A 48,156-nucleotide genomic window follows, 5' to 3' on the forward strand; every position below is an offset into this window, starting at 1 on the left:
CAACCGCCCGGCCGCGGCCGGTGACGACCTGACCCTGGCGCTCGACTATGCCAGCGTGTCTTCGCGGATCCAGGAGTTTGCCGAACAGGCGCAATTCCAGCTGGTGGAAACCTTTGCCGAGCGTCTGGCTGAAGTCCTGATGAGCGAGTTCCATATTCCCTGGTTGCACCTCAAACTGACCAAACCCGGTGCTGTCGCGGCCGCCAAAGGTGTTGGCGTGGAGATCGAGCGCGGATGTCGCTAACTCAGGTATTTCTTGGGCTCGGCAGCAATATCGAGCGTGAAACCCATCTGTTGGCTGGACTCGATGCCTTGGCAGGCTTCCTGTTGGATATGCGCTGCTCGGCCGTATTCGAAAGCCAGCCGGTCGGAATCAAGAGCGGACCTTTTTTCAATCTGGTGGTTTCGGCCTTTACCGATCTGCCGCTGATGGAACTGGACCGCCGGTTGAAGTTCATCGAAGCGGACAACGGTCGTTATGCCCCGGACCGCAAAGGCCTGCCTCTGGACATCGATGTGCTGCTGTATGGCGATCTGGTGGGCAATTTCGACGGTTTGATCCTGCCGCGCGCAGAGATCCTGAAGAACGCCTTTGTGCTTTGGCCCTTGTCGTTGATGGCTCCGGGGCGGGTTCATCCGATGGCGGGGCAAGACTTCGCCACCCTCTGGCGCGAGGCTCGAATCGACCAGGTACTGGCGCCCGTGGCATTTGAGTGGAGAGGCAGGCAACTGACGCCGGCGGAGCTGGGATAGCTCTGGCTGGCGTAGTTCTGGCCGACGGCGATCGGCTTGCGAGCAAGCTGACTCCTACGGAGGAGCTTGCTCGTGACGTTCCTTACTGCAAGCGCTGTTCCTTGTAGGCCTTCAGCGCCTTCAATCGCTCCCGTTTCAGCGCCTCTCCCAGCTCCGGCCCCTTGAATCCCTGTTCCAGCAGCGGCTGTACCGCGACCGTTCGCGCCGCGGTAGCCGCACCGCGCAGATAGTTCGCCTGGGGATAGGCGCGCTCCTCCAGTCCAAGACGGCCGCGGGCATCCATTTCACAGGCGGCGATAAACTCCTCGAAACGCTGCGGTCGACGGTACACGTCAAAGCTTTGCAGCAGCTCTGCCAATGTCGAAGGTTTCAGTTCAAGGGCGCGATGGCCGTGGGTGTGGTACTGGCCCACCAGCAGCGCCAGTTCCTGGCAGTCGCGTGGCGCCTTGAAGCGCTCATTGACCTGCTTGATCAGCTTCAGGCCCTTGTGCTCGTGTGCAATGTGTTGTGGCCATTCACTTTGCGGTGTCAGGCCCTTGCCCAGGTCGTGCAACAAGCACGCCCAGCGCACGCTCAATGGCTGCTTGTGCAGTGCCGCCTGCTCGAGAACGCTCAGTGTATGCACACCGCTGTCGATCTCCGGGTGATGGGCGGCGGGTTGCGGAACGCCGAACAGCACCTCCACTTCAGGCAGCAGGACCTTGAGTGCTCCACAGTCGCGCAGCACCTGGATGAACACTTGGGGGTGATCTTCCATCAGTGCGCGGGAGATTTCCTTCCAGCTGCGTTCCGGAGTCAGGGCTTCCAGTTCGCCTGATTCGCTGAGCTGGCGCATCAATTCGAGGGTGTCAGGCGCCACCTGAAAACCGAGCCCAGCGTAGCGGGCAGCAAAGCGGGCAACGCGCAAGACGCGTAGGGGATCTTCGGCGAATGCCGGGGAAACATGGCGCAGCAGGCGGTTTTCCAGATCCTGCTGGCCGTGATACGGATCCGTCAGAACGCCGTGGTCGTCTTCAGCCATGGCATTGATCGTCAGGTCGCGGCGGATCAGGTCTTCTTCGAGGGTAACCTCGGGGCTGGCGTGAAAGGTGAAGCCGCCATAACCCCGGCCGCTCTTGCGTTCGGTGCGGGCCAGGGCGTATTCCTCGCCGCTCTTGGGGTGAAGAAAGACTGGAAAGTCCGAGCCCACCGGGCGAAAACCCTTGGCGAGCATTTCTTCGGCCGTGGCACCGACTACCACCCAGTCGATGTCGGTTACCGGTTTGCCCAGCAGGCGATCGCGTACTGCACCGCCGACCTTGTAGATCTGCATAAAAAACCTCCGTTAGCCCGACAGAATAACCTTTGCGCCGAGCTTTCGGAGGTTTGTCATGCGCTCAGAGATGGATGACGGCCAGGTCCAGGCGGCCGTAGTCCCCTTCGTTGTGATCGCTTCTTGGCGGTACGTGATGGGTTTTCATCACCTGGTCGCCCTGCAGGGTTTCCAGGTGGATGTCGAACCCCCACAGCCGGTGCAGGTGCTTGAGGACCTCGTCGGTGGAGTCGCCCAATGGTTTGCGGTCGTGCTGTTGGTGGCGCAGGGTCAGCGAGCGGTCGCCCCGTCTGTCGATGCTCCAGATCTGCACGTTAGGCTCGCGGTTGCCCAGGTTGTACTGCGCGGCGAGGGTTTCGCGGATGATCCGATAGCCGCTTTCGTCATGAATGGCCGGTACCAGCAAGTCGTCTTTCTGGTCGTCGTCCAGGATGCTGAACAGCTTGAGGTCGCGGATGACCTTGGGCGACAGGTACTGCAGGATGAAACTCTCGTCCTTGAAGCTGCTCATGGCGAACTTGATGCTGGAAAGCCAGTCGGTCCCGGCCAGTTCCGGGAACCAGCGACGGTCCTCTTCGGTCGGTTCTTCGCAGATGCGCCGAATATCGCGGTACATGGCGAAGCCCAGGGTGTAGGGGTTGATGCCGTTGTAGTAGGGGCTGTCGAAGCCGGGCTGAAAGACCACGCTGGTGTGGGAGGCGAGGAATTCCATCATGAAGCCATCGGTCACCAGGCCTTCGTCATACAGGTCGTTCATCAGGGTGTAGTGCCAGAACGTTGCCCAGCCTTCGTTCATCACCTGGGTCTGGCGTTGTGGATAGAAGTACTGGGCGATCTTGCGCACGATCCGCACGATTTCGCGCTGCCACGGCTCCAGCAGCGGCGCGTGTTTCTCGATGAAATACAGGATGTTTTCCTGAGGTTCGGCGGGGAAGCGTGCATTGTCCTTGTCGCTGAACTTGTCGGTGCCTTTGGGAATGGTGCGCCACAGGTCGTTGATCTGTTTCTGCAGGTGTTCTTCCCGGTCCTTTTGCCGGCGCCGTTCTTCTTCTGCGGAAATCGGGTAAGGACGTTTGTAGCGGTCCACTCCGTAGTTCATCAGGGCATGGCAAGAGTCCAGCAGGTCTTCCACGGCATCGATGCCGTGACGCTCTTCGCACTGCATGATGTACTGCTTGGCGAACACCAGGTAGTCGATGATCGAACTGGCATCCGTCCAGGTGCGGAACAGATAGTTGCCCTTGAAAAAGCTGTTATGGCCATAGCAGGCATGGGCCACCACCAGCGCCTGCATGCAGATGGTGTTTTCTTCCATCAGGTAGGCGATGCAGGGGTCCGAGTTGATCACGATTTCGTAGGCCAGCCCCATCTGGCCGCGGCTATAGGACTTTTCGGTGCTGAGGAAGTGCTTGCCGTAGGACCAGTGGTGATAGCCCAGGGGCATGCCGACAGAGGCGTAGGCATCCATCATCTGCTCGGCGGTAATCACTTCGATCTGGTTGGGATAGGTATCCAGGGCGTAGCGCGCCGCGATACGGCTGATTTCGCGGTCGTAGGCCTGGATCAGCTCGAACGTCCATTCCGAACCGGTGGAGATAGGCTGGCGTTTCTGCTCTCTGGCGGTCATGTCACTAACCTGCGCTGGAAGAGTTCACGGAAGACCGGATAGATATCTCCGGCCGAGACCAGTTGCTGCTGGGCGAAAGTATCGGAAAAGGCTTCGGCAATGCGCTCGTATTCGAACCACAGGGCCTGATGTTCGCGCGGGGTAATCTCCACGTAAGTGTAGTACTGCACGAACGGCATGATCTGGTTGATCAGGATGTCGCGGCAGATCGGCGAGTCGTCGTTCCAGTTGTCGCCGTCGGAAGCCTGGGCGGCGTAGATGTTCCACTCGTTGCTCGGATAACGCTCGGCCATGATCTCCTGCATCAGCTTCAAGGCACTGGAGACAATGGTGCCGCCGGTTTCCCGGGAGTAGAAGAACTCCTCCTCGTCCACTTCACGCGCGCTGGTGTGATGGCGGATGAACACCACGTCGATCTTGTCGTAGTTGCGCTTGAGAAACAGGTACAGAAGGATGAAGAAACGCTTGGCGATGTCCTTGGTTGCCTGGGTCATGGAGCCGGAAACGTCCATCAGGCAGAACATCACAGCCTTGGAGCTGGGGTTGGGCTGTTTGATCAGCAGGTTGTACTTGAGGTCGAAGGTGTCGAGGAACGGCACCCGATGGATGCGGGCGCTGAGACGCTCGATTTCCGTTTCCATTTCCTGAATATCGCCGAAGTTGTCCGGTTCTTCGCGTTTCAGGCGTTCAAGTTCCTCTTTGACTTCGCGCAGCTTCGCCCGGCTGCTGCCGGACAGGGCGATGCGTCGGGCGTGGGCCGAGCGCAGGGTCCGAATGATATTGATGCGAGAAGGATTGCCTTCGTTGCTGATCCCTGCCCGGACGGTCTTGAAGGTGTCGGTCCCGGTCAGGTTACGTTTGACCAGGTTCGGCAGTTCCAGGTCCTCGAACATGAACTCGAGGAATTCCTCCTGGGTGATCTGGAAAACGAACTCGTCCATGCCTTCGCCGGAGTTGCCGGCTTTGCCCCGGCCGCCTCCGCCACCCCCGCCTTGAGGGCGTGCGATGTGCTCGCCGGCCGTGAACTCCTTGTTTCCCGGGTGCACCACGGTCTGTTTTCCGCCGCGCCCATGATGGAGCACCGGTTCATCGATATCCCGGCCTGGGATGCTGATTTGTTCGCCATGCTCCATGTCAGTGATGGAACGGCGGCTGACCGCCTCTTCGACGGCCTTCTTGATGTGGTCACGATAGCGCCGCAGAAACCGCTGACGGTTTACCGTGCTCTTGTTCTTGCCATTGAGACGTCGGTCGATCACATAACTCATGACTGCTCCTTAGAAGCGGTCTTGAAGCTCGCAAGCGGCCCGGACGGGGAGAGGGGGCGGTAAGGTGTCTTGCCGCCGGTACTCTGCCCGAGCCTCGCTGCGAACGTTCAAACGCGCTTCCTGAAGCCTGTGTAGCAGAAAACGCTGAGACAGGCTCCTGGCTAACGACAACCGGTGCAACCGGCGGGTTACTGCGATTTTCTGACCCGCAGATACCACTCGGACAGCAGTCGTACCTGTTTGTCGGTATAGCCGCGCTCGACCATTCGGGTAACGAAGTCGTTGTGTTTCTGTTGATCCTCTTTGCTGGCCTTGGCGTTGAAGCTGATGACCGGGAGCAGGTCCTCGGTGTTGGAGAACATTTTCTTCTCGATGACCACCCGCAGTTTTTCGTAGCTGAGCCAGGTCGGGTTCTTGCCGTTGTTGTTGGCTCGGGCTCGCAGCACGAAATTGACGATCTCGTTGCGGAAGTCCTTCGGATTGCTGATGCCGGCCGGTTTCTCGATTTTCTCCAGTTCTTCGTTGAGCGCGACCCGATTGAGGATCTCGCCGGTTTCCGGATCACGGTATTCCTGATCCTGAATCCAGAAGTCCGCATACAGCACATAGCGGTCGAAGATGTTCTGGCCGTATTCGCTGTAGGACTCCAGGTACGCGGTCTGGATTTCCTTGCCGATGAACTCGATATAGCGCGGAGCCAGGTATTCCTTCAGGAAGCGCAGGTAACGTTCGCGGGTTTCCGCCTGGAATTGCTCCTGTTCGATCTGTTGTTCAAGCACGTAGAGCAGGTGCACCGGGTTGGCCGCGATCTCGTGGGGATCGAAGTTGAAGACTTTCGACAGGATCTTGAAGGCGAAGCGGGTCGACAGACCATTCATGCCTTCATCCACGCCGGCGGCGTCGCGGTACTCCTGGATCGACTTGGCTTTCGGATCGGTGTCCTTGAGGTTCTCGCCGTCGTAGACGCGCATTTTCGAGTAGATGTTCGAGTTCTCCGGCTCTTTGAGGCGTGAGAGCACGGTGAACTGAGCGAGCATTTTCAGGGTGTCGGGAGCGCAATGCGCCCTGGACAGGGAGCTGTTGAACAGCAGTTTGTCGTAGATTTTGACTTCGTCGCTGACCCGTAGGCAGTACGGGACCTTGACGATGTAGATCCGGTCGATGAAGGCTTCGTTGTTCTTGTTGTTACGGAAGGTGTGCCATTCCGATTCGTTGGAGTGGGCCAGCAGGATGCCGGTGAAGGGGATCGCGCCCAGACCCTCGGTACTGTTGTAGTTGCCTTCCTGGGTGGCCGTCAGCAATGGGTGCAGCACCTTGATCGGTGCCTTGAACATTTCGACGAACTCCATCAGGCCCTGGTTGGCCCGGCACAGTGCGCCCGAGTAGCTGTAGGCATCGGCGTCGTTCTGCGGGAATTCTTCCAGCTTGCGAATATCGACCTTGCCCACCAGTGCGGAAATGTCCTGGTTGTTCTCGTCCCCCGGTTCGGTCTTGGCGACGGCGATCTGGTTGAGGATCGAGGGGTAGAGCTTGACCACCCGGAACTGGCTGATGTCGCCACCGAACTCGGACAGGCGCTTGGTGGCCCAGGGCGACATGATGGTGTTCAGGTAGCGCCGTGGAATACCGAAGTCTTCTTCGAGGATCGCGCCATCTTCCGTGGCGTTGAACAACCCAAGAGGCGATTCGAATACCGGGGAACCCTTGATGGCGTAGAAGGGCACCTTCTCGATCAGTTGTTTGAGTTTCTCGGCCAGGGATGATTTACCGCCACCGACGGGGCCGAGGAGGTAGAGGATCTGTTTCTTCTCTTCCAGGCCCTGAGCGGCATGGCGGAAATAGGAGACGATCTGGTCGATGCATTCTTCCATTCCATGGAAGTCTTCAAAGGCCGGATAGCGACGGATCACTTTGTTGGAGAAGATCCGTGACAGTCTCGAATTGGTCGACGTGTCCAGCAGCTCCGGTTCGCCGATAGCCAGAAGCAGGCGCTCGGCGGCCGACGCGTAGGCGCTGCGGTCCTTTTTGCAGAGCTCCAGGTACTCCTGTAGCGAGAACTCTTCCTGGCGTGTGGATTCGAAGCGTTGTTGGAAGTGGCTAAAAATACTCATGACGTCACCTCGCTCGATACGTGGAGCCGACGCCGGATCAGTCAGTCAAGTGCTGGCATGCAGCCGGGAGTCCGGCCGATGTTTACCCCCCAGAACACTTTCAAAGCTATCGACCTTGAAAGCTAGTACCGATGACCCGCACGCCGGTGTACCGGCTCTCCCCTGATTGGATGGCCTGAGGCTAAGGATAGTTCGGAATCGGGGAGGTAAAGGTGGAATACACAATTTGTTCAAGTGACCGTTCGTCGGTCGTGGCTCCAGCCCGCGAATGACGCGGGCTGGAGCGCAGAAAAATTATTCGGCGCTGCCCTGGGCAATTTCCGCAGGGTAGGTGGTCCGCCACAGTTCGAAGCCACCGTCCAGGCTGTAGACGTCGGAAAAGCCCTGGCTGATCAGGTAGGCCGCCGCGCTCTGGCTGGAGTTGCCGTGATAGCAGACAACCACCAGCGGGGCGTCGAGATCGGCATTGCGGATGAAGTCGGAGATGGAGTGGTTGTCCAGATGCAGTGAACCGCTGATGTGGTTCAAGGCAAAGGTCTGCGGATCGCGGATGTCGACCACCACGGCGCCTTGCTCGCGCAGTGCCTGGGCCTGTTCTGGGGGGATGCGTTTGAATTCGCTCATGGCGGGCTCCTGGGCCTGGTGGCAAGCGCCGTCTAGCGCTTGGCGGTGATTGGCATGGGTTCAGGGGAAGGTTGATTGGCCTGGGGTTTGATGTGGCCGTGGGCGTCGCATTCACACTCGAGGCGTTGGCCGGTGTCGACGTTCAGCAAGGTCAGGGCGCCGCCCCAGACGCAGCCGGTGTCGAGGGCGAATACGCCGGGCTCGTTGCAGTTGCCTTCGAGGGCGGCCCAGTGACCGAAGATGATTTTAACGTCCCGGGTCTTGCGTTCCTTGTGCTCGAACCAGGGGGCATAACCTGGTGGAGCAGTGTCCGGCCCTTCCTTGCTCTTGAGGTCGAGCTTGCCATCGCTGGTGCAGAAACGCATGCGGGTGAAATAGTTGGTGATCACCCGCAGACGGGTCACGCCTTTGAGCTCGCCGTCCCATTTTGTTGGATCGTTGCCGTACATACCGTCCAGATAGGGCTCGAAGCGGTTGTCGTCACGCAGCGCCTCTTCGACTTCGGTGGCGCACTTGATGGCCTTTTTCAGCGACCACTGTGGCGGTATCCCCGCGTGCACCAGGGCAACGTTGCGCTGTTCGTCATAGTGCATCAGCTTTTGCTGGCGCAGCCACTGGAGCAGCTCCTCGCAATCCGGCGCATTGAGGATCTCGTTCAGGGTATCGGCTTTCTTCAGCCGCTCGATGTTGCGCCAGGCGGCCAACAGGTGCAGGTCATGATTGCCCAGCACGCACACCAGGGAATCGCGCATGGCATAAAGAAAGCGCAGGGTTTCCAGGGACTGCGGGCCGCGGTTGACCAGGTCGCCGACCAGCCACAGGCGATCCTTGGTCGGGTCGAAAGAGACCTTTTCAAGCAGACACTGCAAAGGCCCCAGGCAGCCTTGCAGGTCGCCGACGGCGTAAGTCGTCATCAGTGCAGGGCTCCGGGCACGGCCAGGCGGAAGGGGGCGATGATGGCGTCGAAGTGTTTGCCGTCTTCGGCGAGCATCTGATAGCTGCCCTGCATGTTGCCGACGCGTGTGGTCATGACCGTGCCACTGCTGTAGGTGTGGCTTTTGCCCACGGCGATCAGCGGCTGTTGGCCGACGACGCCGGCACCGCGAACTTCCTCGACATGCCCGTCGCCATCGGTGATCACCCAGTGCCGAGAGAGCAGTTTGGCGGGCAGCAGGCCATTGTTCTGTACGGTGATGGTATAGGCGAAGGCAAAGCGGTTCTGCTCGGGTTGCGACTGTTCCGGGAGAAAGCGGGTGACGACGCTGACGTCGATCTGGTAGCGAGGATCGGACATGCAAGGGGCCTTAAAACGAAGCGGGACGCGGGACAAAGCTGATGGAGGTCAGTCTAGGCCAAGTATCGGGTAGTAAACCAGACATGGAGCCTGGCGTCTTACCCGATAACGCTGGTGGTGTGTCAGCTGGCGCTGGCAGTATCCGCGGCTTGTTCACTGAGCTTGTCGGCCAGGCGAACGAAGGCTGCCAGGTCCAGTTGCTCCGGACGCAGGCTGCCGTCGACGCCGGCGGCTTCGATCTCGGCGCTGGAGAGCAGGGCCTTGAGGGTATTGCGCAGGGTCTTGCGGCGCTGGTTGAAGGCTTCGCGGACGATGCGTTCCAGCAGGCGATGATCCTTGGCCGGATGCGGCAGTACCGCATGTGGCACCAGGCGGACGATCGCCGAATCGACTTTCGGTGGCGGATTGAAGGCGCCAGGGCCGACGTTGAACAGATGTTCCACGCGGCAGTGGTACTGGACCATGATCGACAGACGGCCCCAGTCACCACCGCCCGGGCCCGCGGCGAGGCGCTCGACCACTTCTTTCTGCAGCATGAAGTGCATGTCGCGGATCAGCCCGGCGTTCTGCAGCAGATGAAAGATCAGCGGGGTGGAGATGTTGTAGGGCAGGTTGCCGACCACGCGCAGGCTGCCGGGTTCGGCATTCAGGCTGTTGAAGTCGAACTTCAGGGCGTCGCCCTGGTGCAGGCTGAAATTGTCCCGGCCAGCAAACTGCTGGTTGAGGATCGGCACCAGGTCCTTGTCCAGCTCGACCACATCCAGTTGGGCGCCGCTGTTGAGCAGGCCCTCGGTCAAGGCGCCCTGGCCCGGGCCGATTTCCAGCATGCGGTCGCCGGACTTGGCATTGATGGAGCGTAGGATGCGGTCGATCACGCCGGCGTCATGCAGGAAGTTCTGGCCGAAGCGCTTGCGCGCCCGGTGTTGGTATTGCTCGGTCATAAACGGGTCTCGGCCATCTGGTAGGCGGTTTCCAGGGCGACTTTCAGGCTGCCGGTATCGATCTTGCCGCTGCCGGCCAGATCCAGGGCGGTGCCATGGTCGACCGAGGTGCGGATGATCGGCAGGCCCAGCGTCACGTTGACCGCGGCGCCGAAGCCTTTGTATTTCAGCACGGGCAGCCCTTGGTCATGGTACATCGCCAGCACTGCGTCGCAGTGCTCCAGATATTTGGGGGTAAACAGAGTGTCGGCGGGCAGCGGGCCGCGCAGGTCCATGCCTTCGTTGCGCAGACGCTCCAGGGTGGGTTCGATGATATCGATTTCTTCATGGCCCAGATGTCCGCCTTCGCCGGCATGTGGGTTGAGCCCACAGACCAGGATGCGTGGCTGGGCGATGCCGAATTTGTTGCGCAGGTCCGCATGCAGAATGCGTGTAACCCGCTCCAGGCGCTCCGGGGTAATGGCGTCGGCAATGTCCCGCAGGGGCAGGTGAGTGGTCACCAGGGCCACGCGCAGGCCATGGGTGGCCAGCATCATTACTACCTGTTCGGTGTGTGTCAGGTCGGCGAGAAACTCGGTATGGCCGGAAAAGGCGATGCCGGACTCGTTGATCACACCCTTGTGCACCGGGGCGGTAATCATGCCGTCGAAATGCCCATCCAGGCAGCCTTGGCCGGCCCGGGTCAGGGTTTCCAGAACGAACGCGGCATTGGCCTTGTCCAGCTGGCCTGCGACGACCTTGGCCGGCAGTGGGGTATCCCAGACATAGAGGCTGCCGGCGGCGGCCGGCTGGTTAGGCCAGTTGTCGGGGCCGACCGCAATCAGGCTGACGGCCACACCCAGCTGCGCGGCCCGCTCGGTAAGCAGGTCGCGGCTGGTGATGGCAATCAGGGGGTGTGGCTGCTGTTGCGAGGCGAGCAACAGGCACAGGTCGGGACCTATGCCGGCTGGCTCGCCGGGGGTGAGCGCGAAACGCTTGGGTTTCACTGGGCCGCCTGGTCAGCGCCAGGAAGCTTGATCTCGACGTAGGCTTCGTCACGAATCTGGCGCAGCCAGGTTTGCAGCTCTTCGTCGTATTTGCGATTGCGCAGCACAGTCATCGCTTGCTGTTCACGAGCCTGTGAGGTGCTGTCGGTGGCACGGCGGCCAAGGACTTCCAGTACGTGCCAGCCATAGGGGCTCTGGAACGGCTTGGACAGCTGACCTTGCGGAGTCTTGGCCATCACGTCGCGGAACTCGGGCACCAGGGCGTTCGGGTCGATCCAGCTGAGGTCGCCACCGTTGAGGGCGGAACCCGGATCTTCCGAGTAGCTCTTCGCCAGTTCGGCAAAATCTTCGCCGGCTTCGATGCGCTCGTAGAGCTTCTGGGCCAGGCGTTTGGTTTCTTCTTCGCTGCGAATTTCACTTGGCTTGATCAGGATGTGACGGACATGCACTTCGTCACGCACCTGATTGCCGCCGCCACGTTTCTCCAACAGCTTCAGGATGATGAAGCCGCCTGGAGTGCGGGCTGGCTGAGTGATATCACCCACCGCCATGGCGCTCAGTTCGCGGTCGAACGGAGGGGGCAGTTGAGCGGCTTTACGCCAGCCCATGTCGCCGCCTTCCAGGGCGTTGTCGCTGCCCGAGCGGGCGATGGCCAGTTGAGCAAAGTCGGCGCCTTGCTTGAGCTGCTGATAGATGTCCATGGCCTGGCGCGCGGCGCTCTGAATCGCTTCGGAGTTGGCGCTTTCCGGGGTAGGAATCAGGATATTGGCCAGGTGCAGTTCTTCGGACAGCTGCATCTTGCCCAGGTCGGAGGCGAGGAAGTTCTTCACTTCCTGCTCTGAGACCTGAATGCGTTCGGCAACACGGCGCTGGCGCACACGGCTGATGATCATCTCACGGCGAATCTGCTCACGGGCGTCCTGATAGGACAGGCCATCACGAGCCAGGGCGGCGCGGAACTGATCGGGCGTCATGTTGTTGCGTTGAGCGATGGTGCCGACGGCCTGGTTCAGTTCTTCATCGGTAATGCGGATGCCGGAACGTTCGCCGATCTGCAGTTGCAGGTTTTCGACGATCAGGCGCTCCAGTACCTGCTGGTTCAGGACTTCGGCGGGAGGCATGCCTCCGCCGCGCTTGGCGATGGTTTGCTGAACTTCGTGAACCCGTTGGTCCAGCTGGCTCTGCATGACCACGTCGTTATCGACGATGGCTACCACTTTGTCGATGGGTTGTACCGCGGCGCTCGCCGCAGTACCCAGGAACAACGCGCCCAGCATCAGCGGGCGCAGACAATCAGAAAGCTTGGTCTTCACGTTCACGGTAACCTTGAATGCCTTTGTCGAGGAAGCTCTCTACCTTGGCGCCGGTAAGGCCGCCGAGTCCTTTCAGGACGATTTGCAGGAAGATGCCATGGTCGCCTTTCTCGTTCTGCGGGGCGTCTTGACTGGTTTCGTCATACTTGACCCAGTAACGGTTGATCAGGCGCAGTTTCCAGCAGCAGTTGTCGTATTCGAAACCACCGAAGGCATCGAGGGTACGGTTGCGGTTGTAGTCGTACTGCCAGCGGCTGATCAGGTTCCATTGCGGCACGATCGGCCAGATCACCGAGAAGTCGTGCTGCTTGATCTTGTAGTAGTCCTTCACGTACCCAGGTTGCCCTGGAGTGCCATAGTCGCCACCGCCCACAGACCATTTACCCGTGGACTGGTCGTAACGAACCAGGTCGTTGCGATAGCGATAACCGGCGTTGATGACCTTGTTCGGGTTGTCTTCCGGCTGGTAGTGGAACATCGCGCTACCGGAACGAGGGCTGCGAGTATCCGGATCCCAGTTGTAGTCGGCAGTGGTGCGCCAGTCGCGGTTCCAGCGGTACTCGTATTCCAGCGCATAAGGCGAAACGTTGGAGTGCGCGTCGTCGCGGGTTTTCGCATCGATACCTGGCAACTGGACTTCGCGGTCCTTGAAGTACAAGGCCTGGCCGACGCTGATGCGTTGGCGTTCAAAGCCGTTTTCTTCGATCCAGCGGTTGGTGACGCCGAGAGACAGCTTGTTCTCGTCGCCTACACGGTCCGAGCCGGAGAAGCGGTTGTCACGGAACAGCGACGAGTAGTTGAAAGTGGACTCGCTGGTGTCGAATACCGGGATATCGCTCTGGTCTTTCTCGGGTACGTAGAGATAGTAGAGGCGTGGCTCCAAGGTCTGACGATAGTTCTTGCCGAACCATTGGGTGTTGCGGTCGAAGTACAGGCCGCTGTCGATACTGGCGATCGGCACGCCGCGGTTCTGATTGCTGCTGTAAGTGCCGTTCAGACGATCCTGTTCCGCGGTTTGGTTGGCCACCTGGCTTTTGCCGATACTGTCCAGATCCAGATCGTACTGGGTGTACTGATACTTGAGGGACGGTTTCAGGAAACCATAAGTCCAGTTCAGGGGAAGGCTCATGGTTGGTGCGAGATTCAGGCGATTGCCATTGGCGCGAGCTAAACCTGTGATGTTACGGTCGAGTCGCGGCGAGCCGACGCCATTCTCATCAAAGAACGTCCCGTTTTGCAGGTCGCGATCAAACCGGACGATCTCGGTTTCATATCTGAAGTCCAGCCCGCCCGGATGCTGCGGCAAGAAACCATTCAAGGTGATCTGCGGCAGGCGGTTGTAAGGCGTGATGTTGGAAACCGTGGCCAGTTCATAGGCTTGAGCATTGAGCCGCGCGGTATAGGTATCGCCGCGGTAGGTCACTGCGCCCTGCTGGTTGATGTAATCACGGCTTTCCACACCGATCTGGTCAGTCTGCAGATCCTGGAAGTAGTACGGATCGCTGATCTTGGTGTAGTCGACCTCGGTCATTACCCGCGAATCGAGCCCGCCTTTGTGCTGCCAGTTGTACATGTAGCGGGTTTTTTCGTAGTCCGACTGCAGCTTGCGGTCGTCGTTGTCGTCGTTGAGGTACGCCGCGCCGAACTGACCTTCGCTGGACTTGGTCAGGTAGCGGAATTCGCCTTCCATCAACATACCGCGCTTGCTCATGTAGCGCGGGTACAACGTGGCGTCGTAGTTTGGCGCCAGGTTGAAGTAGTACGGGGTGACCAGCATGAAGCCGGTATCGCTGCCGCTGCCGATGGTCGGCGGCAGGAAGCCGGATTGGCGACGGTCGTCGATCGGGAAATAGATGTACGGCGTGTACAGGATCGGAATGTCCTTGACGCGCAACGTCACGTTGGTCGCGGTACCGAAGCCGGTCGCCGGGTTCAGGGTGATGTTGTTGCCCTTGAGCTGCCAGGCGTTGCTGCTCGGTTCGCACGTGGTGTACGTACCATCCTTGAGGCGGATGATCGCGTTCTCTGCACGTTTGGCGTACAGCGCGTTACCGCGGATGCGCGATTTGTGCATCACGTATTCGGCGTTGTCGACCTTGGCCTCACCGGTGTCCAGTTGCACGTCGGCATGATCGCCGACCAGCAGGGCGCCGTTGTCGCGCAGGCGGACGTTGCCGCTCAGCTCGCCACGGTTCTCGGCCTGGTACAGGTTGGCCTCGTCGGCCTCGACCTGCATGCTGCCCTGGCGCATGACCACGTCACCGGCCAGGGTAGCGATCTGCTGCTCCTGCTGATAACGCGAAGCCTTGGCGCCGATAAAGGTCGGAGCGTCACTTTTATTCGTCTTGTCATTCATGCCAGGACGAATCGGTTCGATATAAGCACCAGCGCAGTAAGGACCGGTCTCGGCCAATTGGGCGGCGGTGAGCTTCTCGCGCGGAACCCAGTCGAGGTGACTGTAGTCTTCGCTGCGAGACTTCATGCCGCGACCCTTGGACTCGGTAACCAGCATCGGCTTGGCGCCGGTGTCTTCGCTGGTTTCACCGCCTTCGGCCGATGTAGCGGTGCTCGAACTGACCGCGCTCGCGTCGTGCACGGGGCGCGGAGGCAGTTGAGCAGCGCTGGTTTTCGGCGCGCAGTCCCAGCCGCCCGAAGCAGAGACTGAGCAGTCATACTGTTCTGCGGCGACCACGAACGAAGTGGCTAGGGGTTGCAGGGCCAGCAGACTGCCAGTAACCAACAACGGAAATTTTTTACGAAACGCGGGGGATTTCAATGCCATCTTATTAGTCCGGGCTTCCTGCGTGCCATCTGCCCGCGGTGTGGGCCGCACGCCTCTCGATGGTCTGAAAAAGATGCTGGATAATAAAGCATGACCCGCTTGACGGCTAGCGCCGTCGGAGACCCTTGCAATGCCTGACCAAGATGTACGCTTGCAACACCTGAAAGTTTGGCTCGATGAGCAGTTGTCGATTGTTTATGCCTCCAACGGTTGGGGCCCCGTGCCCCCGGCCACATTGACCGCGGCCAGCAGCGACGCGAGTTTCCGGCGGTATTTCCGCTGGGAAGGCGAAGGCCGCAGCTTTGTGGTGATGGATGCTCCACCGCCCCAGGAAAACTGCAAACCCTTCGTGGATATCGCCCATCTGTTGGCAAAATCCGCAACCAATGTGCCGAAAATTTATGCAGAAGATTTGCCGCGCGGCTTTCTTTTGCTCAATGACCTGGGCAACAAGACCTATCTGGACGTGATCGACGGCGAAAATGCCGACGCCCTGTTCAAGGATGCGCTGCAAACCTTGCTGGCTTTCCAGCAGTTGCCGATGGATGCGCCGTTGCCCAGTTATGATGTCGCTTTGCTGCGTCGAGAGCTGGAACTGTTCCCCGAGTGGTACGTGGGGCGCGAGCTGGGCGTCGAGCTGAATGAGCGTCAGCGTGGCCAATGGCAGCGGGTCAGCGAACTGTTGATCGACAGCGCCCTGGCCCAACCCAAGGTGCTGGTGCATCGTGACTATATGCCGCGCAACCTGATGCTCAGCGAGCCCAATCCGGGCGTGCTGGATTTCCAGGACGCGGTCTACGGCCCGGTGACCTATGACGTCACCTGCCTGTTCAAGGACGCCTTTCTCAGCTGGCCGGAAGCGCGGGTGCGCAGCTGGCTGGAGGACTACTGGCAGCAAGCGTCCCGGCTGGGGATCGCGGTACAGCCCGATTTCGAGGATTTCCTCCGCGCCAGCGACCTGATGGGCGTACAGCGCCATCTCAAGGTGATCGGGATCTTCGCGCGGATCTGCCACCGCGACGGCAAGCCCCGCTACCTGGGTGACGTGCCGCGTTTCTTCGCTTATATAGAGGCCGTCCTGGCTCGCCGGCCGGAGCTGGCGGAGTTGGGCGAACTGCTGGCCAGTCTGCGGCAACCGGTCGGAGCCTGTGTATGAAGGCAATGATTCTGGCCGCGGGCAAGGGTGAACGGATGCGCCCCTTGACCCTGACCACGCCCAAGCCATTGATCCGCGCCGCCGGTGTGCCGCTGATCGAGTACCACCTGCGGGCACTGGCCCGGGCGGGCTTTACCGAGATCGTCATCAACCACGCCTGGCTGGGGCAGCAGATCGAGGATCATCTGGGCGATGGCTCACGCTTTGGCTTGAGCATCCGCTATTCGCCGGAGGGCGAGCCGCTGGAAACCGGTGGCGGTATTTTCCGCGCCTTGCCATTGCTGGGTGACGAGGCCTTCCTGGTGGTCAACGGCGATGTCTGGACCGATTACGATTTTCGCCTGCTGAACCGGCCGATGGCCGCGATGGCGCACTTGGTGCTGGTGGATAACCCGGCTCACCACACCGCTGGGGATTTCATCCTCAGCGATGATGCCCGGGTGCGGGACGCCGAGCCGGGTTCGCAGACCCTGACCTACAGTGGTATTGCGGTGCTGCATCCGGATCTGTTCCAGGGCTGTACACCGGGCGCATTCAAACTGGCGCCCCTACTGCGCAAGGCCATGGCCGATGGACAGGTCAGCGGCGAGCGTTTGCAGGGACACTGGGTCGATGTCGGGACCCATGAGCGCTTGGCGGAAGTCGAAACCTTGTTAGAAGCGAGTCACTAATATGTTGTGGCCAGGGACTCTGATCGGAGCCGGGGCTGGCTTTGCCATAGCCAGTATCCCGGGGGCCATGCTGGGAGCGTTGTTAGGGCAGGCACTGGACCGGCGCCTGCAACTGCATAGCTGGGCCCAGTTGCGTGAGCGGCTGGGCGGTCGACCGGCGCTGCGCAACGATGAACTGCTGTTCGTACTCTTGGGGCGGTTGGCGAAAAGCGATGGCCGGGTGGTCGACGGGCATATCCAGCAGGCGCGCCTGGAAATGCGCTCGCTGGATATGAGCGAAGCCGCGCAGCGCCGCGCCATTGCCGCGTTCAATCGGGGCAAGTCGGGTAACGATCGGCTGCGGGGCTACCTGCGACGCCTGGCGGAGCAGCCTTATGCCGCCGAGGGTGTATTGCGCGCGTGCTGGCGGATGGTCTGGGCCGATGGTCGGGCCAGCACCGCCGAGCGCGAGCTGATCCAGCTCTGGGGCAAGTGGCTGGGCTGGACCTCGCAGCAGGTACAGGCGTTGGCGGCGGACTATGAGCCGAGCAAAAAACCGTTGGCCAATAGCAGTGGCACCTATCAGGAAGCATTGCGCCTGCTGGGTGTCTCCGCAACCAGCGAACCTTCGCAGATCAAGCGGGCTTATCGGCGCCTGCTCAGTCGCCATCACCCGGACAAGATTGCCGGCAGCGGTGCAAGCCCGTTGCAGGTGCGTGAAGCCACGGAGAAAACCCGTGAGCTGCACAGCGCTTATGCACTGATCCGCGAGCGTCGGGATTTTCGATAGAGGGAAATGCCCCACGCCCGGCCTCGCTCCCTGTCAAAAAAACAGGAGCGGGGCCGGGTGTGGTCTCAGTCTTGTGAGGGTTGCGGGCTCAGCCAGCCGCGTACGCGTCTGAACAACTGCTCGTTTTCAGCCGTGCTGTTGCCCGGCAGGGCGTTGAGCGAGATCTGGGTGAAGTTGGCGTTCTTCAGGCGTTTGCTGGCCTGCAGGCGTTCCAGGGCGCTCTTGCGCGCCTGCACGTTGTCCTTGTAGAAAAAATCGGCGGTCGCCAGCTTCAGGGTCGGCGTCAGTTCCGCCAGTCCGGGTTTGCCGATGGACGGGGTCTGGGCGGCCACCAGTACCAGCTTTTGAATCTCCGGCGGCTGTTTTTCGCTCAGGTAGCGCGTGGCCCAGTAGGCGCCGCTGCCATGACCCAGCAACACAATGCTGCGGGCGTTCTGCTGCTGGGCGTAGGTCACCGCGGCGTCGATACGGGTAAAGATTCGCTCGGCGTCGGCCTTGGCCTGTTCTTCGCTGCTCTCTACCACCGCGCGATCGGCAATCTCGGCTTCGCCACCGGCGGCCTGCTCGATTGGCTTGGGCGCTGCCGTGGCGGCATCTTTGCTGCTAGTGTCGGCGGTCGCGGGCGCAGGTTCGGCCTCGACGATGCGCGGTTGCGCCGCATCGCTCTGCAGGTCGGGCAAGGTCAGGCTCAGGCTGCTCCAGTCGGCATCCGGCAATCTGTTGCGTAAAGGGCCGATTGCCTGAGGCCAGTCGGCGGTTTCGCCTGCGCCGGGGATGATAATCACCGCGCCCTTGGGGTCGCTGGTGTTGGCCGGTTTCCACAGCGCCAGAAAGCTCTCGCTGCCGGCTTGCAGTGACTGTTGTTCGCCGGCTGGCACGACGCGCTCGAGGGCCGCGGCATCTTCCTGGCTACGCTCAAGGAGCGGCTGGCGTTCGGCCGGTTTTTCCGCGGCAGCCTGTTCTGCCGGGGTGGGTTGCGGATCGGCCGCCTCGACCGAAAAGGCACAAGGCAGGATCAGCGACAGGCACAATGCGGGCAGTGCCGAGCGGTGGACAAGGGGCATCGGTTATTCCAGGCCAGAAGTAATCCCGGCAGCCTAATGGGTTGGTCAGTATTTGTCAGTGTGTGAGACTTCAGATGATGCGTTTTCGCTGCCTGCTGGTTATCGGCTGTATCTGCCTTCCCTTGATGGCCTGGGCGGTGCCTGCGCCGCATATCGCCCAGGCGCAGTGGAACCCTACTCAGCAGCAGTGGCTGGAGCAGCACCGGGAACTGCGGGTCGGCGTGGTGCTCCAGGCTCCCTACGCCCAGTACGACCGGCGGCTGCAACGCTTGTCCGGCGCCAATATCGAATTGATGCAGTGGCTGGCCCGGGCGATGAAGGTCGAGTTGAGCTGGCGCAACTTTGCCGATCAGGCGCAGCTGGAAGCCGCGGTGCGCGCCGGTGAAGTCGACATGGCCCCGGGCCTGAGCCAGACCCCGGCCGGCCTGCGGCTCTGGCAGTTTTCCGACCCCTATATGCGCGTGCCGCAACTGGTGGTCGGCGAGCAGAAGGGCGCCGGCGCGGTGGAGCTGGAGAAGCTCGACAGCCAGACCCGCGTGGCGGTGCGCATGCCCAGCGCGGTGGCGGACTACCTGCGCGCGACCTATTCCAACCTCAATCTGCAGGGCGTGCCCCTGGAACGCCAGGCCCTGCAATTGCTGCTCAGCCAGCAGGCGCGTTATGCGGTGATCGATGAGGCGCAGCTCAGTCGTTTGTCGGCGGAGCCGGAGTTCGCCGGCCTGGCGGTGGTGGGCGATATTGGCCTGCCGCAACTGCTGCGGGTGGCGACCCGGCGCGACTGGCCCGAGCTTGCGGACATAGTGCAGCGCGCCTTGCATGGTATCGCCGCCAAGGACCTGGAGCAGCTGCACAATCGCTGGCTGCAGCCCAAGTATCCGCGGCTGAGCGAGTCCCGCGGCTTCTGGCAGAACCTTAGCCTGTTGCTGGCTGTGCTGTTGTTGGCGAGCATCGCCATCGTTATCTGGCAGCGTCGCCAGCAACAGGCGCTCGAGCAGCGGTTGTTGACCACCCGCGAGGACCTGGCCCGGCGCGAGGCCAGTGAAGAGGCCTTGCGCCTGACCCAGTTTTCCATCGACCAGAGTACGGTGGGCATTCTCTGGGTCAACTGGGACAGTCATGTGCGCTACGCCAACCGCGCGGCTGAAAGCATGCTGGGCTATGCGCCGGGGGTGGTGGTCGACCGGCCGTTGAGCGACTTCGAACCCAACCTGAACATGGATCGCTGGCTTGGCCTGTGGAAGCGCGCCCGGGCCAGCGAGGACGCGCCGCCCAGCTTCGAGACCCAGTGTGTCCGCGCCGACGGCAGCATCCTGCCGGCCGATGTGTCGCTGAGCTTTCTGCGCTTTCGCGATGGCGAGTACCTGGTGGTTTATCTCACTGACGTTACCGAGCGCCGTCGTGCGCTGGCCGCCCTGCAGGAAAGTGAAGCGCGGTTGCAGGGGATCGCCGCCAACGTGCCGGGGCTGGTGTTCCGCCTGGAGCGGGCGCCGGTGACCGGGCAGATCGATTTCGCCTACATCAGCGAAGGCAGCGAGAGCCTGGTGGGTTACTCCCCGGCAACCCTCAGCCACCGCGACATAGGGCTGCGCAGCCTGGTGCACCCGGAGGACCGGGCCAGCTATCACCAGACCCAGGACCATGCCCTGGATACCGACAGCGACTGGTCCTGGCAGGGGCGGATCCTGACCCGGCAGGGCGAACAGCGCTGGGCGGAAATCAAGGCCATCACCCGCCAGCTCGAGGACGGCGCCTATGTCTGGGACGGCATCGTCTGGGACATCAGCGAAAGCAAGCGTATCGAACTGGAGTTGGCCAGTTCCCGGGAGCAACTGCGCGAGCTGTCGGCGCACCTGGAAAGCGTGCGCGAAGAGGAAAAGGCCCGCATCGCTCGGGAGGTGCACGACGAATTGGGGCAGATGCTTACGGTGCTCAAGCTGGAGACCTCGATGTGCGAGTTGGCCTACGCGCAGCTCGATCCGGGGCTGCACGAGCGCCTGAATAGCATGAAACGCCTGATCGCCCAGCTGTTCCAGCTGGTGAGGGATGTGGCCACGGCCTTGCGCCCGCCGATTCTCGATGCCGGGATTGCGTCGGCCATCGAGTGGCAGGCGCGGCGTTTCGAGGCGCGCACGCAGATTCCTTGTCTGGTACAGGTACCGGACAATCTGCCGGTGCTCAGCGACGCCAAGGCCATCGGTCTGTTCCGCATCCTCCAGGAGGCGCTGACCAACGTGATGCGCCATGCACAGGCGCATACTGTTGAACTGACCCTGAGTCTCGAGCACGACCAGCTGTGCATGACCATCAGCGATGACGGCCAGGGTTTTGTGGTCGAGGCCGGGCGGCCGACGTCCTTCGGTCTGGTGGGCATGCGCGAGCGGGTACTGATCATGGGCGGCAGCCTGACCCTGGACAGTCAGCTGGGCGAGGGCACCACCTTGAGCGTTACTGTGCCGCTGGACCTGTAGGCGCGAGCAGACTCACTGCTGCAGAGAACATCACTAATAAGAAGAGGTACGAGCTGTGATCCGTGTACTGGTAGCCGAAGACCACACCATCGTTCGCGAAGGCATCAAGCAGTTGATCGGCCTGGCCAAGGACCTGACGGTGGCGGGGGAGGCGAGCAATGGCGAGCAGTTGCTGGAAACCCTGCGCCACGTGCCTTGCGAGGTGGTGCTGCTGGATATTTCCATGCCTGGCGTCAACGGCCTGGAGGCGATCCCGCGGATTCGCGCGCTGAACAATCCGCCGGCGATCCTGGTGCTGTCGATGCACGATGAAGCGCAGATGGCGGCCCGGGCGCTGAAGGTCGGGGCGGCCGGTTATGCCACCAAGGACAGCGACCCGGCGCTGCTGCTGACGGCGATCCGCAAGGTGGCGGCGGGCGGGCGTTATATCGATCCGGAACTGGCTGATCGGATGGTCTTCGAAGTCGGTCTGACGGATACCCGGCCCCTGCATTCCCTGCTTTCGGAGCGCGAGTTTTCCGTGTTCGAGCGGCTGGCCCAGGGCGCCAACGTCAACGATATCGCCCAGCAGCTGGCCTTGAGCAGCAAGACCATCAGTACCCACAAGGCGCGGCTGATGCAGAAGCTCAACATCACCTCCCTGGCCGAGCTGGTGAAGTACGCGATGGAACACAAGCTGCTTTGATTGCGAGGGCTGCCAGCCGCGACATATTCATTTGCGACACTCAAACCGGCTCATGGCCATGATCCCCGTCGGGCCTCTGCGGGGACTTGTCCAATCGCGCCATCCTTGTAGGGCAATCCCTACAAGGAACCTTCCATCCGGCTGAGGCCAATCTCTCATACCCCCCGATTTGCGCGGCTTGCGGCCTCCACTAGGCTTAGTCCACAGCCGTCAAAAAACAAAAGGTGTGGGTATGAGCGAGGTCGATTCAAGCGCTGGGGCGAGTGATGTACTGGTCAGTTTCCGTGGTGTGCAAAAGAGCTACGACGGCGAAAACCTGATCGTCAAAGACCTCAACCTGGAAATTCGCAAAGGCGAGTTCCTTACCCTGCTCGGGCCATCCGGTTCCGGCAAGACCACCAGCCTGATGATGCTGGCCGGCTTCGAGACCCCGACCGCCGGCGAGATCCAGCTGGCCGGGCGGGCGATCAACAACGTGCCGCCGCACAAGCGGGATATCGGCATGGTGTTCCAGAACTATGCGTTGTTCCCGCACATGACCGTAGCCGAGAACCTGGCGTTCCCGCTGTCGGTGCGTGGCCTGAGCAAGACTGACATCAGCGAGCGGGTCAAACGCGTGCTGAGCATGGTCCAGCTCGAGTCCTTCGCCCAGCGTTATCCGGCGCAACTGTCCGGTGGCCAGCAGCAGCGGGTGGCCCTGGCCCGGGCGCTGGTGTTCGAGCCGCAGCTGGTGCTGATGGACGAACCCCTCGGCGCGCTGGACAAACAGCTGCGCGAACACATGCAGATGGAAATCAAGCACCTGCACCAGCGCCTCGGCGTCACCGTGGTCTACGTGACCCACGACCAGGGCGAAGCCCTGACCATGTCCGATCGGGTCGCGGTATTCCATCAGGGCGAAATCCAGCAGATCGCCCCGCCACGGACCCTTTACGAAGAGCCGAAGAACACCTTCGTCGCCAACTTCATCGGCGAGAACAATCGTCTCAACGGCCGCCTGCACAGCCACAGCGGCGACCGCTGCGTGGTCGAGCTGGGGCGTGGCGAGAAGGTCGAGGCGCTGGCGGTCAACGTCGGCAAGACCGGCGAGCCGGTGACCCTGTCGATTCGTCCGGAACGCGTGAGCCTCAACGGCTCCAGCGAAAGCTGTGTCAACCGCTTCTCAGGGAGGGTGGCGGAATTCATCTATCTGGGCGACCACGTCCGGGTTCGCCTGGAAGTCTGTGGCAAGACCGACTTCTTCGTGAAACAGCCGATTGCCGAGCTCGATCCTGCGCTGGCGGTGGGCGATGTGGTTCCGCTTGGCTGGCAGGTCGAGCACGTTCGCGCGCTCGACCCACTTCTAGAGGCGCATTGATCGCCCCCTTGCTTCACCAACCCTGCACGTGGAGAGAACAATAAATGTTGAGATCCCTGAAATTCACCGCTTTGACATTGGGCCTGATGGGCGCGGCGCACGCGATGGCGGCGGGCCCGGACCTGACCGTGGTGTCCTTTGGCGGGGCGAACAAGGCGGCTCAGGTCAAAGCCTTCTATGCCCCCTGGGAGGCGGCAGGCAACGGCAAGATAGTCGCTGGCGAATACAACGGTGAGATGGCCAAGGTCAAAGCCATGGTCGACACCAAGAGCGTGTCCTGGGACCTGGTGGAGGTTGAATCGCCGGAGCTGTCCCGCGGTTGCGACGAAGACATGTTCGAGCAACTCGATCCCGAGTTGTTCGGCAAGGCCGAGGATTACGTCAAGGGCGCGATCCAGCCTTGCGGCGTGGGTTTCTTCGTCTGGTCGACCGTCCTGGCCTATAACGCCGACAAGCTGAAAACCGCGCCGACCAGCTGGGTGGATTTCTGGGATACCAAGAAATTCCCGGGCAAGCGCGGCCTGCGCAAGGGCGCCAAGTACACCTTGGAATTCGCCCTGATGGCCGACGGCGTGGCCCCCAAGGATGTGTACAAGGTGCTGGCCGGCAAGGACGGTCAGGATCGCGCCTTCAAGAAGCTCGATGAGCTCAAGCCAAGCATTCAGTGGTGGGAAGCCGGTGCCCAGCCGCCGCAGTACCTGGCTTCCGGTGACGTGGTCATGAGCTCGGCCTACAACGGCCGGATCGCCGCAGTACAGAAGGAAAGCAACCTGAAGGTCGTGTGGAACGGCGGTATCTACGACTTCGACGCCTGGGCCATTCCGAAGGGCCTGGACAAGACCCGCGCCGAAGCAGCGAAGAAATTCATCGCGTTCTCGGTGCAGCCGCAGCAGCAGAAGACCTACTCGGAAAACATCGCCTACGGTCCGGCCAACACCCAGGCAGTCCCGCTGCTGGCCAAGGACATCCTGAAAGATATGCCGACCACCCCGGAAAACATCGCCAACCAGGTGCAGATCGACGTCAGCTTCTGGGCTGACAACGGCGAGCAGCTGGAGCAGCGTTTCAACTCGTGGGCGGCCAAGTAAGGCGTCATGCATGGGCGGCGTCACCCCGTGGGTGACGCCGTTACCGTTTAAAGATTTGCGGAGTTCGTCATGGCCATTAGCGTTCCCCTGAACGAGGTCACCAGCCCCAGCCTCAAGCAGCGCCTGGCGCGTGCCGAGCGGGTCAACCGCTGGAAGGCACAAGCCTTGATAGCGCCTCTGGTGCTGTTCCTGCTGCTGGTGTTTCTCGTGCCTATCGCAGCGCTGCTGTACAAGAGCGTCGGCAACCCGGAAGTGGTCGAAGGCATGCCGCGCACCGTGGTCGCCGTGGCCGGTTGGGACGGACGCGGCCTGCCGGCCGAGCCGGTGTACAAGGCGCTGAGCGAAGACCTGGCCGAAGCGCGCAAGCATCAAACCCTGGGCGACCTGTCCAAGCGACTGAACATGGAGTTGGCCGGCTATCGCAGCCTGCTGACCAAAACCGCTCGTTCCCTGCCGTTCAAGGAGGAGCCGGCTTCCTATAAGGAAGCGCTGGAAGCCATCGACGAGCGCTGGGGCGACCCGGCCTACTGGCAGGCGGTACGCCGTAATACCAGCAGCCTGACCCCGTTCTACCTGCTGGCCGCCGTCGACCATCGGATCGACGACCTGGGGGAGATCGCCCCGGCGACCCCTGACCAGGCCATCTACCTGGATATCTTCGCCCGGACCTTCTGGATGGGCCTGGTGATTACCGGCATCTGCCTGGTGCTGGCTTACCCGCTGGCGTACCTGCTGGCCAACCTGCCGGCGCGCCAGAGCAACCTGCTGATGATTCTGGTGCTGCTGCCGTTCTGGACTTCGATCCTGGTGCGTGTGGCGGCGTGGATCGTGCTGCTGCAATCGGGCGGCCTGATCAACAGTGCGCTGATGGCCATGGGCGTGATCGACAAGCCGCTGGAGCTGGTGTTCAACCGCACCGGGGTCTACATCTCCATGGTGCACATCCTGCTGCCGTTCATGATCCTGCCGATCTACAGCGTGATGAAAGGCATCTCGCCGACCTATATGCGCGCGGCGATTTCCCTCGGCTGCCACCCGTTCGCCAGTTTCTGGCGGGTGTATTTCCCACAGACCTATGCCGGCGTCGGCGCCGGTTGCCTGTTGGTATTCATCCTCGCCATCGGCTACTACATCACCCCGGCGCTGCTGGGCAGCCCGAACGACCAGATGGTCAGCTACTTCGTCGCCTTCTACACCAACACCAGCATCAACTGGGGCATGGCGACCGCGCTGGGCGGCCTGCTGCTGTTGGCGACCATCGTGCTGTATCTGATCTACAGCTGGCTGGTGGGCGCCAGTCGCCTGCGCCTGAGCTAAGGAGAGAATCGAAATGCTGAGCCCTTACATGTCGCCCGTCGAGCGGGTCTGGTTCTACAGCTTGCGGATTCTCTGCGGCTTGATCCTGTTGTTCCTGATCCTGCCGGTGCTGGTGATAGTGCCATTGTCGTTCAATTCGGGCAGCTTCCTGGTGTACCCGCTGCAAGGCTTCTCGCTGCAGTGGTATCACGACTTCTTCGGCTCGGCGGAATGGATGCGCGCCCTGAAGAACAGCATCATCGTCGCCCCGGCGGCGACGGTGCTGGCGATGGTCTTCGGCACGCTGGCGGCGATCGGCCTGACCCGCGGCGACTTCCCCGGCAAGGCGCTGGTGATGGCGCTGGTGATTTCGCCGATGGTGGTGCCGGTGGTGATCATCGGCGTGGCCAGCTACCTGTTCTTCGCGCCCCTGGGCATGGGGAACAGCTTCTTCTCGCTGATCATCGTCCACGCCGTGCTGGGTGTGCCTTTCGTGATCATCACGGTCTCGGCCACCTTGCAGGGCTTCAACCAGAACCTGGTGCGGGCCGCGGCCAGCCTCGGTGCTTCGCCGCTGACGGCGTTCCGCCGGGTGACCCTGCCGTTGATCGCGCCGGGGGTGATCAGCGGCGCGCTGTTCGCCTTTGCCACCTCGTTCGATGAAGTGGTGGTCACGCTGTTCCTCGCCGGCCCCGAGCAAGCCACCTTGCCTCGGCAGATGTTCAGCGGTATCCGCGAAAACCTCAGCCCGACCATCGCCGCCGCAGCGACGCTGCTGATCGCCTTCTCGGTGATTCTGCTGCTGACCCTGGAATGGCTGCGCGGTCGCAGCGAAAAACTGCGCACCGCCTCGGTCTGACAGCCCCGGCCAGATCGCTCCCGCGCCGGTCGGGGGAGCGGTCTGTTGCGGTATTCATCGCTGAAATAGCAGACAACCCCGAATCCCCAGCTACTCTTGTGCCAGCTCCCACCTTTATAAGAGGCCGCGCACATGAGTCTTTCCTCTTTCAAAATCGCCCACAAACTGCTCACTGGTTCTGCCGCCATCGAGCAACTGTCCACCGAACTGAGCCGCCTGGATGTCGATAACCCGCTGATCGTCACCGATGCCGCGCTGGTCAAGTCCGGCACCGTGGAGCTGGCGCTGGCGCAGCTGGGCGGGCGTGACTACGAGATTTTCGACCGGGTGCTGCCCGATCCGGAAATCGCCATCGTCGAAGACTGCATGCAGGTTTACCGCGAAGGCGGGCACGACGGGCTGATCGGCCTGGGCGGCGGCAGTGCCATCGATATCGCCAAAAGTGTCGCGGCCTACGCCGGTTATCACGGCGCGCTGGAAGACCTGTTCGGTATCGACCAGGTGCCGCGCAAGGGGCCGCCGCTGATCGCCATCCCCACCACGGCCGGCACTGGCTCCGAAGTCACCAATGTGGCGATTCTCTCGGACAAGGTCGCGCAGCTGAAAAAGGGCATTGTCAGCGACTATCTGTTGCCGGATGTGGCGCTGGTCAGCCCGCAAATGACCCTGACCTGCCCGCGCAGCGTCACTGCCGCCAGCGGTGTCGATGCCCTGGTGCATGCCATCGAGTCCTACCTGTCGCTCAACGCCTCACCCATCACCGACTCCCTGGCCATTGGTGCCATCCGGCTGATCGTCCAGGCGCTGCCCAAGGCCTACGCCAATCCTGCCCACCTGCAGGCTCGTGAAGACATGGCCACCGCCAGCCTGATGGCCGGCATGGCCTTCGGCAACGCCGGGGTTGGTGCGGTGCATGCCCTGGCCTATCCGCTGGGCGGGCGTTTCAACATCGGTCATGGCGTCAGCAATGCCTTGCTGCTGCCGTACGTCATGACCTGGAACAAGATGGCCTGTGTCGAGCGCATGCAGGATATCGCCGAGGCCATGGGGGTGAATACCGCTCATTTGAGCGCGGCCGAGGCTGCCGACAAGGCCGTCGAGGCCATGACCCAGCTTTGCGCCGCGGTGGAGATTCCATCGGGGCTGCGCAGCTTCGGGGTACCGGAGGAGGCCATTCCGTCCATGGCGGTGGAGGCCGCGGGGATCGAGCGCCTGATGCGCAATAACCCGCGCAGGTTGAGTCCGGGCGATATAGAGAAGATCTATCGCGCGGCTTACTGATCATCGCAGTCACGGTGCGCGCGCCAAAGCATGAGGTATACAATGCGCGCCACCGTGATTTCTGCTCAAAAAGGTGCGTCATGCAGCCCTTCGCAATTGCTCCGTCGATTCTCTCCGCCGATTTCGCCCGCCTGGGCGAGGAAGTGGACAATGTTCTCGCCGCTGGCGCCGATATCGTGCACTTCGATGTCATGGACAACCACTATGTACCCAACCTCACCATTGGCCCGATGGTCTGCGCCGCCCTGCGTAAGTACGGCATCACCGCGCCGATCGACGCCCACCTGATGGTGAGCCCGGTGGACCGCATCATCGGCGACTTCATCGAAGCCGGCGCCACCTATATCACCTTCCACCCGGAAGCCACGCTGCACGTCGACCGTTCCCTGCAAATGATCCGCGAAGGCGGCTGCAAGGCCGGCCTGGTGTTCAACCCGGCGACCCCGCTGGACGTGCTCAAGTACGTCATGGACAAGGTCGACATGATCCTGCTGATGAGCGTCAACCCGGGTTTCGGTGGCCAGAAGTTCATCCCGGGTACCCTCGACAAGCTGCGTGAGGCCCGTGCCCTGATCGATGCTTCCGGTCGCGACATCCGCCTGGAAATCGACGGTGGGGTGAATGTGAACAACATCCGCGAAATCGCTGTCGCGGGCGCCGATACCTTCGTGGCGGGCTCGGCGATCTTCAATGCGCCGAACTACCAGGAAGTGATCGAGAAGATGCGCGCCGAACTGGCGCTGGCTCGTCCATGAGTGGTTTCGAGCAGCTGTTCCCGGGGCGTCTGCCGCGGCTGGTGATGTTCGACCTGGATGGCACCCTGGTCGATTCGGTTCCCGACCTCGCGGCGGCCGTGGACGACATGCTGCTCAAACTGGGGCGCCCGCCTGCCGGTATCGAATCGGTGCGCGAGTGGGTTGGCAACGGCGTGCAGATGCTGGTGCGCCGGGCCTTGGCCAACGACATCGCGGCGCAGGGCGTCGACGATGTCGAGGCGGAGCGCGGGCTGGAGCTGTTCAACAGCGCCTATGAGGATGGCCACGCACTGACCGTGGTCTACCCCGGCGTGCGCGACACCCTCAAATGGCTGCACAAGCAGGGCGTCGAAATGGCGCTGATCACCAACAAGCCGGAGCGTTTCGTCGCCCCCTTGCTGGATCAGATGAAGATCGGCCGCTATTTCCGCTGGATCATCGGTGGCGATACCCTGCCACAGAAGAAGCCCGACCCGGCCGCCCTGTTCTTCGTCATGAAAATGGCCAGTATCCCGGCCTCGCAATCGCTGTTCGTCGGTGACTCGCGCAGCGACGTGCAGGCGGCGAAAGCCGCGGGCGTGAAGTGCGTGGCATTGAGCTATGGCTACAACCACGGACGGCCGATTGCCGAGGAAATGCCGACCCTGGTGATCGACGATCTGCGCCAGCTAATTCCCGGTTGCCTGGATCCGGCCGCTGAGATAACGTTGCCCGACGCTGTTCAATCCCCTCCTGGAAACGCCATCGTGGTGGTCACTCGCAAACTCTGGATGAAAGTCATCAAGGCCCTGGCCCGCTGGCGTTGGCGCGCCTGACTTGTTCCTGGCCGGTCTTCCGGCGCGTTTGCATACCTGACTGTCAGAACCTCAAGCCACGAGGCACCCCATGATCCGCGAAGAATTCCTGCGTTTGGCCGCTGCCGGCTACAACCGCATCCCGCTTGCCTGCGAAACCCTGGCCGACTTCGACACGCCGCTGTCGATCTACCTGAAACTGGCCGACCAGCCCAACTCCTACCTGCTGGAGTCGGTGCAGGGCGGCGAGAAGTGGGGCCGTTACTCGATCATCGGTTTGCCCTGCCGCACCGTGCTGCGGGTGCATGACCACCATGTCAGCGTGACCGTCGATGGTGTCGAGACCGAAAGCCATGACGTGGCCGATCCATTGGCGTTCGTCGAAGAATTCAAGGCGCGCTACCAGGTGCCGACCATCGCGGGCCTGCCGCGTTTCAATGGTGGCCTGGTCGGTTACTTCGGCTACGACTGTGTGCGTTATGTGGAGAAGCGCCTGGGCAAATGCCCGAACCCGGATCCGATCGGCGTACCGGACATTCTGCTGATGGTCTCCGACGCCGTGGTGGTGTTCGATAACCTCGCCGGCAAGATGCACGCCATCGTCCTCGCCGATCCGTCCCAGGACGATGCCTTCGAGCAAGGCCAGGCGCGTCTGCAAGCGTTGCTGGAGAAACTGCGCCAGCCCATCACTCCGCGTCCTGGCCTGGACTTCAGCAAGCAGCAGGCGGCCGACCCGGTGTTCCGCTCCAGCTTCACCCAGGGCGACTACGAGCGTGCCGTCGACACCATCAAGGAGTACATCCTGGCGGGCGACTGCATGCAGGTGGTGCCGTCGCAGCGCATGTCCATCGACTTCAAGGCGGCGCCGATCGACCTGTATCGCGCCCTGCGTTGTTTCAACCCGACGCCTTACATGTACTTCTTCAACTTCGGCGACTTCCATGTCGTCGGCAGTTCGCCGGAAGTGCTGGTGCGGGTCGAAGACAACCTGATCACTGTTCGCCCGATCGCCGGCACCCGTCCACGGGGCGCCAGCGAAGAGGCGGACCTGGCGCTGGAGAAGGATCTGCTCTCCGACGACAAGGAAATTGCCGAACACCTGATGCTGATCGACCTGGGGCGCAACGACACCGGGCGGGTTTCCGAGATCGGTTCGGTGAAGCTCACCGAGAAGATGGTGATCGAGCGTTATTCCAACGTGATGCACATCGTCTCCAACGTCACTGGCCAGTTGAAGGCTGGGCTGACTGCGATGGATGCGCTGCGGGCGATTTTGCCGGCAGGCACCTTGTCCGGCGCGCCGAAGATCCGTGCGATGGAAATCATCGACGAGCTGGAGCCGGTCAAGCGCGGTGTGTATGGCGGGGCTGTGGGTTATTTCGCCTGGAATGGCAACATGGACACCGCCATCGCCATTCGTACGGCGGTGATCAAGGATGGCGAACTGCATGTGCAGGCCGGTGGCGGCATAGTCGCCGACTCGGTGCCGGCGCTGGAATGGGAAGAAACCCTGAACAAGCGTCGCGCCATGTTCCGCGCTGTGGCCTTGGCCGAGCAGACGGCCGATAGCTGAGCCGGAAAACGAGCCATAAAAAAACGCTGCCTCCTCACGGGGGCAGCGTTTTTTATTGCCTGCGGTTTAGAAGTCGAGGCTGACCCCGACATTGATGCCTTGCTGGGTGAAGCCATCGTCCTTGCGGATGTTGTAGCTGGCGCGCAGGGCCAGGTCCTGGGTGAGTTTGTGGCTGACCCCGAGGTTCAGGCGGTTCAGGTTGGTCTGCGGGGTATAGCCTTCCAGGGTGTAGCGATTATCCGGCAGGCTGTTGAGGGCCATGGTCAGTTTCTGGGTGTCGTCCTCGTATTCCTTTTCGTGGGCGATTTCGCCGAACACCTGGGTTTGCTGGGTGATCTGATACTTGCCCTGCAGGCCGATGCCCAGGCGCCGCGAGGTGCGTTTCTGGTCGTCGAAGGTCAGGGCGGTGGAGTCGCTGCCGTCCTCGGAGTAACCGTCGACCTTGGCCCGCGCGTAGTCGGCGCTGATGAACGGCGACAGGTGCCACGGGCTGCTGGCCTGCTGCGCGATGTCGTAGCCCAGGCGAGCGCTGAAGGCCAGGATATCGCCGCTGGTATCGCCTTTTTCCCCGCGTTCGTTGGGGCCCAGGTCGAATTTGCGCTTGAGGTTGTCGTAGTCCAGATGTCCGGCGGTAGCCGCCGCGTCGGCCCACCAGCGGTTTTGCTGGTACTGGACGAAGGCGGTGCCCAGGTAGGTGTTGAGTTTGTAGTCCGAGTCGTTGCTGCCAGCTTCGAGCTTCTGCCGATAGGCGCCGGCCAGCACGCCTACTCGCCAGGCCTCGTTGAGCCGGTAGCTGCCACCGATGTTCAGGTTGAAGCCGTTGCCGTCGGCACTGGCGCCGCTGCGCTGGCTGTCGAAGTCCTGGTGCTGGCCGCCCGCGGCGACAATCGCCCGCCATTGACCGACGCCCTGCCAGTTTTCCCAATCGGCCTGCCATTGGTTGCGCAGCTCGTCCTGATGGGCGCGCAGGGTGCCTTGGGCCATTTCCGGGAGCAGGGTTATTTCCCAGGGCGCCGCCAACAAGGAGTAAGCATAATCGGCGATCAACCGCTGGCCGGCTTCGGTGGGGTGGACGGAGTCGTTGTAGATCAGCTTGCTCGGGTCCGGTGTGGCGCTGTGAATGCCATAGCGAGCGTTTTCCGTACAGCCATTGCCACTGAAACAGGTGGCGGTGAGGTTCTGGTCGGTGGCCAGGCCGAACTGCGCCGGGTTGGCGAAGCTTTCCTTCAAGAGCGCGGGAATGTTGAGGGGAATGACTTCGGCATCGACCGTCTGCAGCTGTCGGACCAGTTCGGTGTTGAATTGGGCGCTGAGCTGGGAAGTGAACCCTTGCAACGGACTGCCGTTGATCGCCGGGGTCAGGCCGATATCCGGCAGCAGCCAGACCATGATGTAGCGGGCGCCGGCCTGTTGCAGGGTCTGCACGCTGTCGACCAGCCGGCCGGCCGCGGCGTTGGCCTGGTCGAGGCTGGTGACGCGACCCTGGAGGAAGTCGTTGCCACCGCCCGACAGATAGTACAGGGCATTCGGATCGGCGCGGAAATTGTTGGCCACCAGATAGCCCGGGCGGCTACGGCTGCCGGCGGTCGAGGTGGTGGTAATCGAATCGAGAATCTGGTCGGTGCGATAACCGCCGACCGCCCAGTTGTTGCCGTCAGGCAGGCCTTCGCTGGCGCGGGTGGCCGAAGTCGATGCGGCGAGCTGGTCGTCCGAGAACCCCAGCTTGGCGCCGAGCAATTGGGTCGAGTTGGCGGAACGGAGTTCCCCGCTGCCATCCAGGTAGACCGGCCCGGTGCGGTTGGTAAAACGCTGGGTCGCTCCCGCGGGACCGCCGGGGTCGGCGAACTGCCCGGCATCGCTGAGGCTGTCGCCGAACACGATAAAGCTGGAATAGGGGGACGGCGCGGCTATTGCCTGGGCGCAGGCCAAGGACAAAAGACTGCTGGCAAGCGGGACAAACAACTTCTGTCTGATCATAAGTAAGTCCGTTTTATTTATTTTTGTATTGAACGAGACGACAGTACCAAAAACTTTTGTACATGAGCTATGGCCAAAGGCCGCATCGCTTGTTTGTCCGGGCGCGGGTCCCGCCATATTGCACCCTCTGCTCAGCTAAGTTACTGTGCCTGAACGTATGAATGAGACCTTCCCCGTGTTGATCGTCAGCAAACTCTTGATGCGAGTTGTTAAGGCACACGCCCGTTGGCGTTGGCGCGCCTAACTTTTCTCTGCCGGCCCGGCCGGACCTGTACCGCTTTGCCTTCTTTACCCCTGTTCGACTCCGCTTGTGCTGGTTGAGTGATTGCAACCTCCGGCGGGCCTGTCAGCGGGCAATCCACTGAAGGCTGTATTAAAAGTCAGTGAATTCAAGAGGTTGTAATCCCCATGTTGCTGATGATCGATAACTACGACTCCTTTACCTATAACGTTGTGCAATACCTTGGCGAGTTGGGTGCCGAGGTCAAGGTCGTGCGCAACGACGAACTGACCGTGGCTGAAATCGAAGCGCTCAACCCTGAGCGGATCGTCGTGTCGCCCGGTCCTTGCACGCCAACCGAAGCCGGTGTGTCCATCGAAGCGATCAAGCATTTCGCCGGCAAGCTGCCGATCCTGGGCGTCTGCCTGGGTCACCAGTCCATTGGCCAGGCCTTTGGCGGCGACGTGGTGCGCGCGCGGCAGGTGATGCATGGTAAGACTAGCCCGGTATTTCACCAGGACAAGGGCGTATTCGCCGGTCTGAACCATCCGCTGACCGTGACCCGTTACCATTCCCTGGTGGTCAAGCACGACACCTTGCCGGACTGCCTCGAGCTGACTGCCTGGACCCAGCTGGAAGACGGCTCCGTCGACGAGATCATGGGGCTGCGCCACAAGACGCTGAACATCGAGGGTGTGCAGTTTCACCCCGAATCAATTCTCACCGAGCAGGGCCACGAGCTGTTCGCCAACTTCCTCAAACAGAGCGGCGGCACGCGCTAAGGACTTTCCATGGATATCAAGACTGCCCTGAGCCGTATCGTCGGCCACCTCGACCTGAGCACCGATGAAATGCGCCAGGTCATGCGTGAAATCATGACCGGCCAGTGCACCGATGCACAGATCGGCGCCTTCATGATGGCCATGCGCATGAAAAGCGAAAGCATCGACGAAATCGTCGGCGCTGTTTCGGTCATGCGCGAGCTGGCGGACAAGGTCGAGCTGAAAACCCTCGACGGTGTGGTCGATGTGGTCGGCACCGGCGGTGACGGTGCGAACATCTTCAACGTGTCCACGGCTTCTTCCTTTGTGGTCGCAGCAGCCGGTTGCACGGTGGCCAAGCACGGCAACCGTGCGGTGTCCGGAAAAAGCGGCAGTGCCGACCTGCTCGAGTCCGCCGGCATCTACCTGAACCTGACGCCGGTGCAGGTCGCCCGCTGCATCGACAACGTCGGCATCGGTTTCATGTTCGCCCAGTCCCATCACGGTGCCATGAAGTACGCCGCCGGCCCACGCCGCGACCTCGGCCTGCGCACCCTGTTCAACATGCTCGGCCCGCTTACGAATCCGGCCGGCGTGAAACATCAGGTGGTGGGGGTGTTCACTCAGGCGTTGTGCCGGCCATTGGCCGAGGTTTTGCAACGTTTGGGCAGCAAGCACGTACTGGTGGTGCACTCTCAGGATGGCCTGGATGAATTCAGTATCGCCGCGCCGACCTTTGTTGCCGAACTGAAGGATGACCAGATCACTGAGTATTGGGTACAGCCCGAAGACCTCGGCATGAAGAGCCAGAGCCTGTTCGGCCTGGTGGTCGAAAGCCCGGCGGCATCGCTCGAGCTGATTCGCGATGCCCTGGGGCGACGCAAGACCGAGCATGGGCAGAAGGCGGCAGAGATGATCGTGCTCAATGCCGGTGCCGCGCTCTATGCGGCGGACCATGCCAGCAGCCTGAAAGAAGGTGTGGCCCTGGCCCATGATGCTTTGCACACCGGGCTGGCCCGCGAGAAGCTTGAGGAATTGGGCGCCTTTACCGCGGTATTCAAGCAGGAGAATGAAGGATGAGTGTGCCGACGGTTCTGGAAAAGATCCTTGCCCGTAAGGTCGAGGAAGTGGCTGAGCGTAGGGCGCGGGTAAGCCTGGCCGAGCTCGAAGGCCTGGCCCGCGCCGCGGATGCGCCGCGCGGTTTTGCCAAGGCACTGCTCGACCAGGCCAAGCTCAAGCAGCCGGCGGTGATCGCCGAAATCAAGAAAGCCTCGCCGAGCAAAGGCGTGATCCGCGAGCATTTCGTGCCGGCGGAAATCGCCAAGAGCTACGAGAAGGGCGGCGCGACCTGCCTGTCGGTACTCACCGACGTCGATTACTTCCAGGGCGCCGACGCCTACCTGCAACAGGCGCGTGCCGCCTGTTCGCTGCCGGTGATCCGCAAGGACTTCATGATCGATCCGTACCAGATCGTCGAAGCCCGTGCCTTGGGTGCCGACTGCGTGCTGCTGATCGTGGCCGCGCTGGATGATGCCAAGATGGCTGAGCTGGCGGCCGTGGCCAAAGGCGTGGGCCTCGATGTGCTGGTCGAAGTGCATGATGGCGACGAACTGCAACGCGCCCTGAAAACCCTCGACACGCCGCTGGTGGGCATCAACAACCGCAACCTGCACACCTTCGAGGTCAATCTGGAAACCACCCTCGATCTGTTGCCGCAGATTCCGCGCGATCGTCTGGTGATCACCGAGAGCGGTATCCTCAACCGGGCCGATGTCGAGCTGATGGAAATCAGCGACGTCTACTCCTTCCTGGTGGGCGAGGCCTTCATGCGGGCTGAAAGCCCTGGCCTGGAACTGCAGCGCCTGTTCTTCCCGGAGCGTGGCTTGCCGGTGAGCGGTTCGACCCTGGACTGAACCTGAGTTGATGAAGAAGCCGGCGCCGCCGGCTTTTTTATACCTATCGCAAAGGACCTTTACTGCCATGACCCAGCCTCTTTCCCTGACCGTCGAAGCCGGCCTGCAGGCCGAACAGGATCTGCTCGCTCAGGTATGCAGCGGTGACCAGGAGTACGGCCTGTTGTTCTGGCAGCCAAGCGACAGGGCCTTGGTGATGCCGCGGCGCTTGAGCCGTTTGCCGGGGTTCGAGCAGGCTTGCGAGGCACTGGCCGCCAGTGGCTGGCCGGTGTTGCTGCGGGAAACCGGCGGGGAACCGGTGCCGCAATCGGCGGCGACGATCAATATCGCGCTGGTCTATGCGCCACCTCGCAGTGAGGGTGACCAGAACCGGATCGAAACCGGCTATCGCCGTTTGTGCCAGCCGATCTGCGACCTGCTTTCCGAGCTGGGGGGCGAACCCTCCCTGGGTGAAGTCGAGGGCGCTTTCTGCGATGGCCGGTTCAACGTCAATCTCAACGGGCGCAAGATGGTTGGCACCGCCCAGCGTTGGCGTCAGAGCAAGGGCGGGACGCGTCCGGTGGGATTGGTGCATGGCGCGCTGTTGCTGGATGACGAGCGGGAAACCATGGTCGCGGCGGTCAATCGTTTCAACCAGGCTTGTGGCCTGGAGCAGCGTTGCCGTGCCGAGAGCCATATTGCCTTGCATGAGGCGTTCGCCGCGCCAAATGCCATCGAGCGCCTGGATGCCCTGTATCGGCAGATGCTGGCGCAGTTCCTGCCGCTCTAACGGGTGCCGAATACCACCATGGTCTTGCCTTTGACGTGGACCAGGTTGCGTTCTTCGAGGTCCTTGAGCACCCGGCCGACCATTTCCCGTGAGCAGCCGACGATCCGCCCGATTTCCTGACGGGTCACCTTGATCTGCATACCGTCCGGATGGGTCATGGCATCCGGTTGCTTGCACAGTTCGAGCAGGCAGCGGGCCACTCGCCCGGTGACATCGAAGAATGCCAGGTCGCCGACCTTGCGGGTGGTGTTGCGCAGGCGCTGGGCAATCTGGCCGCTGAGTACGTACAGAATGTCCGGGTCCTGTTGGGACAGCTCACGGAATTTCGCATAGCCGATCTCCGCGACCTCGCATTCGACCTTGGCCCGTACCCAGGCGCTGCGTTGCTGCTCATGTCCGGCCTGTTCGAACAGGCCCAGCTCGCCGAAAAAATCCCCGGCATTGAGATAGGCAATGATCATTTCCCGACCGTCATCGTCTTCGATCAGGATGGTGACCGAGCCTTTGATGATGAAGAACAGCGTGTCCGACTGGTCGCCGGCGCAGATGATGTTGCTCTTGGCCTGATAACGGCGGCGCTGGCAGTGCATCAACAGCTTGTCGAGGTTCTTGATCTTGGGTGTAGGGGCAAGAGCAACCATGGTTGTATCCCGAAAAGACAGCACGGTGTGATTTGGTTTTTTTATGGGGCGGTCAAGCAGGATCGCCGATAGCTGGCAATGCGCCAGTGATTTGGCGCCAGCTTAACAGACACATCCTTTGGGTAATTAAGAATTTTCCTATCAGAACTGAGTGTGGCACCGGAACAGGCAAAGCGCTGCCGTCCAAGGCCCTGTGCTAAGCTGGCGACCCTTTTTTAGCAGTGGAGTCTTGGCGATGAAGGCACGCATCCAATGGGCTGGCGAAGCCATGTTCCTCGGGGAATCGGGCAGCGGTCATGTGGTGGTAATGGATGGTCCGCCGGAAGCCGGTGGTCGCAACCTGGGCGTGCGCCCGATGGAAATGCTCCTGCTCGGCGTAGGCGGTTGCAGCAACTTCGACGTGGTCAGCATCCTGAAAAAATCCCGCCAGGCTGTCGAAAGTTGCGAAGCTTTCCTCGACGCCGAGCGTGCGACCGAGGACCCTAAGGTTTTCACCAAGATCCACATGCATTTCGTGGTCAAGGGCCGCGGGTTGAAAGAAGCCCAGGTCAAGCGCGCTATCGAACTGTCGGCGGAAAAATACTGCTCGGCATCGATCATGCTCGGTGCGGCCGGGGTTGCCATCACTCACGATTACGAAATCGTCGAGCTCGGTTGAGTCGCCATTCAACCATCCTGAATTTGCGGCAAAAGAAAGGGCGCTGAAAAAGCGCCCTTTTTTTGCCTGCGATCTGTATCGCTCAGATCCGGTAAGTGCTTTTGGTCATGACCTTGGCCAGCAGGCTCATGCCGAACTTCACCGGCGCCGGGAAGCGGAATCCCCCTGCATCCAGGGCACTTTCGGCGTGTTGTTCTTCGTCGATGCGCATCTGCTCGAGAATCGCCCGGGACTTTTCATCCTCGGCCGGCAATTGCTCGAGGTGTTCGTTGAGGTGTTTGCACACCTGATCTTCAGTGGCAGCCACGAAACCCAGGCTGACCTTGTCGCTGATCAGCCCGGCCACTGCGCCGATACCGAACGACATGCCGTAAAACAACGGGTTGAGCACGCTGGTGTGGCTACCCAGTTGGTGAATGCGTTGCTCGCACCAGACCAGGTGGTCGATTTCTTCTTCCGCGGCATGCTCCATGGCGGCGCGCACTTGCGGCAGCTTGGCGGTCAGGGCCTGGCCCTGGTACAGCGCCTGGGCGCAGACTTCGCCGGTATGGTTGATGCGCATCAGGCCGGCGACATGCTTGGTGTCCTCTTCGCTCATCTGCACGTCCGGCTGCACGATGGCAGGGGAGGGGCGATAAGGCTGGCCGCTGAAGGGCAGCAAGGTACGCATTGCCGCATCTGCCTGCAGCAGTAGACGGTCAATCGGCGAGTAGTGACGTTGGGTAGTCATGCTTACCTCCGGGAAGAATCACGGCGGCCAGTTTACCCCAATCGATGGGCAGAGGCCTGCGCTGGATCAGCACACTCTCGGCAAAACCGGGCGAGAAGTGTGCTGTCGCGCACTTTGGATGGGGATCAGCCCGGCGGCCAGTGCATCTGGCGCTGACCCAGAACGTGCATGTGAATGTGATACACGGTCTGGCCACCGAGTTCATTGCAGTTCATGACGACGCGGAAGCCTTCCTCGCAACCCAGTTCCCTGGCCAGGCGCTGGGCAGTGAACAGGATATGCCCGGCTAGCAGCTTGTCGTCTTCGGTCAGGTCATTGAGGGTGCGCACCGGCTTTTTCGGAACTACCAGGAAATGCACGGGGGCCTGTGGGGCGATATCGTGGAAGGCCAGAACCTGGTCGTCCTCGTAGATGATCTTCGCCGGTATTTCCCGGTTGATGATCTTGGTGAACAGAGTATCCACAGCTGTTTCTCCGTTGTGTTGGTCCGGGGTGAGTGTACTCAGGCAAGCCGAGTGCGCCCAGCCTTAGATGGTTGCCAGGTCAGCGCGGGCAATAGGCTTTGTTGACGGCGCCGGAAATCTTGCGGGTCAGCCAGCGCGAACCCAGGCGCGGGCTGAACGCGAACCAGCGGTTGCGGCGGCCGGGGATGATAATGGCGCGGTTCTTTTCCAGGGCGCGCACGGTGTACAGCGCGACTTCTTCCGGGCTCATCAGCAGTTTGCTGCCGTTAAGTTTCTCGGTATTCAACTGGGCGGTATCAAAGAAACCGGTACGGGTCGGGCCAGGGCAGAGCACAGAAACCTTCACTGCATTGTTTTTCAGTTCCTCGCGCAGGCCTTCGGAGAAGTGCAGCACATAGGCCTTGCTAGCGTAGTAGGTGCTCATCCAGGGGCCGGGATAGAAGCCGGCGATCGAGGCGACGTTGAGAATCTGCCCGCCACCCTGCAAGGCCATGCTGTTGCCCAGCGCATGGCACAGCCGGGTGAGGGCGAGAATGTTCACTTCGATCAGGTCCTGCTCGGTCATCCAGTCCTGGGCGAGGAAGGGGCCACAGGTGCCGATACCGGCGCAGTTCACCAGCAGATCGATCTGCCGGTCACCTTCCTCCAGCTCCAGCAGAAAACCCGAAAGCCGTAATGGCTCGGACAGATCGCAGGCGCGGAACAGAACTTCGACGCCAAAGCGCTGGGTCAACTCGATGGCGATGCTTTCCAGCTGATCACGCTGCCGGGCCACCAGGATCAGGCTGCGGCCACGCCGGGCCAGCGCTTCGGCCAATGCCAGGCCTATGCCGCTGGAGGCGCCGGTGATCAGAGCGTAACGGGTCATGCGGTTCTCCATTGCAACGGCCGGTTGCCTGTGGGGAAAAGTCCCAGGCAGCGGCGCGTCAATTCAATCCGATAGTCTACAGGTGGGGCGGGCTTGCTGCTTTCGCTGCGCCTGCCCATGGGCGCTCTAGACCGAGCTGAGCCCACCAATGAGGGACAGCGGCAGAACGATTATCCACAGCGCGGCAAGCCCCTTGACCGCACTACTGTTTGGCGGGGGCGGTGCGCCGTAACGGTTGGCGCCGGTGTTGCCCGGCAGGACCGCCAGCAGCAGTGGAAACACTGCGTACACAAAAGGCAGCAAGTTCAACAGCCAGAGCCAGCCCGACCAGCCCAGGTCATGCAGGCGCTGAACGGAAATGGTGATGTTCAGATAGGCGAAGGCCAGCGCCACGACGCCGAGGAAGATCATTCCCGTAACCTGCAGGCCGTTGCCAATCAGGGCCGCGGTCAGGAAACCGCCGATGAGGGTGGCCAGCAGGATCAGCGCCAGGGTCCAGGCGAGATAGCGCAGGCGTCCGATACGGCCATCGACGGTGTAGAACTTCAGCTCGCCAAACTCGGGAAGGGGATCGCCCACTGTGGCTTGAGGCGGGGTGTAGGGCGAAGTGCCCGCGCCGGCCATGGGTTCTGGCGTCGGCGCAGGGGCCGGCCGTTGCCAGTCATTCGTCGTGGTGGGTTCTGCCTGGGGCGAGGCTACCGAAGGCGAAGGGGGTGGCGTTGGCACTGCGGGAGCGGGCTGAGCTGCCGGTTGGCTGGCGCCTGGGGCACGATCCGGTTCGACGCGTGGGTCGATCCCGGCCTGGTTCAGCGCAGCGAGATAAATATCCGCGTCCTGCTGGGAGAGGTCGCGCTTGAGGGTGATGTTTTGCCCCTTGAACAGAGGCTCGATCGCGGCGATATCGCTTTTGAACAGCTTGGCGATTTTCTGCTTGGCATGTTCGAGGTCGACACCTGGAAGCAGAGCCCCGTCAAATACGATCTTGAAACGGTCTTGGCTCATGCAGGGCGTCCTTGTCGGCTATATAGAGAGGGCTTTCGCAGGGCGATAGTTTAAAGCCAGCCGTCCGTTGCTGGCTAAAAAACATCAGCGATTCAGCGCGGCCAGCGTTTTGGTAGCTGGGCGGCCAGCTCCTGGGCTGCACGGTATTCGGCGTCCAGGCGGGCGACCAGTTGATCGACGCTCGGCAAGTCATCGATTTCACCGACGCCTTGTCCGGCGGACCACACGGTTTTCCAGGCTTTGGCTTCGTCGCTGAGCGGCTTGAGTTTCGAGCCGAAGTTGACTTCGCCTTTGCCCTGCAGGGCGGCAAGGTCGAATCCGGCGTTTTCCAGGCTTTGGCGCATGAAGCTTGCCGGAACCCCGGAGACTGCCGCGGTGTGCACGATGTCGGCGGCCTTGGCGCTCAGCAGCATCTCTTTATAGGCCTCCGGCGCATGGCTTTCCGTTGTGCCGATAAAGCGCGTGCCAAAGTAGGCAAGGTCGGCTCCAAGCAGCTGTGCGGCGAGGATCTCGTGGCCGTGGTTCAGGCAGCCAGCCAGCAGCAACGTCTTGTCGAAGAACTGACGGATTTCGGCGATCAGGGAGAAGGGGCTCCAGGTCCCGGCGTGACCACCGGCGCCGGCGGCTACGGCGATCAGTCCGTCGACCCCTGCCTCGGCGGCCTTTTCCGCGTGGCGCCGGGTGGTGACGTCATGGAAGACCAGGCCTCCATAAGCATGCACCGCATCGACCAGCTCCTTCACCGCGCCCAGGCTGGTGATGACGATAGGCACCTTGTGTTCGATACAGATCGCCAGGTCAGCGTTCAGGCGTGGGTTGCTGTGATGCACGATCAGGTTGACGGCATAGGGCGCGGGGTTTTCCAGGGTCGCAAGGCCAGCTTCGATTTCTTCCAGCCAGGCCTTGAAGCCACTGCTTTCACGCTGATTGAGGGCAGGGAAACTGCCGACCACACCGTTGCGGCAGCACGCCAGGACCAGTTGTGGATTGGAAATCAGGAACATCGGCGCCGCCACGACAGGCAAGCGCAAGCGTTGTTCGAGCAGAGCGGGCAGCGACATTGGAAGTACCCCGAATAATAACGGCTAGTAGGAATTAGAACGGCCGGACGACGACCAGAATTACGATAGCCAGCAATACCAGAACTGGCACTTCATTGAACCAGCGGTAAAAGACATGGCTGCGGGTGTTTTCGCCACGGGCAAAACGTTTCACCTGGGCGCCGCACATATGGTGGTAGCCAATCAGGATGACCACCAGGGTCAGCTTGGCATGCATCCAGCCGCCCTGGCCGAAGTAGGCGCTAGGGTTCAGGCTCAGCAGCCAGATGCCGAAAATCAGCGTGGCGATCATCGCCGGCCCCATGATCCCGCGGTACAGCTTGCGCTCCATGATGCTGAAGCGTTCCTTGCTGATCGTGTCTTCGCTTTGGGCGTGATAAACGAACAGGCGCGGCAGGTAGAACAGCCCGGCAAACCAGCAGACCAGACTGACGATGTGAAAGGCTTTGAGCCACAGATAGAACATTTCGGTTATTCCCAGGTTCACGGTAGCGCAGATAGTAGAGGCAGGAGCGTCCGCACGTCACCTTGACGGTTGTCGCAGGGTCTTTCGGCCCCTATCATCGACGGCTTTCCAGTGGGTTCGTTGAGGGCAGGTTTATGGTCAAGGTCGGTATCGTCGGCGGCACGGGTTACACCGGTGTCGAACTGCTGCGTCTGTTGGCACAGCATCCGCAGGCTGAAGTGGTAGTCATCACTTCCCGATCCGAGGCAGGCCTTGCCGTTGCCGATATGTACCCGAACCTGCGAGGCCACTATGACGGCCTGGCATTCAGCGTTCCGGACATCAAGACCCTCGGTGCCTGCGATGTGGTGTTCTTCGCGACGCCGCACGGCGTTGCCCACGCCCTGGCGGGTGAGCTGCTGGCTGCGGGTACCAAGGTCATCGACCTGTCGGCGGATTTCCGTTTGCAGGACGCCGATGAGTGGGCCAAGTGGTACGGTCAGCCTCACGGCGCCCCTGAGTTGCTCGACGAAGCCGTCTATGGCCTGCCGGAAGTCAATCGCGAGAAGATCAAGAAGGCCCGCCTGATCGCTGTACCGGGTTGCTACCCGACTGCTACCCAGCTTGGCTTCCTGCCATTGCTGGAGGCGGGGCTGGCCGACACTTCGCGCCTGATCGCCGACTGCAAGTCGGGTGTCAGCGGCGCTGGTCGAGGTGCCAGCGTAGGCTCCCTGTACTCCGAGACCTCGGAAAGCATGAAGGCCTATGCGGTCAAGGGGCATCGTCACCTGCCGGAGATTCGCCAGGGCCTGCGCCGTGCGGCGGGCAAGGATGTCGGTCTGACGTTCGTGCCGCACCTGACGCCGATGATCCGCGGCATTCACTCGACGCTCTATGCCACTGTCGTGGATAAGTCGGTGGACCTGCAGGCGCTGTTCGAGAAACGTTATGCCAACGAGCCGTTCGTGGATGTGATGCCGGCGGGCAGCCATCCGGAAACCCGCAGCGTGCGGGGCGCCAACGTATGCCGGATTGCCGTGCACCGTCCGCAGGATGGCGATCTGGTGGTCGTGTTGTCGGTGATCGACAACCTGGTCAAAGGCGCTTCGGGCCAGGCCGTACAGAACCTGAACATCCTGTTCGGTCTGGATGAACGCCTGGGCCTGTCCCACGCCGGCATGCTGCCTTAAGGCGTCTGCCTGCTTCAGCAAAAGGCCCGTTTACGGGCCTTTTTGCATTCTGCAGTGAGCCCCGGGCTTATTGATATACCGTAACAATAGTTGACCGCTTTTCTGGGAGAAGCGGATAATGCGCGTCATCACGCATTATGGCGGCGTAACGCCGGGAGATAGTCAGCATGAGCGTCGAATCCTTCACCCCCACGGCTTTGCAATTCACCCACGGTGCCGCGCACAAGGTGAAGAGCCTGGTCGATGAAGAGGGTAATGATCGCTTGAAGCTGCGCGTATTCGTTACGGGCGGCGGTTGTTCAGGGTTTCAGTACGGCTTCACTTTCGATGAAGAAGTCGCGGATGACGACACCATCGTCGAGCGCGAAGGCGTCAGCCTGGTGGTCGATCCGATGAGTTTCCAGTACCTGGCGGGTGCCGAGGTGGATTATCAGGAAGGTCTGGAAGGTTCGCGCTTCGTGATCAAGAACCCGAACGCCACGACCACCTGCGGTTGCGGTTCTTCGTTCTCGATCTGATCGCTGCTCAAGGTTTTATCAGGCGCCGCAGGGCTTTCGGGCTCTGCGGCGTTTTGCTGTCTGGCGATCAGGCAGGGTAGATCGCGCCCAATACACGCAGGCCGCGGGCACCGGTGACGCTTGGGCGGTTGGCGGCGATGCCTTCGAGGCAGCAGTGGGCCAGCCAGGCGAATGCCATGGCTTCAACCCAGTCCGGATCGACGCCGTGGGTGGCGGTACTGCTGACCTTGGTGTTGGGCAGTAGGCTGGACAGGCGACTCATCAAGGTCGCGTTGTGAGCGCCGCCACCGCAGACCAGCAGCTCCTGGGTATCACTCTGTGCGGCTTGCAATGACTCGACAATGGTCAGTGCTGTCAGTTCCAGGAGCGTTGCCTGTACGTTTTCGGGAGCAAAGGCCGGCAAGCGAGCCAGATGCCCCTGTAGCCATTCCAGGTTGAACACCTCGCGGCCAGTACTCTTTGGGCCTTGAGTGGCAAAGAACGGGTCGCTGAGCAGTGTAGTCAGCAACGTTGGCTCAACCCGGCCGCTGGCGGCCCATTGGCCGTTGCGATCGAAGTTCTCTCCGCGCTGGGCATTGATCCAGGCGTCCAGCAGAACGTTGCCCGGGCCGCAATCGAAGCCGGCAACCGGCCTGTCGCTCTCGATCAGGCTCAGGTTGCTGAAGCCGCCGACGTTCAAGACTGCGCGCTTGCCAGCACTTCGATCAAAGAGTGCTTCATGAAAGGCCGGCACCAGTGGAGCGCCCTGGCCGCCAGCGGCGACGTCGCGGCTACGGAAGTCGCTGACTACCGTGATACCGGTCAGCTCTGTCAGCAGGGCCGGGTTGCCGATCTGGACCGTGAAGCCGCGGGCTGGCTCATGGCGGATGGTCTGGCCATGACTGCCAATGGCGCGGATGTCTGCGGGTTTCAGCTGCTGTTGAGCAAGGAGGCTATGAATACCCCGGGCAGCCAGCTTTACCCAGTTCTGCTGGGCGATGGCGGAGCGGGCGATTTCATCGGGGCCGCTGGCGCACAAGCCAAGCAGCTCGGCGCGCAGGGATTCGGGCATGGGGGTGTAGTGCGTGGCGATCAGCCTGATCGCCGATGTTTGCTCGATGAGTGCGATATCCAGGCCATCAAGACTGGTCCCGGACATCACACCTATATAGAGCGCCATGCTTTAACGCTTGTTCGAAGCGAGCAGGGTGGCTTTTTCCTGATCCATCCGCGCCATCAGCGGCTGGCTTTGTTGCAGGAAGCGTGCGCGTTCCGCTTTGGCGATCGGATCGGCCATTGGCAGCTTCTGGCCCAGTGGATCGACGTGAACGCCGTTGACCTGGAACTCATAGTGCAAATGCGGGCCTGTGGAAAGCCCGGTGGTGCCGATGTAGCCGATCACCTGGCCCTGCTTGACGGAGCCGCCGGTCTTGACGCCTTTGGCGAAGCCTTGCATATGGCCGTACAGCGTGCGGTAAGCATTGCCGTGCTGGATGATCACGGTGTTGCCGTATCCGCCGCGACGCCCGGCCAGGAGCACCTTGCCATCGCCGGCGGCCTTGATTGGCGTGCCGCGAGGGGCTGCGTAGTCGACGCCTTTGTGAGCGCGGATCTTGTTCAGGATCGGGTGCTTGCGGCCCATGGAGAAGCGCGAGCTGATACGCGCGAAGTCCACCGGCGTACGGATAAAGGCCTTGCGCATGCTATTGCCGTCAGCGGTGTAATAGCTGCTCATGCCTTGTTTGTTGGTGTAGCGCACCGCGGTGTAGGTCTTGCCACGGTTGGTGAAGCGCGCAGAGAGAATGTTGCGGGTACCCACGGCTTTGCCATTGACGACGGTCTGCTCGTAGATCACGTCGAACTCGTCACCCGGGCGAATATCCTGGGCGAAGTCGATGTCGTAGCCAAAGACGCTGGCCATGTCCATTGTCAGGCTGTGAGAGAGGCCGGCGCGGGCTGCGGATTGCGACAGCGAGCTGTTGATCACGCCATGAACGTAGGCCGTGCGCACCATGGGCTTGGCGGTGATACGGCTGAAGGCGAAGCCTTTTGGCCCTTTGGTCAGGGTGATGCTTTCCAGATCATTGACCTTGCTGTGCAGGTTGTTCAACTGGCCGTCCGGGCCCAGTTCGAACTCAAGCTTCTGGCCGCGTTTCAGCTGAGTGAACTGCTTGGCTTGCTTGTCGCTGGCCAGTACGTCGTGCACCGAGGTGGCTGGCAGGCCGACCTTCTCGAATAGCGTGGAAAGGGTGTCGCCCTTGGCGACAATGACTTCCCTGTGATTAGCCGCCTTCTTTTCTTCCGCCACGGCCGGAGCAGGCTGTTCTTGAGCGGCTTCAGCGGTCTTTGCGGTGTCTTCGGGGCTGTTTTCGATTTGCGCGAACGGGGACGCTACGGCTTCATTTGTGGCTTGTACGGCGTCTGCAGCGTCTTGATCTTGTGTCAGTTGCTCGACCGGGCTTTCCAGGTCAAGGCTCAGAGTTGTTCTTTTGGCTTCTACATCACTGGAAGGGAATACCAGGAGCGCCAGGCTGAGGAGGGCGGCGATACCACTTGCGGCGAGCAGGTGGGTCTTCGGATAAAGCGGCGGAGCTTTAGGCGGTTCTGTGGTCATAGGTGATTTTGACTTTGAAAAGATGAATTGGAAAAGATGAATGACATGATGAAGATGAAATAACTGTATAAAATATAACCAAATCATCTGTTAAGCAAGCCTGCGGACGTCCTGTTCGTGGAAAGCCATCCGTACGCCGGGCAAAACTTGTAATTGGGCGCTGATCTTGTATGGTTGGTTCCCTTTGAATCTGAGCCTTGCGGGTCTGTTATGAAGTCGGTTGAAGAGCAGCTAGCGCTGATCAAACGTGGTGCAGAAGAGTTGTTGGTCGAGTCCGAGCTGATCGAAAAGCTCAAGCGCGGCCAGCCGCTGCGTATTAAGGCTGGCTTCGACCCAACGGCGCCGGATTTGCACCTGGGTCATACCGTGCTTATTAATAAGCTTCGCCAGTTCCAGGATCTGGGGCACCAGGTAATCTTCCTGATCGGCGACTTCACCGGGATGATCGGTGATCCGAGCGGCAAGAGCGCAACCCGTCCGCCGCTGACTCGCGAGCAGGTGCTCGAGAATGCCGAGACTTACAAGAGTCAGGTGTTCAAGATTCTCGACCCGGCGAAAACCGAGGTGGCCTTCAATTCCACCTGGATGGACAAGATGGGGCCTGCAGACTTCATTCGTCTGACTTCCCAGTACACCGTTGCCCGCATGCTCGAGCGTGACGACTTCAACAAGCGCTACTCCACCAACCAGCCAATTGCCATTCACGAGTTCCTCTATCCGCTGGTTCAGGGTTATGACTCGGTGGCGCTGCGCGCCGATGTGGAGCTGGGCGGTACCGATCAGAAGTTCAACCTGTTGATGGGGCGCGAGCTGCAGCGCGGTTATGGTCAGGAAGCTCAGTGCATTCTGACAATGCCGTTGCTCGAGGGGTTGGATGGCGTCAAGAAGATGTCCAAGTCGCTGGGTAACTACGTAGGCATTCAGGAAGCACCAGGCGTCATGTACGGCAAGCTGGTTTCCATTCCGGATGTCTTGATGTGGCGTTACTTCGAGTTGCTGAGCTTCCGCTCCATGGATGAGATCCTTTCCTTTAAGGCGGATGTCGAGGCGGGTGCTAATCCGCGGGATATCAAGATCAAGCTGGCTGAAGAGATCGTTGCGCGCTTCCATGGTGAAGAGGCTGCGGCGAATGCTCATCGTGCGGCGGGTAACCGCATGAGGGATGGTGAGCTGCCGGATGATCTGCCTGAGATCGAGCTGGCTGCTGCTGAAGATATGCCGATCGCGGCTGTCCTTAATAAGGCTGGCTTGGTAAAGAACTCGGCAATGGCGCGTGATCTGCTCGGCTCGGGTGGTGTACGTGTAGATGGTGAAGTGGTTGAGCGTACCTTTATATGGGCAATCGGCTCGACTCATGTTTGCCAGGCCGGAAAGAAGGCTTTTGCACGTATTACGCTTAAATCCGAATAAAACTGAAAATAGGTGTTGACGGCGAATTATATCTCTCTATAATTCGCCCCACTTCCGGCGCAGTCGAAACGGAAAACTCCTTGAGATTCAACGAGTTACGCAGTTTTGG

Annotated in this window: 45 protein-coding genes (1 of these 45 running past the window's edge); 23 read left to right on the top strand and 22 right to left on the bottom strand. The window is 61.2% G+C overall.

The genetic code is table 11. The features are described from left to right. Together folB and folK are read left to right on the top strand one after the other, a co-directional pair. Positions 1-244: the 3' portion of a dihydroneopterin aldolase gene (gene folB / locus J4D52_RS07985; protein ID WP_102676392.1), read on the top strand. The gene continues 110 nt to the left of window position 1, outside the view; the window shows 244 of its 354 coding nt (coding positions 111-354); the start codon falls outside the window, past its left edge; its stop codon occupies positions 242-244. Continuing rightward, on the top strand, positions 235-753 hold the full coding sequence (gene folK, locus J4D52_RS07990) for a 2-amino-4-hydroxy-6-hydroxymethyldihydropteridine diphosphokinase (protein WP_102676391.1): 519 nt from the start codon (positions 235-237) through the stop codon (positions 751-753). The genes folB and folK overlap by 10 nt, the downstream gene beginning before the upstream one ends. Positions 754-835: 82 nt before the next feature. Here the strand turns inward: folK and J4D52_RS07995 are convergent, their stop codons facing one another. The 11 genes from J4D52_RS07995 to J4D52_RS08045 all read right to left on the bottom strand — a co-directional run bounded on the left by J4D52_RS07995 (position 836) and on the right by J4D52_RS08045 (position 15,011). Continuing rightward, positions 836-2,065, bottom strand: a complete 1,230-nt coding sequence (locus tag J4D52_RS07995) for a multifunctional CCA addition/repair protein (RefSeq protein ID WP_102676390.1) — start codon at positions 2,063-2,065, stop codon at positions 836-838. A gap of 64 nt (positions 2,066-2,129) precedes the next feature. Then, positions 2,130-3,692 carry a SpoVR family protein gene (locus tag J4D52_RS08000; protein WP_009051165.1) on the bottom strand — a complete coding sequence of 521 codons (1,563 nt, stop codon included), beginning with the start codon at positions 3,690-3,692 and terminating at the stop codon, positions 2,130-2,132. Further along, positions 3,689-4,960 (bottom strand): YeaH/YhbH family protein, encoded by a 1,272-nt coding sequence (locus tag J4D52_RS08005; RefSeq protein ID WP_102676389.1) that lies wholly within the window; start codon positions 4,958-4,960, stop codon positions 3,689-3,691. Before J4D52_RS08005 ends, J4D52_RS08000 begins: the two co-directional genes overlap by 4 nt. A gap of 188 nt (positions 4,961-5,148) precedes the next feature. Continuing rightward, a complete protein-coding gene (locus J4D52_RS08010) occupies positions 5,149-7,071 on the bottom strand; it encodes a PrkA family serine protein kinase (protein ID WP_025807357.1) in 1,923 nt (640 codons plus the stop codon). Positions 7,072-7,365: 294 nt separating this feature from the next. After that, on the bottom strand, positions 7,366-7,695 hold the full coding sequence (glpE, locus tag J4D52_RS08015; RefSeq protein WP_009045885.1) for a thiosulfate sulfurtransferase GlpE: 330 nt from the start codon (positions 7,693-7,695) through the stop codon (positions 7,366-7,368). A 32-nt stretch (positions 7,696-7,727) separates the two neighbouring features. Beyond that, a complete protein-coding gene (locus J4D52_RS08020; protein ID WP_102676388.1) occupies positions 7,728-8,609 on the bottom strand; it encodes a symmetrical bis(5'-nucleosyl)-tetraphosphatase in 882 nt (293 codons plus the stop codon). Beyond that, a complete protein-coding gene (gene apaG / locus J4D52_RS08025) occupies positions 8,609-8,989 on the bottom strand; it encodes a Co2+/Mg2+ efflux protein ApaG (protein WP_025807359.1) in 381 nt (126 codons plus the stop codon). Before apaG ends, J4D52_RS08020 begins: the two co-directional genes overlap by 1 nt. A gap of 122 nt (positions 8,990-9,111) precedes the next feature. After that, complete coding sequence (rsmA, locus tag J4D52_RS08030) at positions 9,112-9,930, bottom strand: 16S rRNA (adenine(1518)-N(6)/adenine(1519)-N(6))-dimethyltransferase RsmA (protein WP_025807360.1); 819 nt, start codon at positions 9,928-9,930, stop codon at positions 9,112-9,114. Next, positions 9,927-10,916: a 4-hydroxythreonine-4-phosphate dehydrogenase PdxA gene (gene pdxA, locus J4D52_RS08035; RefSeq protein WP_025807361.1), complete on the bottom strand. Its 990-nt coding sequence runs from the start codon at positions 10,914-10,916 to the stop codon at positions 9,927-9,929. Before pdxA ends, rsmA begins: the two co-directional genes overlap by 4 nt. After that, positions 10,913-12,229 (bottom strand): peptidylprolyl isomerase SurA, encoded by a 1,317-nt coding sequence (gene surA / locus J4D52_RS08040; protein WP_036998109.1) that lies wholly within the window; start codon positions 12,227-12,229, stop codon positions 10,913-10,915. Before surA ends, pdxA begins: the two co-directional genes overlap by 4 nt. Continuing rightward, positions 12,210-15,011, bottom strand: a complete 2,802-nt coding sequence (locus J4D52_RS08045) for an LPS-assembly protein LptD (RefSeq protein ID WP_025807363.1) — start codon at positions 15,009-15,011, stop codon at positions 12,210-12,212. Before J4D52_RS08045 ends, surA begins: the two co-directional genes overlap by 20 nt. A gap of 130 nt (positions 15,012-15,141) precedes the next feature. On the opposite strand from J4D52_RS08045, the gene J4D52_RS08050 reads away from it, so the two are divergent. Genes J4D52_RS08050 through J4D52_RS08060 form a run of 3 tightly spaced genes read left to right on the top strand, consistent with a single transcriptional unit; the run spans position 15,142 to position 17,607 of the window. After that, the gene (locus J4D52_RS08050) at positions 15,142-16,167 is read left to right on the top strand and encodes an aminoglycoside phosphotransferase family protein (RefSeq protein WP_025807364.1); all 1,026 of its coding nucleotides are present in this window, start codon (positions 15,142-15,144) and stop codon (positions 16,165-16,167) included. Continuing rightward, positions 16,164-16,838 (top strand): N-acetylmuramate alpha-1-phosphate uridylyltransferase MurU, encoded by a 675-nt coding sequence (murU, locus tag J4D52_RS08055; RefSeq protein WP_063433204.1) that lies wholly within the window; start codon positions 16,164-16,166, stop codon positions 16,836-16,838. Before J4D52_RS08050 ends, murU begins: the two co-directional genes overlap by 4 nt. Position 16,839: 1 nt before the next feature. After that, positions 16,840-17,607 carry a TerB family tellurite resistance protein gene (locus J4D52_RS08060; protein WP_025807366.1) on the top strand — a complete coding sequence of 256 codons (768 nt, stop codon included), beginning with the start codon at positions 16,840-16,842 and terminating at the stop codon, positions 17,605-17,607. Between the two features lie 65 nt (positions 17,608-17,672). Here the strand turns inward: J4D52_RS08060 and J4D52_RS08065 are convergent, their stop codons facing one another. Next, positions 17,673-18,671 (bottom strand): alpha/beta hydrolase family protein, encoded by a 999-nt coding sequence (locus tag J4D52_RS08065; RefSeq protein ID WP_063433203.1) that lies wholly within the window; start codon positions 18,669-18,671, stop codon positions 17,673-17,675. Positions 18,672-18,745: 74 nt separating this feature from the next. Between J4D52_RS08065 and J4D52_RS08070 the strand changes: the two genes are divergently transcribed. The 10 genes from J4D52_RS08070 to trpE all read left to right on the top strand — a co-directional run bounded on the left by J4D52_RS08070 (position 18,746) and on the right by trpE (position 30,827). Beyond that, positions 18,746-21,139: a PAS domain S-box protein gene (locus tag J4D52_RS08070; protein WP_063433202.1), complete on the top strand. Its 2,394-nt coding sequence runs from the start codon at positions 18,746-18,748 to the stop codon at positions 21,137-21,139. A 55-nt stretch (positions 21,140-21,194) separates the two neighbouring features. After that, positions 21,195-21,824: a response regulator transcription factor gene (locus tag J4D52_RS08075; RefSeq protein WP_025807370.1), complete on the top strand. Its 630-nt coding sequence runs from the start codon at positions 21,195-21,197 to the stop codon at positions 21,822-21,824. 232 nt (positions 21,825-22,056) lie between these two features. Continuing rightward, complete coding sequence (locus tag J4D52_RS08080) at positions 22,057-23,181, top strand: ABC transporter ATP-binding protein (protein ID WP_009051151.1); 1,125 nt, start codon at positions 22,057-22,059, stop codon at positions 23,179-23,181. Positions 23,182-23,225: 44 nt separating this feature from the next. After that, positions 23,226-24,269 (top strand): ABC transporter substrate-binding protein, encoded by a 1,044-nt coding sequence (locus J4D52_RS08085; RefSeq protein ID WP_063433201.1) that lies wholly within the window; start codon positions 23,226-23,228, stop codon positions 24,267-24,269. A gap of 69 nt (positions 24,270-24,338) precedes the next feature. Further along, positions 24,339-25,586 (top strand): ABC transporter permease, encoded by a 1,248-nt coding sequence (locus J4D52_RS08090; RefSeq protein ID WP_102676387.1) that lies wholly within the window; start codon positions 24,339-24,341, stop codon positions 25,584-25,586. A gap of 13 nt (positions 25,587-25,599) precedes the next feature. Beyond that, positions 25,600-26,424 carry an ABC transporter permease gene (locus J4D52_RS08095; RefSeq protein ID WP_025807372.1) on the top strand — a complete coding sequence of 275 codons (825 nt, stop codon included), beginning with the start codon at positions 25,600-25,602 and terminating at the stop codon, positions 26,422-26,424. 132 nt (positions 26,425-26,556) lie between these two features. After that, on the top strand, positions 26,557-27,705 hold the full coding sequence (locus tag J4D52_RS08100) for an iron-containing alcohol dehydrogenase (protein ID WP_025807373.1): 1,149 nt from the start codon (positions 26,557-26,559) through the stop codon (positions 27,703-27,705). 80 nt (positions 27,706-27,785) lie between these two features. Beyond that, positions 27,786-28,460 (top strand): ribulose-phosphate 3-epimerase, encoded by a 675-nt coding sequence (rpe, locus tag J4D52_RS08105; protein ID WP_063433200.1) that lies wholly within the window; start codon positions 27,786-27,788, stop codon positions 28,458-28,460. Beyond that, positions 28,457-29,275: a phosphoglycolate phosphatase gene (locus J4D52_RS08110; protein ID WP_063433199.1), complete on the top strand. Its 819-nt coding sequence runs from the start codon at positions 28,457-28,459 to the stop codon at positions 29,273-29,275. The genes rpe and J4D52_RS08110 overlap by 4 nt, the downstream gene beginning before the upstream one ends. Before the next feature lie 70 nt (positions 29,276-29,345). Then, positions 29,346-30,827 carry an anthranilate synthase component I gene (trpE, locus tag J4D52_RS08115; protein WP_025807376.1) on the top strand — a complete coding sequence of 494 codons (1,482 nt, stop codon included), beginning with the start codon at positions 29,346-29,348 and terminating at the stop codon, positions 30,825-30,827. A 66-nt stretch (positions 30,828-30,893) separates the two neighbouring features. On the opposite strand, the gene estP is transcribed toward trpE, so the two are convergent. Further along, positions 30,894-32,804 (bottom strand): esterase EstP, encoded by a 1,911-nt coding sequence (estP, locus tag J4D52_RS08120; protein ID WP_063433198.1) that lies wholly within the window; start codon positions 32,802-32,804, stop codon positions 30,894-30,896. Positions 32,805-33,212: 408 nt separating this feature from the next. Between estP and J4D52_RS08125 the strand changes: the two genes are divergently transcribed. The 4 genes from J4D52_RS08125 (at position 33,213) to J4D52_RS08140 (ending at position 36,467) form a co-directional block, all read left to right on the top strand. Beyond that, a complete protein-coding gene (locus tag J4D52_RS08125; RefSeq protein ID WP_007930170.1) occupies positions 33,213-33,806 on the top strand; it encodes an aminodeoxychorismate/anthranilate synthase component II in 594 nt (197 codons plus the stop codon). A gap of 9 nt (positions 33,807-33,815) precedes the next feature. Beyond that, positions 33,816-34,865 (top strand): anthranilate phosphoribosyltransferase, encoded by a 1,050-nt coding sequence (gene trpD / locus J4D52_RS08130; protein ID WP_009051142.1) that lies wholly within the window; start codon positions 33,816-33,818, stop codon positions 34,863-34,865. Further along, entirely contained in the window at positions 34,862-35,698 is an 837-nt protein-coding gene (trpC, locus tag J4D52_RS08135; RefSeq protein WP_102676386.1) for an indole-3-glycerol phosphate synthase TrpC, read from the top strand. Before trpD ends, trpC begins: the two co-directional genes overlap by 4 nt. A 67-nt stretch (positions 35,699-35,765) precedes the next feature. Further along, positions 35,766-36,467 carry a lipoyl protein ligase domain-containing protein gene (locus J4D52_RS08140; protein WP_102676385.1) on the top strand — a complete coding sequence of 234 codons (702 nt, stop codon included), beginning with the start codon at positions 35,766-35,768 and terminating at the stop codon, positions 36,465-36,467. Here the strand turns inward: J4D52_RS08140 and crp are convergent. After that, positions 36,464-37,108 (bottom strand): cAMP-activated global transcriptional regulator CRP, encoded by a 645-nt coding sequence (gene crp, locus J4D52_RS08145; RefSeq protein WP_025804009.1) that lies wholly within the window; start codon positions 37,106-37,108, stop codon positions 36,464-36,466. The two genes, J4D52_RS08140 and crp, sit on opposite strands and share 4 nt — an antisense overlap. Before the next feature lie 235 nt (positions 37,109-37,343). Here crp and J4D52_RS08150 point away from each other — a divergent pair, with 235 nt between their 5' ends. Beyond that, positions 37,344-37,766: an OsmC family protein gene (locus J4D52_RS08150; protein ID WP_009045862.1), complete on the top strand. Its 423-nt coding sequence runs from the start codon at positions 37,344-37,346 to the stop codon at positions 37,764-37,766. A gap of 82 nt (positions 37,767-37,848) precedes the next feature. Here the strand turns inward: J4D52_RS08150 and coq7 are convergent, their stop codons facing one another. The 6 genes from coq7 to hemJ all read right to left on the bottom strand — a co-directional run bounded on the left by coq7 (position 37,849) and on the right by hemJ (position 42,357). Then, positions 37,849-38,496: a 2-polyprenyl-3-methyl-6-methoxy-1,4-benzoquinone monooxygenase gene (gene coq7, locus J4D52_RS08155; RefSeq protein WP_007930179.1), complete on the bottom strand. Its 648-nt coding sequence runs from the start codon at positions 38,494-38,496 to the stop codon at positions 37,849-37,851. Positions 38,497-38,621: 125 nt separating this feature from the next. Further along, on the bottom strand, positions 38,622-38,960 hold the full coding sequence (locus tag J4D52_RS08160; RefSeq protein ID WP_007930180.1) for a histidine triad nucleotide-binding protein: 339 nt from the start codon (positions 38,958-38,960) through the stop codon (positions 38,622-38,624). A gap of 79 nt (positions 38,961-39,039) precedes the next feature. Further along, a complete protein-coding gene (locus tag J4D52_RS08165) occupies positions 39,040-39,828 on the bottom strand; it encodes an SDR family oxidoreductase (protein ID WP_025804011.1) in 789 nt (262 codons plus the stop codon). 126 nt (positions 39,829-39,954) lie between these two features. Next, on the bottom strand, positions 39,955-40,830 hold the full coding sequence (locus tag J4D52_RS08170; protein ID WP_102676384.1) for a DUF805 domain-containing protein: 876 nt from the start codon (positions 40,828-40,830) through the stop codon (positions 39,955-39,957). 92 nt (positions 40,831-40,922) lie between these two features. Further along, positions 40,923-41,891 carry a nitronate monooxygenase family protein gene (locus J4D52_RS08175; protein ID WP_025804013.1) on the bottom strand — a complete coding sequence of 323 codons (969 nt, stop codon included), beginning with the start codon at positions 41,889-41,891 and terminating at the stop codon, positions 40,923-40,925. Between the two features lie 34 nt (positions 41,892-41,925). Then, on the bottom strand, positions 41,926-42,357 hold the full coding sequence (hemJ, locus tag J4D52_RS08180; protein WP_102676383.1) for a protoporphyrinogen oxidase HemJ: 432 nt from the start codon (positions 42,355-42,357) through the stop codon (positions 41,926-41,928). 134 nt (positions 42,358-42,491) lie between these two features. On the opposite strand from hemJ, the gene argC reads away from it, so the two are divergent. Both argC and erpA read left to right on the top strand, forming a co-directional pair. Continuing rightward, on the top strand, positions 42,492-43,526 hold the full coding sequence (gene argC, locus J4D52_RS08185; RefSeq protein WP_102676382.1) for an N-acetyl-gamma-glutamyl-phosphate reductase: 1,035 nt from the start codon (positions 42,492-42,494) through the stop codon (positions 43,524-43,526). A 167-nt stretch (positions 43,527-43,693) separates the two neighbouring features. Then, on the top strand, positions 43,694-44,044 hold the full coding sequence (gene erpA, locus J4D52_RS08190; protein ID WP_007906865.1) for an iron-sulfur cluster insertion protein ErpA: 351 nt from the start codon (positions 43,694-43,696) through the stop codon (positions 44,042-44,044). A gap of 67 nt (positions 44,045-44,111) precedes the next feature. Here the strand turns inward: erpA and J4D52_RS08195 are convergent, their stop codons facing one another. Further along, a complete protein-coding gene (locus J4D52_RS08195) occupies positions 44,112-45,203 on the bottom strand; it encodes an anhydro-N-acetylmuramic acid kinase (protein ID WP_102676381.1) in 1,092 nt (363 codons plus the stop codon). Between the two features lie 3 nt (positions 45,204-45,206). After that, positions 45,207-46,637 (bottom strand): peptidoglycan DD-metalloendopeptidase family protein, encoded by a 1,431-nt coding sequence (locus J4D52_RS08200; protein WP_063433193.1) that lies wholly within the window; start codon positions 46,635-46,637, stop codon positions 45,207-45,209. Between the two features lie 210 nt (positions 46,638-46,847). Here J4D52_RS08200 and tyrS point away from each other — a divergent pair, with 210 nt between their 5' ends. Continuing rightward, positions 46,848-48,047 (top strand): tyrosine--tRNA ligase, encoded by a 1,200-nt coding sequence (gene tyrS, locus J4D52_RS08205; protein ID WP_025804017.1) that lies wholly within the window; start codon positions 46,848-46,850, stop codon positions 48,045-48,047. Positions 48,048-48,156 lie beyond the last annotated feature (109 nt).

Origin of the sequence: Pseudomonas sp. GW460-12-10-14-TSB1, from assembly GCF_017349775.1 — a bacterium.
Classification (GTDB): Bacteria; Pseudomonadota; Gammaproteobacteria; order Pseudomonadales; family Pseudomonadaceae; genus Aquipseudomonas; species Aquipseudomonas piscium.

Coding starts and splice junctions, on each gene's coding strand:
- J4D52_RS08060 (WP_025807366.1), top strand. CDS start 16,840: ATGTTGTGGCCAGGGACTCTGATCGGAGCCGGGGCTGGCTTTGCCATA.
- murU (WP_063433204.1), top strand. CDS start 16,164: ATGAAGGCAATGATTCTGGCCGCGGGCAAGGGTGAACGGATGCGCCCC.
- trpE (WP_025807376.1), top strand. CDS start 29,346: ATGATCCGCGAAGAATTCCTGCGTTTGGCCGCTGCCGGCTACAACCGC.
- J4D52_RS08095 (WP_025807372.1), top strand. CDS start 25,600: ATGCTGAGCCCTTACATGTCGCCCGTCGAGCGGGTCTGGTTCTACAGC.
- rpe (WP_063433200.1), top strand. CDS start 27,786: ATGCAGCCCTTCGCAATTGCTCCGTCGATTCTCTCCGCCGATTTCGCC.
- glpE (WP_009045885.1), bottom strand. CDS start 7,695: ATGAGCGAATTCAAACGCATCCCCCCAGAACAGGCCCAGGCACTGCGC.
- J4D52_RS08175 (WP_025804013.1), bottom strand. CDS start 41,891: ATGTCGCTGCCCGCTCTGCTCGAACAACGCTTGCGCTTGCCTGTCGTG.
- tyrS (WP_025804017.1), top strand. CDS start 46,848: ATGAAGTCGGTTGAAGAGCAGCTAGCGCTGATCAAACGTGGTGCAGAA.
- J4D52_RS08125 (WP_007930170.1), top strand. CDS start 33,213: ATGTTGCTGATGATCGATAACTACGACTCCTTTACCTATAACGTTGTG.
- J4D52_RS08165 (WP_025804011.1), bottom strand. CDS start 39,828: ATGACCCGTTACGCTCTGATCACCGGCGCCTCCAGCGGCATAGGCCTG.
- trpD (WP_009051142.1), top strand. CDS start 33,816: ATGGATATCAAGACTGCCCTGAGCCGTATCGTCGGCCACCTCGACCTG.
- J4D52_RS08085 (WP_063433201.1), top strand. CDS start 23,226: ATGTTGAGATCCCTGAAATTCACCGCTTTGACATTGGGCCTGATGGGC.
- J4D52_RS08010 (WP_025807357.1), bottom strand. CDS start 7,071: ATGAGTATTTTTAGCCACTTCCAACAACGCTTCGAATCCACACGCCAG.
- hemJ (WP_102676383.1), bottom strand. CDS start 42,357: ATGTTCTATCTGTGGCTCAAAGCCTTTCACATCGTCAGTCTGGTCTGC.
- apaG (WP_025807359.1), bottom strand. CDS start 8,989: ATGTCCGATCCTCGCTACCAGATCGACGTCAGCGTCGTCACCCGCTTT.
- J4D52_RS08070 (WP_063433202.1), top strand. CDS start 18,746: ATGATGCGTTTTCGCTGCCTGCTGGTTATCGGCTGTATCTGCCTTCCC.
- J4D52_RS07995 (WP_102676390.1), bottom strand. CDS start 2,065: ATGCAGATCTACAAGGTCGGCGGTGCAGTACGCGATCGCCTGCTGGGC.
- J4D52_RS08110 (WP_063433199.1), top strand. CDS start 28,457: ATGAGTGGTTTCGAGCAGCTGTTCCCGGGGCGTCTGCCGCGGCTGGTG.
- J4D52_RS08080 (WP_009051151.1), top strand. CDS start 22,057: ATGAGCGAGGTCGATTCAAGCGCTGGGGCGAGTGATGTACTGGTCAGT.
- J4D52_RS08150 (WP_009045862.1), top strand. CDS start 37,344: ATGAAGGCACGCATCCAATGGGCTGGCGAAGCCATGTTCCTCGGGGAA.
- J4D52_RS08140 (WP_102676385.1), top strand. CDS start 35,766: ATGACCCAGCCTCTTTCCCTGACCGTCGAAGCCGGCCTGCAGGCCGAA.
- J4D52_RS08020 (WP_102676388.1), bottom strand. CDS start 8,609: ATGACGACTTACGCCGTCGGCGACCTGCAAGGCTGCCTGGGGCCTTTG.
- J4D52_RS08200 (WP_063433193.1), bottom strand. CDS start 46,637: ATGACCACAGAACCGCCTAAAGCTCCGCCGCTTTATCCGAAGACCCAC.
- argC (WP_102676382.1), top strand. CDS start 42,492: ATGGTCAAGGTCGGTATCGTCGGCGGCACGGGTTACACCGGTGTCGAA.
- J4D52_RS08005 (WP_102676389.1), bottom strand. CDS start 4,960: ATGAGTTATGTGATCGACCGACGTCTCAATGGCAAGAACAAGAGCACG.
- J4D52_RS08195 (WP_102676381.1), bottom strand. CDS start 45,203: ATGGCGCTCTATATAGGTGTGATGTCCGGGACCAGTCTTGATGGCCTG.
- J4D52_RS08100 (WP_025807373.1), top strand. CDS start 26,557: ATGAGTCTTTCCTCTTTCAAAATCGCCCACAAACTGCTCACTGGTTCT.
- rsmA (WP_025807360.1), bottom strand. CDS start 9,930: ATGACCGAGCAATACCAACACCGGGCGCGCAAGCGCTTCGGCCAGAAC.
- J4D52_RS08050 (WP_025807364.1), top strand. CDS start 15,142: ATGCCTGACCAAGATGTACGCTTGCAACACCTGAAAGTTTGGCTCGAT.
- estP (WP_063433198.1), bottom strand. CDS start 32,804: ATGATCAGACAGAAGTTGTTTGTCCCGCTTGCCAGCAGTCTTTTGTCC.
- J4D52_RS08065 (WP_063433203.1), bottom strand. CDS start 18,671: ATGCCCCTTGTCCACCGCTCGGCACTGCCCGCATTGTGCCTGTCGCTG.
- J4D52_RS08090 (WP_102676387.1), top strand. CDS start 24,339: ATGGCCATTAGCGTTCCCCTGAACGAGGTCACCAGCCCCAGCCTCAAG.
- coq7 (WP_007930179.1), bottom strand. CDS start 38,496: ATGACTACCCAACGTCACTACTCGCCGATTGACCGTCTACTGCTGCAG.
- J4D52_RS08045 (WP_025807363.1), bottom strand. CDS start 15,011: ATGGCATTGAAATCCCCCGCGTTTCGTAAAAAATTTCCGTTGTTGGTT.
- J4D52_RS08000 (WP_009051165.1), bottom strand. CDS start 3,692: ATGACCGCCAGAGAGCAGAAACGCCAGCCTATCTCCACCGGTTCGGAA.
- J4D52_RS08170 (WP_102676384.1), bottom strand. CDS start 40,830: ATGAGCCAAGACCGTTTCAAGATCGTATTTGACGGGGCTCTGCTTCCA.
- trpC (WP_102676386.1), top strand. CDS start 34,862: ATGAGTGTGCCGACGGTTCTGGAAAAGATCCTTGCCCGTAAGGTCGAG.
- folK (WP_102676391.1), top strand. CDS start 235: ATGTCGCTAACTCAGGTATTTCTTGGGCTCGGCAGCAATATCGAGCGT.
- erpA (WP_007906865.1), top strand. CDS start 43,694: ATGAGCGTCGAATCCTTCACCCCCACGGCTTTGCAATTCACCCACGGT.
- crp (WP_025804009.1), bottom strand. CDS start 37,108: ATGGTTGCTCTTGCCCCTACACCCAAGATCAAGAACCTCGACAAGCTG.